52 protein-coding genes (1 of these 52 running past the window's edge) are annotated in these 57,671 nt (G+C 50.0%); 39 read left to right on the top strand and 13 right to left on the bottom strand.

The window, feature by feature from the left end; translation table 11 throughout:
- The 3 genes from METTU_RS01100 to METTU_RS01085 form a co-directional block, all read left to right on the top strand.
- A protein-coding gene (locus METTU_RS01100) for an Hsp20/alpha crystallin family protein (protein WP_006889449.1) crosses the window boundary here: on the top strand, positions 1–7 show its end. It extends 395 nt beyond the left edge of the window; the window shows 7 of its 402 coding nt (coding positions 396–402); its start codon lies beyond the left edge, outside the window; the stop codon is at positions 5–7.
- Between the two features lie 9 nt (positions 8–16).
- Entirely contained in the window at positions 17–2,437 is a 2,421-nt protein-coding gene (gene lon, locus METTU_RS01095; RefSeq protein ID WP_006889448.1) for an endopeptidase La, read from the top strand.
- Between the two features lie 590 nt (positions 2,438–3,027).
- Entirely contained in the window at positions 3,028–3,726 is a 699-nt protein-coding gene (locus METTU_RS01085) for a TVP38/TMEM64 family protein (RefSeq protein ID WP_006889447.1), read from the top strand.
- Here the strand turns inward: METTU_RS01085 and ppk2 are convergent, their stop codons facing one another.
- Complete coding sequence (gene ppk2 / locus METTU_RS01080; protein ID WP_006889446.1) at positions 3,727–4,512, bottom strand: polyphosphate kinase 2; 786 nt, start codon at positions 4,510–4,512, stop codon at positions 3,727–3,729.
- 157 nt (positions 4,513–4,669) lie between these two features.
- Entirely contained in the window at positions 4,670–7,213 is a 2,544-nt protein-coding gene (mgtA, locus tag METTU_RS01075) for a magnesium-translocating P-type ATPase (RefSeq protein ID WP_006889445.1), read from the bottom strand.
- A gap of 371 nt (positions 7,214–7,584) precedes the next feature.
- On the opposite strand from mgtA, the gene METTU_RS01070 reads away from it, so the two are divergent.
- From METTU_RS01070 to METTU_RS01050, 5 genes are all read left to right on the top strand, one after another.
- Complete coding sequence (locus tag METTU_RS01070) at positions 7,585–8,247, top strand: cytochrome c oxidase assembly protein (RefSeq protein ID WP_006889444.1); 663 nt, start codon at positions 7,585–7,587, stop codon at positions 8,245–8,247.
- On the top strand, positions 8,232–9,374 hold the full coding sequence (locus tag METTU_RS01065; protein WP_006889443.1) for a c-type cytochrome: 1,143 nt from the start codon (positions 8,232–8,234) through the stop codon (positions 9,372–9,374). The genes METTU_RS01070 and METTU_RS01065 overlap by 16 nt, the downstream gene beginning before the upstream one ends.
- Positions 9,375–9,400: 26 nt before the next feature.
- The gene (coxB, locus tag METTU_RS01060; RefSeq protein ID WP_254257794.1) at positions 9,401–10,351 is read left to right on the top strand and encodes a cytochrome c oxidase subunit II; all 951 of its coding nucleotides are present in this window, start codon (positions 9,401–9,403) and stop codon (positions 10,349–10,351) included.
- A 334-nt stretch (positions 10,352–10,685) separates the two neighbouring features.
- On the top strand, positions 10,686–13,226 hold the full coding sequence (ctaD, locus tag METTU_RS01055) for a cytochrome c oxidase subunit I (RefSeq protein WP_006889440.1): 2,541 nt from the start codon (positions 10,686–10,688) through the stop codon (positions 13,224–13,226).
- Between the two features lie 2 nt (positions 13,227–13,228).
- Positions 13,229–13,609, top strand: coding sequence for a hypothetical protein (locus METTU_RS01050; RefSeq protein ID WP_006889439.1), 381 nt, complete (start codon positions 13,229–13,231; stop codon positions 13,607–13,609).
- Between the two features lie 362 nt (positions 13,610–13,971).
- Here the strand turns inward: METTU_RS01050 and METTU_RS23470 are convergent, their stop codons facing one another.
- A complete protein-coding gene (locus METTU_RS23470) occupies positions 13,972–14,133 on the bottom strand; it encodes a hypothetical protein (RefSeq protein WP_169624840.1) in 162 nt (53 codons plus the stop codon).
- Positions 14,134–14,976: 843 nt separating this feature from the next.
- On the opposite strand from METTU_RS23470, the gene METTU_RS01045 reads away from it, so the two are divergent.
- From METTU_RS01045 to METTU_RS21990, 19 genes are all read left to right on the top strand, one after another.
- Positions 14,977–15,324: a hypothetical protein gene (locus METTU_RS01045; RefSeq protein ID WP_006889438.1), complete on the top strand. Its 348-nt coding sequence runs from the start codon at positions 14,977–14,979 to the stop codon at positions 15,322–15,324.
- Between the two features lie 136 nt (positions 15,325–15,460).
- Positions 15,461–17,401: a poly-beta-1,6-N-acetyl-D-glucosamine N-deacetylase PgaB gene (gene pgaB / locus METTU_RS01040; RefSeq protein ID WP_006889437.1), complete on the top strand. Its 1,941-nt coding sequence runs from the start codon at positions 15,461–15,463 to the stop codon at positions 17,399–17,401.
- Between the two features lie 104 nt (positions 17,402–17,505).
- Positions 17,506–18,345, top strand: a complete 840-nt coding sequence (locus METTU_RS01035) for a tetratricopeptide repeat protein (RefSeq protein ID WP_006889436.1) — start codon at positions 17,506–17,508, stop codon at positions 18,343–18,345.
- 270 nt (positions 18,346–18,615) lie between these two features.
- Positions 18,616–18,954 carry a tetratricopeptide repeat protein gene (locus METTU_RS01030; protein WP_006889435.1) on the top strand — a complete coding sequence of 113 codons (339 nt, stop codon included), beginning with the start codon at positions 18,616–18,618 and terminating at the stop codon, positions 18,952–18,954.
- A gap of 30 nt (positions 18,955–18,984) precedes the next feature.
- Positions 18,985–19,440 (top strand): tellurite resistance TerB family protein, encoded by a 456-nt coding sequence (locus METTU_RS01025; RefSeq protein WP_006889434.1) that lies wholly within the window; start codon positions 18,985–18,987, stop codon positions 19,438–19,440.
- 3 nt (positions 19,441–19,443) lie between these two features.
- Positions 19,444–19,749 (top strand): hypothetical protein, encoded by a 306-nt coding sequence (locus METTU_RS01020; RefSeq protein ID WP_006889433.1) that lies wholly within the window; start codon positions 19,444–19,446, stop codon positions 19,747–19,749.
- Positions 19,750–21,277: 1,528 nt separating this feature from the next.
- A complete protein-coding gene (locus METTU_RS24210) occupies positions 21,278–22,423 on the top strand; it encodes a hypothetical protein (protein ID WP_254257793.1) in 1,146 nt (381 codons plus the stop codon).
- Between the two features lie 10 nt (positions 22,424–22,433).
- Positions 22,434–25,919, top strand: coding sequence for an RHS repeat domain-containing protein (locus METTU_RS21510; protein ID WP_006889431.1), 3,486 nt, complete (start codon positions 22,434–22,436; stop codon positions 25,917–25,919).
- A gap of 4 nt (positions 25,920–25,923) precedes the next feature.
- The gene (locus METTU_RS01005; protein ID WP_040579504.1) at positions 25,924–26,325 is read left to right on the top strand and encodes a tetratricopeptide repeat protein; all 402 of its coding nucleotides are present in this window, start codon (positions 25,924–25,926) and stop codon (positions 26,323–26,325) included.
- Between the two features lie 65 nt (positions 26,326–26,390).
- Complete coding sequence (locus METTU_RS25020) at positions 26,391–26,834, top strand: TreTu family toxin (protein WP_436969943.1); 444 nt, start codon at positions 26,391–26,393, stop codon at positions 26,832–26,834.
- 4 nt (positions 26,835–26,838) lie between these two features.
- On the top strand, positions 26,839–27,126 hold the full coding sequence (locus METTU_RS01000; RefSeq protein WP_006889429.1) for a hypothetical protein: 288 nt from the start codon (positions 26,839–26,841) through the stop codon (positions 27,124–27,126).
- A gap of 232 nt (positions 27,127–27,358) precedes the next feature.
- Positions 27,359–27,670, top strand: a complete 312-nt coding sequence (locus tag METTU_RS00995; protein WP_006889428.1) for a hypothetical protein — start codon at positions 27,359–27,361, stop codon at positions 27,668–27,670.
- Complete coding sequence (locus tag METTU_RS00990) at positions 27,652–29,607, top strand: RHS repeat-associated core domain-containing protein (RefSeq protein ID WP_006889427.1); 1,956 nt, start codon at positions 27,652–27,654, stop codon at positions 29,605–29,607. The genes METTU_RS00995 and METTU_RS00990 overlap by 19 nt, the downstream gene beginning before the upstream one ends.
- A 20-nt stretch (positions 29,608–29,627) precedes the next feature.
- Positions 29,628–29,906: a hypothetical protein gene (locus METTU_RS00985; protein ID WP_006889426.1), complete on the top strand. Its 279-nt coding sequence runs from the start codon at positions 29,628–29,630 to the stop codon at positions 29,904–29,906.
- A 93-nt stretch (positions 29,907–29,999) separates the two neighbouring features.
- The gene (locus METTU_RS00980; RefSeq protein WP_006889425.1) at positions 30,000–30,395 is read left to right on the top strand and encodes a DUF4279 domain-containing protein; all 396 of its coding nucleotides are present in this window, start codon (positions 30,000–30,002) and stop codon (positions 30,393–30,395) included.
- On the top strand, positions 30,346–30,882 hold the full coding sequence (locus METTU_RS00975) for a hypothetical protein (RefSeq protein WP_006889424.1): 537 nt from the start codon (positions 30,346–30,348) through the stop codon (positions 30,880–30,882). Before METTU_RS00980 ends, METTU_RS00975 begins: the two co-directional genes overlap by 50 nt.
- An 84-nt stretch (positions 30,883–30,966) precedes the next feature.
- The gene (locus METTU_RS24205; protein WP_050897696.1) at positions 30,967–31,470 is read left to right on the top strand and encodes a transposase family protein; all 504 of its coding nucleotides are present in this window, start codon (positions 30,967–30,969) and stop codon (positions 31,468–31,470) included.
- Entirely contained in the window at positions 31,424–31,804 is a 381-nt protein-coding gene (locus tag METTU_RS24200; protein WP_254257792.1) for a transposase family protein, read from the top strand. Before METTU_RS24205 ends, METTU_RS24200 begins: the two co-directional genes overlap by 47 nt.
- Before the next feature lie 98 nt (positions 31,805–31,902).
- Positions 31,903–32,651, top strand: a protein-coding gene (locus METTU_RS21990) for an IS1 family transposase (RefSeq protein ID WP_217182747.1) whose coding sequence is annotated in 2 segments (ribosomal slippage) — positions 31,903–32,146 and positions 32,146–32,651 — 750 coding nt in all. Because the reading frame shifts where the segments join, the coding sequence is not laid out codon by codon here.
- A 213-nt stretch (positions 32,652–32,864) separates the two neighbouring features.
- Here METTU_RS21990 and METTU_RS00955 read toward each other — a convergent pair.
- On the bottom strand, positions 32,865–33,542 hold the full coding sequence (locus METTU_RS00955; protein WP_006889420.1) for a TetR/AcrR family transcriptional regulator: 678 nt from the start codon (positions 33,540–33,542) through the stop codon (positions 32,865–32,867).
- Between the two features lie 108 nt (positions 33,543–33,650).
- Between METTU_RS00955 and METTU_RS00950 the strand changes: the two genes are divergently transcribed.
- From METTU_RS00950 to METTU_RS00935, 4 genes are all read left to right on the top strand, one after another.
- The gene (locus tag METTU_RS00950) at positions 33,651–34,928 is read left to right on the top strand and encodes an efflux RND transporter periplasmic adaptor subunit (protein WP_006889419.1); all 1,278 of its coding nucleotides are present in this window, start codon (positions 33,651–33,653) and stop codon (positions 34,926–34,928) included.
- 3 nt (positions 34,929–34,931) lie between these two features.
- Positions 34,932–38,132: an efflux RND transporter permease subunit gene (locus METTU_RS00945; protein ID WP_006889418.1), complete on the top strand. Its 3,201-nt coding sequence runs from the start codon at positions 34,932–34,934 to the stop codon at positions 38,130–38,132.
- A gap of 14 nt (positions 38,133–38,146) precedes the next feature.
- A complete protein-coding gene (locus METTU_RS00940) occupies positions 38,147–39,640 on the top strand; it encodes an efflux transporter outer membrane subunit (RefSeq protein ID WP_006889417.1) in 1,494 nt (497 codons plus the stop codon).
- 425 nt (positions 39,641–40,065) lie between these two features.
- On the top strand, positions 40,066–41,277 hold the full coding sequence (locus METTU_RS00935) for a hypothetical protein (protein WP_006889416.1): 1,212 nt from the start codon (positions 40,066–40,068) through the stop codon (positions 41,275–41,277).
- Positions 41,278–41,403: 126 nt separating this feature from the next.
- Here the strand turns inward: METTU_RS00935 and METTU_RS00930 are convergent, their stop codons facing one another.
- From METTU_RS00930 to METTU_RS00890, 9 genes are all read right to left on the bottom strand, one after another.
- A complete protein-coding gene (locus METTU_RS00930) occupies positions 41,404–42,195 on the bottom strand; it encodes a bestrophin-like domain (protein ID WP_006889415.1) in 792 nt (263 codons plus the stop codon).
- 160 nt (positions 42,196–42,355) lie between these two features.
- On the bottom strand, positions 42,356–43,663 hold the full coding sequence (locus METTU_RS00925) for an ISNCY family transposase (RefSeq protein ID WP_006889414.1): 1,308 nt from the start codon (positions 43,661–43,663) through the stop codon (positions 42,356–42,358).
- Between the two features lie 180 nt (positions 43,664–43,843).
- A complete protein-coding gene (locus tag METTU_RS00920) occupies positions 43,844–45,022 on the bottom strand; it encodes a BaiN/RdsA family NAD(P)/FAD-dependent oxidoreductase (RefSeq protein ID WP_006889413.1) in 1,179 nt (392 codons plus the stop codon).
- 56 nt (positions 45,023–45,078) lie between these two features.
- Entirely contained in the window at positions 45,079–45,336 is a 258-nt protein-coding gene (locus tag METTU_RS00915; protein WP_040579493.1) for a type II toxin-antitoxin system Phd/YefM family antitoxin, read from the bottom strand.
- Positions 45,337–45,387: 51 nt separating this feature from the next.
- Positions 45,388–46,050 carry a hypothetical protein gene (locus METTU_RS00910; protein ID WP_006889411.1) on the bottom strand — a complete coding sequence of 221 codons (663 nt, stop codon included), beginning with the start codon at positions 46,048–46,050 and terminating at the stop codon, positions 45,388–45,390.
- A gap of 133 nt (positions 46,051–46,183) precedes the next feature.
- The gene (locus METTU_RS00905) at positions 46,184–46,537 is read right to left on the bottom strand and encodes a hypothetical protein (RefSeq protein ID WP_006889410.1); all 354 of its coding nucleotides are present in this window, start codon (positions 46,535–46,537) and stop codon (positions 46,184–46,186) included.
- Positions 46,538–46,555: 18 nt separating this feature from the next.
- Positions 46,556–49,354, bottom strand: coding sequence for an Hsp70 family protein (locus METTU_RS00900; protein ID WP_006889409.1), 2,799 nt, complete (start codon positions 49,352–49,354; stop codon positions 46,556–46,558).
- Between the two features lie 15 nt (positions 49,355–49,369).
- Complete coding sequence (locus METTU_RS00895) at positions 49,370–49,678, bottom strand: type II toxin-antitoxin system RelE/ParE family toxin (protein ID WP_006889408.1); 309 nt, start codon at positions 49,676–49,678, stop codon at positions 49,370–49,372.
- Complete coding sequence (locus METTU_RS00890; RefSeq protein WP_006889407.1) at positions 49,663–49,851, bottom strand: hypothetical protein; 189 nt, start codon at positions 49,849–49,851, stop codon at positions 49,663–49,665. Before METTU_RS00890 ends, METTU_RS00895 begins: the two co-directional genes overlap by 16 nt.
- A 302-nt stretch (positions 49,852–50,153) precedes the next feature.
- On the opposite strand from METTU_RS00890, the gene METTU_RS00885 reads away from it, so the two are divergent.
- The 8 genes from METTU_RS00885 to hisC all read left to right on the top strand — a co-directional run bounded on the left by METTU_RS00885 (position 50,154) and on the right by hisC (position 57,616).
- Positions 50,154–50,981, top strand: a complete 828-nt coding sequence (locus METTU_RS00885) for an ATP-binding cassette domain-containing protein (protein ID WP_006889406.1) — start codon at positions 50,154–50,156, stop codon at positions 50,979–50,981.
- A gap of 58 nt (positions 50,982–51,039) precedes the next feature.
- Positions 51,040–51,822 (top strand): lipid asymmetry maintenance ABC transporter permease subunit MlaE, encoded by a 783-nt coding sequence (gene mlaE / locus METTU_RS00880; RefSeq protein ID WP_006889405.1) that lies wholly within the window; start codon positions 51,040–51,042, stop codon positions 51,820–51,822.
- 1 nt (position 51,823) lies between these two features.
- Entirely contained in the window at positions 51,824–52,291 is a 468-nt protein-coding gene (gene mlaD / locus METTU_RS00875) for an outer membrane lipid asymmetry maintenance protein MlaD (RefSeq protein WP_006889404.1), read from the top strand.
- Positions 52,288–52,599, top strand: a complete 312-nt coding sequence (locus METTU_RS00870) for an STAS domain-containing protein (RefSeq protein WP_006889403.1) — start codon at positions 52,288–52,290, stop codon at positions 52,597–52,599. The genes mlaD and METTU_RS00870 overlap by 4 nt, the downstream gene beginning before the upstream one ends.
- 91 nt (positions 52,600–52,690) lie before the next feature.
- On the top strand, positions 52,691–53,956 hold the full coding sequence (gene murA, locus METTU_RS00865; RefSeq protein WP_006889402.1) for a UDP-N-acetylglucosamine 1-carboxyvinyltransferase: 1,266 nt from the start codon (positions 52,691–52,693) through the stop codon (positions 53,954–53,956).
- Positions 53,957–53,965: 9 nt separating this feature from the next.
- A complete protein-coding gene (gene hisG, locus METTU_RS00860; RefSeq protein WP_006889401.1) occupies positions 53,966–54,595 on the top strand; it encodes an ATP phosphoribosyltransferase in 630 nt (209 codons plus the stop codon).
- Positions 54,596–55,069: 474 nt separating this feature from the next.
- Positions 55,070–56,380 carry a histidinol dehydrogenase gene (gene hisD / locus METTU_RS00855; RefSeq protein WP_006889400.1) on the top strand — a complete coding sequence of 437 codons (1,311 nt, stop codon included), beginning with the start codon at positions 55,070–55,072 and terminating at the stop codon, positions 56,378–56,380.
- Between the two features lie 147 nt (positions 56,381–56,527).
- Complete coding sequence (hisC, locus tag METTU_RS00850) at positions 56,528–57,616, top strand: histidinol-phosphate transaminase (protein ID WP_006889399.1); 1,089 nt, start codon at positions 56,528–56,530, stop codon at positions 57,614–57,616.
- Positions 57,617–57,671: the final 55 nt, after the last annotated feature.

Genomic DNA, 57,671 nt, shown 5'->3' with positions numbered 1-57,671 from the left:
AATATAAGGGCTTCTTATGCAAATCAAGGATCTGAAAAACATACTTCTGGGATCAACGGCGGGTACGGAAGAGTCCTCTTCAGAGATAAAGCAGGAGGCTCCGTTGCAATATCCGCCTGTTCCCAATGATGCGCTAATCATTGTGCCGATGCGCGGAACTGTGCTTTTCCCGCAAAACGTTTCTCCGTTGGTGATAGGCCGTAAACTTTCCATTGCGGCCGTGCAGGAGGCGGTGCGTTCCGAGAAACCGATCGGCTTGCTGATGCAATTGCGGGACAAAGATGAAGAACCCAACCCGGATGATCTCTACCCGGTCGGTACCGTGGCGGAAATTTTACGCTACATAACCGCGCCTGACGGCACCCATCATGTCGTTTGTCAGGGTATGCAACGCTTTCGCGTGCAGGCGTTTTTGCCGGGCTATCCGTTTCTTGTCGCCCGCATTGAACGTTACGAAGAGCCTGAACTGAGCTCCAAGGATGTTGAAGCGCGCGTCATTACGCTCAAGCAAAAAGCGCTGGAAGTGCTGGCTCAATCGAAGCAACCGCCTGATGAACTGGTTAATGCTATTCGATCTATCGGTTCGCCGCCGATGCTGGCCGACCTGATTGCCAGCTACCTGATTTCAAAAGCTACCGAGAAACAAGAGATACTGGCACTGTTTGATATACAGGAACGTATCGACAAGATTCTGGAATTGCTCAATTACCAAGTAGAAGTATTAAAACTTTCCAACAAGATTAACGAACAAACCCAGGAAACCATGGGGCAACGGCAACGCGAATTCGTGTTGCGGGAACAAATGAAGGCCATCCAAAAAGAATTGGGTGAAGAGGAAGGCGGCGCTGCCGAAATTGAGGAAATAGGCAACGCCATCACTGCCGCCAAGATGCCGGAAGAAGTGGAAAAACAGGCGCGCAAGGAGCTCGGTCGCTTGCAGCACATGCCCGATGCCAGCGGCGAATATTCGATGATTCGCACCTACCTTGATTGGCTGACCGAACTGCCCTGGTCGGTCGCAAGCGCAGGCGTTATCGATATAACAAAAGCCCGCGAAATCCTTAACGAAGATCATTACGGCCTGGAGAAAATCAAGCAGCGCATCTTGGAATTTTTGGCGGTGCGCAAGCTCAACCCGAATGGCAAGAGCCCTATTCTTTGCTTTGTCGGGCCGCCCGGCGTCGGAAAAACCTCATTGGGACGCAGCATAGCCCGTGCAACCGGGCGTGAGTTTATACGCGCAAGCCTCGGCGGTACGCATGACGAAGCCGAGATTCGCGGTCACCGGCGCACTTATATCGGCGCGCTGCCGGGCAACATTATTCAGTCCATACGCAAGGCCGGCACCAATAATCCGGTCTTTATGCTGGATGAAATGGACAAGCTCGGCTCGGGATTTCAGGGCGATCCCTCTTCAGCCTTGCTGGAAGTCTTGGACCCCGAGCAGAACTCAACCTTCCGGGATAATTATCTGGCTGTCGCGTTCGATTTGAGCCATGTCATGTTTATCGGAACGGCCAATGTGCTGGACAGCATACCCGGACCTTTGCGCGACCGGATGGAAGTGATCGAGTTGACCGGTTACACCACTGATGAAAAACTCCAGATAGCCAAGCGCTATCTGGTGCAAAGACAACTGGAAAGTAGCGGTTTGACCCCGGAGCAATGCGCAATCACCGAAAACGCCATACTAACCATTATTCAGGACTACACCCGTGAAGCCGGTTGCAGGAATCTGGAGCGTGAAATCGGGTCGGTATTTCGTCATGTCGCGATGCGCATTGCCGAAAGTCTAGTCGTTAACGAGCAGATCGACAGTGAGCACATTCCGGGCATTCTGGGACCGAAAAAATTCGACAGCGACGTCGCGATGCGCACCAGCGTTCCGGGCGTTGCCACAGGACTGGCCTGGACGCCGGTCGGCGGCGATATTCTGTTTATTGAAGCCACCCGTTTGCCCGGCAACGGCAAGCTGATCCTGACCGGCCAGTTGGGCGAGGTCATGAAAGAAAGCGCTCAGGCCGCGTTGAGCCTGGTGAAATCGCGCGCCCATGAGCTGGGTTTGCAGCCGGAAATATTCGAAAAAAGCGACATCCATGTCCACGTACCGGCGGGCGCCATTCCTAAGGACGGCCCCAGCGCCGGTGTTGCGATGTTTACCGCACTTTATTCCGCTTTTTCTGAAAAGATTGTCAAAAACGATGTCGCCATGACCGGAGAAATCAGCCTGCGCGGACTGGTATTACCGGTCGGCGGCATTAAAGAGAAAGTCATTGCTGCGGCCAGGGCTGGCATAACAACCGTCATGCTGCCTGCGCGTAACCAAAGAGACTTTGAAGAAATACCCGAAGCGGTCAGAAACCAGCTCCAGTTTGTCTGGTTGGAAAAGGTCGATGACGCGTTAAAAAGCGCCGTGGAAAATGATCCTGAAACATAAGCTTTCCATAAAAAACCAGAAAAATCATTTGATCCACGAAAAACACGAAATAAGTCTATTACCAGCTATCCAGCTTTTGGGTCACTGCCCACCAAGTTAAGCCAAAAATAGTTAGGGTTGAATGCCGTGGGCGCGAATTTATTAAGCCTTTAACTTAATAGCAGTGCCATTTTGGGTACAATCTACCGCTTAATATCTATTGAATATTTTCGTGCTTTTTGTGTATTTCGTGGACCGGCGAAACGACAGTTGCATGCACCCTCACTTTCGGAACTCTGCTGAAACGCGGGTACCGGACCAGTTCTTCCCGAACGAATTCCTTTATTTTAATGAGCCAGTCCAGTTTGTAAGCGTATTTATCCGAACCTACCGCACTGTCACTGGGCGGATCGGTCACGCAATCTTTGGCCGGAAGTTTGCTGATGAAAGCAACTCCGTGGTGGGTTGTTTGCCCATTGCAAATAGCGTGGGCGATCAATACCCCTCCTTTCAAAACGAATAACCCTAGGAAATCAAACTCCGTGCAAAGTAAGCGAGTACTATTCACTATCGAATAATGACTGATACTTTTTTCAGGGAGCAAACAAGCCATGCAGCTGCAAGACATAGGACTTTTAAAAAAATTAGCTATAGCTTTGATTTTTGTTGGGCTGGTATTGCTTATTGGACATGAACTGGAACTTTATCTTCCTGATTTGGAAGTCGGAATTCAGGAGTTGGGCGCTTTTGCGCCGTTAGGCTTTATTACGTTGTTTGCCGCTCTGACGCCTTTTTTTGTATCAGTCGATGCGCTCTGTTTTGCGGCAGGCTTATTATTTCCAATCGGTGCCGGGGCATTTTATATCGTCATCGCAACCTATCTGGCATCGGCACTTATTTTTGTTCTGGGCCGCTATTTATTGCGTGCTAGAGTCCTTACGTATCTTGCCGAACATAAGCATTTTTCCGGACTCAACGAGGTCATCAAGGGCAACGAATTTAAGCTGATGTTTTTATTGCGCCTGACACCTTTGCCGTTTGCAATGCTGAGTTACGCTTTTTCGGTGACTCAGGTCAAGTTCCGGCCTTATCTGGCCGCTACCAGCGGTATTTTAATTTACAACATCAGTCTGGTTTATTTCGGCTATACCGCCAAACACCTGTCCGGGTTGCTCAGTGAAGCTTCGCCGCAGAGTACCGTTTCCTATCCGCTGCTGACATTGGGTTTAGCTATTTCCCTGGCAGTGCTGATCTATGCGGCAAAAATTGCGGGTAAAACCGTAAAGCAACTGGGTATAAAGATTAAATAATTACGGCGCAATCATGCCGTTTTGCAGATAACTCTCGTCATAATTGAAAATGATGTCTGCGTCGGGAAGTACCAGCCCTTCATTCTTGCCTTTGTAATCAAGACGAAACAACATGTCCTTAATGACGTTGATGCGGGCGATCTTTTTGTCGTCAGCCCTGACCACAGTCCACGGTGCAGTCAAATGATGGGTTCTGGCAAGCATGATGTTACGGGCCAGACTGTATTCCTTCCAATGCTTGGGCGCAGACTTATCAATGGGACTGCTTTTCCATTGTTTGAGCGGATCCTGTTCCCTGTCTTTCAGGCGTTTCTTTTGTTCATCCTGACTAATATCCAGATAATATTTCAATAACTTGATGCCGGACCGAACCAGCATCTGCTCGAAGCCGGGCACGGTTTCAAGAAACTCGTGGTATTGCTCATCGGTACAGAAACCCATCACATGTTCCACGCCCGCGCGGTTGTACCAGCTGCGGTTGAATAACACCATTTCCTGAGCGGCGGGAAGATGCACTACGTAACGTTGAAAATACCAACTGCTGACATCCCGGTCGGAAGGTTTTCCGAGCGCCACCGTGCGTGTTTCACGAGGACTCAGATGTTGAGTAATGCGCTTTATAGTGCCGTCCTTGCCGCCCGCATCCCGCCCTTCAAAGATGATCAGAATCTTATCGTCATGCTTGATAAAATGATTTTGGAGTTTAACCAGTTCGATTTGCAACTGAGTCAGGGTCTTTTTGTAGTCTTTCCTGTCGATTGTTTTTTGATCGTGTTTTTTGGTCATGATTAATGCGCCTCAGGAATGGAAAAAGCATTACACCACGAAGACACGAAGAAAAGCGGAGTAAAAACTTCGTGTTCTCGACAATTGCTCCTGCATTGCTCTACCTCCTGCGTCCATGCAGTCGTTCGTGTCTTCGTGGTGAATTAAATCTATCTATTTACATTTTTACCAGACGATAAAAAATGTGTTTTGCTATTTCAGCCGTTGAGATATAGAGCATGACGATGACGCCCAGCAAACCGAGTAAACGAAGCGGCAGCGGCTCGAAACCTATTAACGGCGCAATCGGCGTATAGGGTAACGCTACGGTGACGGCAACGATAGTCAGCGTTGCGGCAACCAGGTATTTGCCGGGGCGTGTGGCAAAAAACGGCTTGCTGCTACGCACCACAAACACGATCAACGCAGCTGAAACTACCGATTCCAGAAACCAGGCGGTGCGAAATTGCTCTACAGAAACATCCAGCCACAGCAGCAGGCCGAAGGTCATAAAATCGAACAGGGAGCTGACGAAGCCGAAGGTGATCATGAATTTACGGATGAACTTAATATCCCAACGCCTGGGTTGCGAGACCATGTCCGCATCGACATTATCCGAGGCGATGGTCATTTCCGGGAAATCGGTCAGCAAGTTGGTCAACAGGATTTGCTTGGGCAATAACGGCAGAAAAGGCAGGAACAAGGATGCGCCCGCCATGCTGAACATGTTGCCGAAGTTGGAACTGGTCGCCATGAACACGTATTTCAGCGTGTTGGCGAAGGTGATGCGTCCTTCGCGAACGCCTTGCACCAGTACCGCCAGGTCTTTTTCCAACAGCACAATTTCGGCGGTTTCCTTGGCGATGTCGGCGGCGCTTTCAACGGAGATGCCGACATCGGCGGCATGCAGCGCGGACACATCATTAATGCCGTCGCCCATATAACCGACCACAAAACCGGCTTTTTTCAGCGCAATGATAATACGCTCTTTCTGGTTGGGCTCGACTTCGGCGAATAAATCGACATTCGCCACTTTATTGATCAATGCCGAACCGCTCATTTTTTCAATTTCCGGGCCGGTCAGGATTTCGTGTTCGGCAAGTCCCAGTTGCTTACTGACGGTGGCCGCTACCAAACGATTGTCGCCGGTAATAATTTTGAGCGTCACACCCAGTTCGCGTAATTGCTTGATCGTTTCGGCACAGTCCGCTTTGGGCGGATCGAAAAACAACAGAAAACCTAAAAAGCGCATGCCGGTTTCATCCGTCTTATCAATCCGCGCCTTGGAATCCATCGGCTTATAGGCCAGTCCCAAAGTGCGAAATCCCTGGCGGCTGAAATCTTCGTAACGCTGCTGAATTTGGTCTCTCACCGATTCTATAGGCATCAGCGTGCCGTCGGCATTTTCCACTTCGGAGCAGGCGGCCAGCACATTGGTCAGCGCGCCTTTGGTGATCAAAATGCTTTCGCCCTGTTTTGAAACTAACAGGCTTAACCGTTTGCGGTAAAAATCGTAGGGAATTTCCGCCAGCTTTTTGCAGTCTTTTAAATCGAACTGCCGATATTGCCTGATCGCTTCGTCGATGGGATTGCTAAATCCGGTTTCGTAAGCAGAATTAAGGTAGGCATAAAACGATACCTTATCGCTGGCATTGCCCGACAGATCAAACGCGTCGTGCAGATGCACGGTGCCTTCGGTCAAGGTGCCGGTTTTATCCGAACACAGCACGTTCATGCTGCCGAAGTTCTCAATGGAGGCCAGTTGCTTGACGATGACTTTTTGTTCGGCCATGCGCTTGGCACCGTGAGCCAGATTGATGCTGATGATTGCCGGTAATAATTGCGGCGTTAGGCCGACGGCCAACGCCAGCGCGAATAAAAACGAATCCAGTACCGCTTTTTCAAGATAGACATTCACCGCGAAAATCAGCATAACCAGTGTCAGCGTGATCTCCATCAGCAGATAACCGAAGCGCCTGATACCGCGCTCGAACTCGGTTTCAGGCGCTTTTAACTTGATGCGCAGGGAAAGTTTGCCGAACTCCGTGGTTTGCCCGGTCGCAACCACCAGCGCTGTGGCAGCGCCGCTCTGCACATGCGTTCCCATCCACAAGGCGTTGGTGCGCTGGCTTAATGCGGTCTCTGTAGGCAACACGCCGGGCAGTTTTTCGACCGGATAGGTCTCTCCGGTCAGTATGGCTTCATCGATAAACAGGTTATCGGATTCAAGAATCAAACAATCCCCCGGAATAATATCCCCCGCCTTGAGCAATATAATATCGCCGGGAATCAGGCTTTCGGCGGCAATCTCCGTTGCAATTCCGCCTCGAAGCACGCTGACCTTGATCTGCACGATCTCAAGCAGTTTTTCTATGGCGCTGGCCGCGCCTTTTTCCTGCCAGAATCCTAACAAACCGCTGATCAGTACAATCGTTAAAATGATCGCCGCATCCAGCCGGTCATGTAAATAGAATGACAAGCCGGTGGCAAAAAGCAGTATCAGGATAATGGAACTTTTAAATTGGGCCAAAAACAGACGTAAGTTTCCCGTCTGCTTTTTGTTGTTCAGCCGGTTTGCACCGTAGCGCTTTATGCGTTGATTAGCTTCCTCGTTGCTTAATCCTTGGACTGTCGTAGCCAGCTGTTTGAGTTGCTGTTCAGCAGGAGTGTTCCAGAATGCGTTATGCGTTTCAGGTTTATCCGATTTTGAAACGTTTTTCATGATTAATCCTGCTGTGATTTCGGGGTCAATGAATGCGTAAAATCCCTATTTGGCTAGAGTGCTAACAAGCCATTGGCAAAAACACGCTATTTACCTAATCTCTATTAATCCCAAGCTATACCTGCGACGTACTTAGAAATTGGTGAAGCTTTCTACCTCGTGATGAGCTTAATGTATGTTCGATACCGTACAGACCGCAACTAACTACTGGGTATAGTCTTTATATACTTTAATACGTTTAAGTGCACGTGTGATTATATCTCACGGCATGAGTAACAGCTCCTGTCGTATATCGATAGATCTAATTGAGAAATTTATAAACAAGTAAGCGGCTTACGGCCAGCAGGCGATGAGGCCAGGAGAAACTGCAAATGCAAGCTTATCCATTAAAATCATTTGCCTTTATGGAACTGGCGGCCTTAGCTGTGCTGGTATTGTTGGGGTTTTGCTATGTCGAAAATGCAGGCGTTTTTTCGCGCCACATGATTATACATATAGCGCTGATGACCGTAGCAGCACCCGTTTTAGCAAGTTTACTGCTAAAGCTATCCTCCAAGTCCGCTAGTGTTTCAACGCTGTTCGCGGCTGTCACCCTACAAGCTGCTTTGTTATTTGCATGGCATTCGCCGCTAGGTATCGGTTTGGCGATGAAAGGGCATGCCGGGACTTTGCTGATGCAAGCAACCCTGTTTTTCTCCGCATTATGGTTTTGGCTCACAGTATTCAATCAAACCGGCGAACATTTATGGCGAGCAGTTATTGCCCTGTTGTTGACCGGCAAGCTGTTTTGCTTAATGGCCGTATTACTGATATTTGCGCCCCGTGTGCTTTACAGTATGACGGCCATCAATATGCCTATTGAACTCGCCGATCAGCAGTTGGCCGGTCTGCTTATGGTTACTGTTTGCCCGATTACTTACGTGCTTGCTGCGGTTGTCTTAATTTCCCGTTGGTTCCAGACATTGTCTGATACGCAAAGCAATGTTACTTCTACGGCGGTTGCAGCGGAAAACAGCTCATGGCAAAGCCGGTAAGAAGACGTTTGCGTAAACTTCTGCCTTGGGCCATTGGGCTTTTTGCCGGGGGCATTGTGCTTGCTCTGGCTATCGCATATTCCGGCATTTTCAACATCGCGGCCAGTGCGGGACATCCGGTTTTGCTCGAGTGGCTTTTAACGCTGGGTAAAGAGCGTTCGGTTATCGTCAACAGCAAGCCTGTTGATGTGCCGGATCTGGATATTGCCGGGTTGGTGCCGCTTGGGGCAGCACATTTCCAAGGAGGTTGCGCAACCTGCCATAGGACGCCGGGGCAAAAGTTGAATCCTGTTTATGGTCAGATGCTGCCTTCGCCCCCAGACTTGAAAGTGCATGCACCTATGTGGACGCGCAAACAACTGTTTTGGATGGTGCGTCACGGCATTCAATTTACCGGTATGCCGGCTTGGAGCGGGGATGGTCGCGATGATGAAGTTTGGGCGGTAGTTGCGTTTTTGGAGGCGCTGCCGTCGATGAATACAGTGGATTACCTGAAATATGCGAGCGGGAATAGCAAAGATATTATCGCAGCTCAAGCTGGTGAAGTTGCCAGTCAGGGTAGGCCTAAGATTAATATCACCGCATGCAGCCGTTGCCATGATACAGACAATGCGCCGCCGACAAGTCCTTACGTACCGAGCCTTGGGGGTCAGAATAAAGCTTATTTGAAAAGGACCTTGCACGAATATCACAGCGATCTGCGACAAAGCGGCTTTATGGAGCTTATTGCCGTCGAACTTGATAGTGAACATATTAATAATCTGGCGGACTATTACGCGTCGTTAAAGCCTTCAGTTAGTAAACCCGCTCAGAATGTATCTTCGGAAGGAGCCATGCTGGCGGTGCATGGCGATTTATCGCACAAGATTCCGGCTTGCCTGTCGTGCCACGGGGCTAACAAACGTCCGGATTATCCCCGTCTTGCCGGACAATCCGAACAATATATCAAACAGCAGTTACTGGTTTTGCAACGAGGAATACGCGCAAAAACACCTTACGGCGCGATTATGACCACCATTGCAAAGCGCTTGACCGAGCAACAAATGGGAGCGGCAGCCGCATTCTTTGCAAGTCAATCACCGACGGAACGCACTGAGCACAAAACCGGGGAGGGCTTGCGACAATGAAATGGGTTTGGATGATATTTTGTGTTATGGCTTTGTTGATCATAGCCGGCTGTGATGGCCGGCAATCGGCGTTTACCGCTTTAGGGCCGGTTTCATCGCGAATCACGCTGCTGACCTGGATCATGTTTATCGGAGCGGCCTTTATAACGCTTTTAATTTGCGCGCTAATAGTTATTTCAATAGCGGGTCCTGCCGATTGGCGCCACAAACTTACCAGTGAAAAAAGCATTGTTTGGGGAGGGATGGTTTTTCCGGTAGTGACTTTGACCGCTTTGTTGATTTACGGATTTTTGGTTTTAAAAGCCGGGGGAACATTGTCGCAGGCCGAAAACCCGGTGCATATTTCAGTAATAGGCGAGCAATGGTGGTGGCGTGTTATTTATCGGCACGACGACGGTCATACAACGGAAAGCGCTAATGAACTGCGGATTCCTACAGGCCGCCCGATTGAAATCGAGCTATCGACGGCGGATGTGATTCATAGCTTCTGGATACCCGCCTATGCAGGCAAGGTCGACATGGTTCCTGGACGCACCAATATTTTGCATTTTATTGCCGATAAACCCGGCACCGTGACTGGACAATGCGCAGAATATTGCGGCGGTGCGCACGCGCTGATGTCGTTTTATACCGTAGCGATGACGCCTTCCGATTATGATGCTTGGCTCGCCAAGGAGCGAATGGACGCGAAACCGGCGCTTGCGCATGAAGGCGAACAGGTCTTTTTATCCAGCGGATGCGCTGGCTGCCATACGGTTCGCGGCATCCCTGCAGACGGCAAGATAGGGCCGAATTTGACCCATGTCGGCAGCAGACTGTCGCTTGGTGCAGGTATTCTGCCAAATACTAAGGAAGGCTTTGCCAAATGGATTAGCCAGCATAAAACGGTTAAGCCTGAAAATTTGATGCCGCCTTTCGATATTTTTTCTGAAAGCGAGTTGCAGGCCTTATCGAGTTATTTAGACAGTTTGGAGTAATCGCAATGCGTAAACTGGAAAAAATAGGGATGATAGCGTTCGGACGGGTTTGGCTCATTCCCACGCGCTGCGTGGGAATGCAGTCAAATGCCATGAGATTAAGCATTGTCGTGCGCTCTTACTTAATGGCAGGACGTAGGCCGGAATAAGGCCATCCGAGCGCGTAGCGCGAGGTGGCGTTTCCGGCAATCGGAGCGCCGGAAACGCCAGTCCTGCGCTTAACGCGCGGACAGGCTTATTCCGGCCTACGTCGAGATGTGTATAAAGACGAGCGCGCTGCGTAGGAACTAGAGTGTGAATATAGCCCGGCTGTTAATTCCATGAGGGGGAGTTAGTGACAGAAATAACCGAACAAAAAAAAGCACTACCCAATACCTTGCCGCGCCCCGCGGGTGAGGAGGAACAACTGCTGCGCATTTGGGCTCAACCGACCGGATGGCGGTGGTTCACAGCGGTCAATAACACAACGATAGGGTTACTTTATATCGGCGCCGCCTTCACTTTTTTTGTTCTCGCCGGCCTGGTCGCTTTGGTTATGCGCACTCAACTGGCCGTACCGGAAAATCATCTGGTCAGCCAGGATTTATACAACCAGCTTTTTACCATGCACGGCACCACTATGATGTTTTTGTTTGCCGTCCCGGCCATGGAGGCGCTGGGAGTGTTGCTGCTGCCGCAAATGCTGGCTGCCAGGGACTTGCCGTTTCCGCGGCTGAGTGCGTTTGCGGTCTGGGCCTACATCATTGGCGGCGGGGTATTTTTCAGCACCATTTTTTATGACCTGGCACCCAAAGGCGGCTGGTTTATGTATACGCCGTTGACACTGACGGAATATTCACCGGGCGATAACGCCGACTTCTGGCTTCTAGGCATAGGCTTTATCGAAATCTCTGCCATAGCCGGGGCGATTGAAATTATTGTCGGTATTTTGCGAACCCGGCCGCCCGGCATGTCGCTCGATAAGCTGCCTATTTTCGGCTGGTCCATGCTGGTCTTTGCGGGCATGATTGTGGTGGCGTTCCCGGCGGTGATTCTTGCAACGATGTTTTTGGAGATCGAGCGCTCTTTCGGCTGGCCGTTTTTCACTGCTGCCGGCGGTGGCGATCCGTTGTTATGGCAACATCTGTTCTGGTTTTTCGGTCATCCGGAAGTGTACATTATCTTCCTGCCTGCGGCCGGGCTGGTGTCGATGATCGTGCCGACCATGGCGCGGACGCCGCTGGTCGGCTACAAACTGATTGTCGTCGCGCTGATTGCGACCGGTTTTTTCAGTTTCGGTTTGTGGGTGCATCATATGTTCGCAACCGGCATTCCGTCCCTCAGTCTGGCCTTTTTTTCCGCGACCAGCATGGCTGTGGCGGTGCCGTCAGGTATCCAGGTTTTTGCCTGGATCGCTACCATCGCTTCTGCCAAAGGCCGGTTTCAGTTGAATACCCCGTCGCTTTTCGTGCTGGGTATGCTGTTTATTTTTACCGTCGGCGGGCTGACCGGCGTGATGGTCGCGATGGTGCCGTTCGACTGGCAGGCCCACGATACCCATTTTATCGTTGCTCATTTGCATTACGTATTGGTCGGCGGCATGGTGTTTCCGCTGTTTGCGACTTTTTATTATTGGGCGCCGATGGTCAGTACGCGAATGCTGTCCGAGCGGCTCGGAAAGTGGTGTTTTTGGCTGATGTTTATCGGCTTTAATCTGACATTTTTTCACATGCATATTACCGGCCTGATCGGCATGCCGCGCCGGGTGTGGACGTATTCGGAGGCGTCGGGCTGGGGGCCTTATAATTTCGTATCAACGGTGGGGGCTTATATCATCGGCGCCGGGGTGCTGGTTTTTATCATCGACTTGATGCGCAATTTTCGGGTCGGGCAGCACGGCATGAGCAACCCCTGGCAAGCCGGAACCCTGGAATGGCTGCCTACGGATGTGTATTCCACTCGCTCTATTCCGCATGTGACCAGCCGCGAGCCGCTTTGGGACCAAGCCAACCTGGCCGAGCAGGTCGAGTCGGGCGAACATTATTTGCCCAATGCCCCTACCGGCGGACGAGAGACTATTGTCACCTCCGCGATTGAAGCCAAGCCGCAATATGTCATTCAAATGCTGGGGCCGGGCTGGATGCATTTTTTTGCAGCCGTCTTTACCGCCGCCTGTTTTCTTTTGCTGACGATCAAGGTGGTTGCGCCTGCGCTGGTTTGCGGTGGGCTGGCTATTGTCTGCTTTCTGGTTTGGGCATGGGACTTGGATAAAGGTCCGGCCAAGGGGCCGATCGATATCGGCGCAGGGTTTAAGCTTCCGGTTTATGTCACCGGCCCGGTCGGTCATGGCTGGTGGGCAATGGTTGTACTGATGCTCGTTGCCGGTTCGCTTTATTTCGCCTATTTGTTTTCTTATCTATACACCTGGACTGTATCGCCCGGAGTCTGGCCCTCCGATGCTGCGAACCTGCCGAGTTTACAGTGGCCGGCGGTCATCGCATTATTGTTTATTGCCAGTGCGGCATTTTTTGCAGTAGCTAAGGGAACGCTCCCGGAGCCGGGCGGGAAGAGTTTATTAACACCGCTGCTGGTGCTGCTTGGCGCACTATTAAGTGTGTTTGCTGTGTACCTGGAAATCCGGTGTCAATGGCAGACAGGCCTCAGCCCCGTAAAATCAAGCTATGCAGCGCTAGTGTATATGGCCTGCGTTTTAGACGGGCAGTTGGTTTTTGCCGTGCTGATGATGTCGCTGTTTGTTATCGCGCGGCATTTTACCGGCAAGCTCGACCGGGTACGCTTGGCCAGTCTGGAAAACACTAATTTGCTGGCTTATTACACCGTAGCTCAAGCGCTTATCGGTCTTTTGGTAATTCACGGCTTCCCGAGAATGATTTAATTATGGCGACATCAAAACAATTATTTTCTGAAAAATTTATCGGCATAGCGCTGCTTTCATTAGCAGGACCGTTCATTTGGGTCGTGCATTTTGGCGTTGTGTACGGGGTTCATCATATTGTCTGTGTCACGCTCAAAAACAACGCCGACTTTTGGGTGCATACTGCCATTATTGTTATAACCGTTGCGGCGCTGCTGGCGTTATTGGCATTAATCATCAAGCCTGACGTTTTGCAGCGTCTGGATAGAGATCAGGTCAGGCAAGAAACCACGAAAGAGTTTTTTGCCGGAATTATGCGGTTGCTGGCATTGTTATCTGTTTTCGGCGTTTTATGGTCGGGGATCGCTTTATTTTTTCTGCCGACATGCGCTTCAGTCACCTGAAACACTAAAAAGTGAGCGCTGGTTGGCGCTAGCTGAGTGCGGGGCGAGAGTTCCGTTTCAAAACGCGACTTCTGGATTCGTTAATTCACAAACCAGCTGATGTCGCAGTATTCTAAGATCAACTATGCCTGAATGTTGATAGGTAGTGATACGAATACCATTGGTTTACTGCATGTTATAGATTTCTAGGGGACCGATAGCCGCCAGAGGGCCAACTACCATTTTTAAACTTTCGTAGATCACTCCCGGTTAGCTTTACGTAGGGTTCACTGCAAGACCGCACTCAATGAGGAAATACGACATGGCGAAAATTCTGGTTCTTTACTACAGCATGTACGGACACATCGAGGAGCCAAGCTCGATCAGGCAGCGCAGATCGCGACGGTGGCCGGATTATTGAATAAATCGGCCAATTGACTGAAATGCTGGCTTTCGTGAAACAACAAATGGCTCATCCAGGCACCCAGCAATAAGCCGATGTCGCAAAACCGGTAAATGGTATACGCCCTTAAGGCGTTGCGCACCGGTTGTACGCGGTGCCGATAGATAGCAGCTAACCTTTTTCTTTTCCGATTTGTGGCGGTTGCACTTATGAGTTGAATCTAAGTTTTAACCTCGGCATTGTTATTAATAAGCTGCGAATTCCTCTCATAAGGAGTGAATTGCAAATCGATATATCGTAGATACAGCATAGACCGTGCCAGAACATGGCGACATTGATCCCTATGCTCGCTTATTAATTCATGCGTGTGGAAAGACTTTGAAAACCTTAAGTTTTCTCAATGAGTTTGTGGCACTGCTCGGATAAGATTGCTGAGGCTAAACCGGCTTGAAATGGATAAAAATATAGAAATTTGCTTGCGCCCTTGTTTAAATCAACCAAAGCTTTTGGTTGAAAACCCCCTATTTCAACTTTTCCGCTCACTCAGGATAACCGTGAATTGAGCCTTCTTAATAGACCGGGCTTAAATCTGCTTTTAGCGTATTTCGGTTCAAGATTGACACTCATCCCATTGCAAAGCTGTCATTGATTCAAGTGAATAATGCTTTAGCGTTTTTGATACGCCTCATAATTTAGCCACCGGTTGTTTTGCACCGTAAAACTGGCTATGCCTGGTTTATTTTCCCCTTTTAGGATGCGCTGATTTATCGTAAATACCTGCTTATTATATGAATTATATTAACTTGTTTTTAGTGGCCTATAATTTGCTTTATACAAAACGTATCTCAATCAATAGGTTTTGCAATAACTGACCTTTAACAACGCCGATACAAGCAATCCGGTACCGAAAAGAGGGAGATAAAAATGCTACTTTTAAGAATGTAGAAGTAATTGTTTGTAACGATTATCACGAGGAAAAACGATTATGAAAAAAAATACTTACCTGGGTTTGGCTTTGACTGCTTGCATGAGTGTTATTTCTGCACCCTTACTGGCGGAGACTCAACCTGCTCCTGAGCAGCCTGCTAATATTATTATTCCTGCCGAATCGAGTGCAGCACATATAGAAGCCGCCGCGCTTCATATGGAAAAAGCGGCGCATCATAAAGCCATGGTTGAACATTATAAATCGTTGATGGCTGCAGAATATGAAAAAGGCGGACATGCCGATTTAAAAAAGCACCACGAAGCGATGGCCGCCCATCATGAAGCCTTGTCGAAGGAACACCAACAAGCAGCAGCCATCCATGAAACCATGGAAAAGTCTAAGTAGTTAGTCGAATACTTGGATAATAATGACTCGTTTAGCCATGCTGATTCTTCGTACAGTTCAATGTGGAATTGAAAAATCAACGTTTTGCCTATAAAACAAGTGTTCGTAAGCTTCATAACCATAAAAGCAGGGTGTTATGTTTCAGTCAAATATCGTTATGGCGCCTCAGTGGTTTAAGAACCTGTTTGTATTGATTTTTCTGATGAATATCACAGGGATGGCTTACGCCGAAGAACATCACTTTTTGGTGCTCAATTACCACGATATAGTGAAGGCCGGCAGCGCAAAATCTTCGTTAAATTCGATGGATGTCAGCGTCGATCATTTTGAAGAACACTTGGTTTGGCTGAAGAAAAACGGCTATAAAATCGTCAGTGTGCAGAACGTGCTTGATGCGGCGGCAGGTAAGAATTCGATCCCGGATAAATCCGTGTTGTTAACTTTTGATGACGGTTATCAGAGTTTTTACACCCGAGTCTTCCCGATACTGAAAAAATATCATTACCCGGCGACTGTCGCTTTGATAGGCACCTGGATAGACGGCATTGATACCCCGGACGAAGCAGGCAAGCAATTACTCACTTGGGATCAAGTGCGAGAAATGGTGAAATCCGGCCTGGTAGAAATGGCTTCGCATACTTATGACCTGCACAAAAGCGCTGTCGCCAATCCGCAAGGCGACAGCCAGGCTGCGACGGTCACCCGTTTATACGACTTTACGACCGGGCGTTATGAAACCGATGAACAGTATCGGGAGCGTATCCATCTCGCCCTAAGGAAAAGCGCCGAGTTCATTTTTCAACATGCGGGGGTATGGCCCAGAGTGATGGTTTGGCCGTATGGGGAATACAATAATATTGCCCTGGAAGCGTCGCGCGAAGCCGGAATGTCGATGACTATGGGTTTGATTGACGGCTTTAATACCGTGGCCAATATCGATGTGTTGCGTCGTTTAATCATGACTGATAACCCGGATGTCCGTCAATTTACTGAAATTGTGAGTAAACTGCGTACCGACAGGTCTTTGCGGATAGCGCATGTGGACATGGATTTTCTCTACGACGAAGACCCGAAACAGACCGACCGTAATATAGAAGCCGAGATCCAGCGCATTGCAAACATGCGCATTGATACCGTTTTTCTGCAAGCCTACTCGGACTCTGACGGCGACGGCAATGCCGATGCATTGTATTTCCCTAACCGGCATTTGCCGGTTAAACAGGATTTGTTTAGCCACGTCGCCTGGCAGCTGAAAACGCGTGCAGGCGTCAATGTCTATGCGTGGCTGCCGATTTTTGCTTACCGGAACAATCTGCCGGATTCCTGGTATGTGCAGGAATGGCGAGACGGTAAAGCGCAAAAATCCAGTCATATTTACACGCGGCTTTCGGTTTTTCAGCCTGAAGCGCGTCATTATGTAACCGAAATCTATGAGGACTTAGGACGATATTGCAATGTTGATGGGATTCTATTTCATGACGACGGCATTTTATCCGATCATGAAGACGTATCGCCGGTAGCGTTATCTTTTGGCCGTGATGTCTGGGGACTGCCCGATCAATTTGAAAAATTGCATGCAAGCCCCAAAATGCGCTTGGCTTGGACTCGGCACAAAACCGAGCTGATTAGTCAATTTACCGATGAGCTGGCGAATAGGGTACGGGATAATCGTCCCGGTATAAAAACAGCGCGAAATTTATATGCCCTGCCCTTGTTAAAACCGGATAGCGAAGAATGGTATGCCCAATCGTTCAAATCCTTTTTAGCGCATTACAATTACGTTGCTATTGAAGCCATGCCGTTGATGGAAGACGCAAAAAAACCTGACCAATGGTTGACTGAATTAGTTGCGGCTGCGGCTCATTACCCCGAAGGGCTGAAGAAATCCGTATTTGAGTTGCAAACAGTCAATTGGAAGACGCGGGAGAAAATCCCCTCGCCATTTTTTATTGAACAGCTGGAATTATTGAGAAAACTGGGCGTTCATCATATCGGTTATTATCCGGATGATGTTTACCTGGATCAGCCGCGTTTAAAGGATTTACAAAAATACTTTTCGCTTCCAGCTTTGCCTTAAGCGCCGGACTGTGAAAGTATTAGCGCATCGCTTATAAGCAAGCGGCATTATTTTCATTGCCGCGCCAAATTTATAAACCACTCACCAGAATTAGGAGTTGAACAATGTTAAAACGTTCCATTATTACCCTCGCACTGCTGTTATTGGCGGCGCCTGCTTTTGCCGAAGACGATCCCACCCTGCATCAAGTCTATTTGGCGGCCGAAGCAGGGAAATTTAATGAGGCACAGTCTATGATGGATAAGGTGCTGCACGATCATCCCAACAGCGCCAAGGCGCACTTTGTCGAAGCCGAATTACTGGCAAAACAAGGCATGTTCAGCAGTGCAGGTGTTGAACTGAATACCGCTGAACGCTTACAGCCTGGATTGCCCTTTGCCAAGCCGGAGGCAGTCAAGAGCCTTAAGAGTCGCATTTCTTCCGTGTCAAATGGAGCCGTGCAGCCCAGTACCGGCGGTCAGAGTATACCGTCCACCGTTAAAGATTGGATGCCGGCGATTCTTTTGCTCTTGGGCATTGGTTTAATCATTGTGTTAATTGGATTCATGAGTCGGCGAAATTCCAATACGCTTCCCGCCAATAGCTATCCCGGCAATGGTCCCGGCTCAAACATCCCGCCTGTCGGCGCGAATGGAACCGGTTCAGCAATGGGTCAACCCGCTACAGTCGGAATGGGTTCAGGTATTATGGGAAATCTGGCAACGGGAGCCGCTTTGGGTGCCGGTGTCGTAGCAGGCGAAGCGCTGATGCATCACTTTATCGATGGCGATAAGAATAGCGTTATCCCCGAACCGCCGCACCATGACACCTCTCCATGGAGCACACCCAGCAGCGCAAGCGAAAATGACGATATGGGCGGCACAGACTTTGGTATCGCCGATGCGTCCTCATGGGATGACGATGGGAACAGCGATAGCGACGGTGGCGGTGACGACTGGACTTAGTATTGCGAGGTTGGCAATCTTATTTTCCAGGTTTTGTAATAATCAGGTGTTTGTCAGATCTAACCGGTGATTCCAGCGTTCTACTCATTGTATGATTAGCTTCTCTTTTCCGATGAGAAGCTATTGTACTTTTGGCTACATAGGCAAAAACACCTATTCTCGCCAATATGAACAAAAGGAATAATACCGCTAAATTTAGACCGTAAACCCAACAATAAGTTACCGGCAAATTCCACTGTGTTGATTTCGATTCTTTAACGGAGCTAAACCATGACATTACTTTACAAACCCATAAACCTCATTCCCATTGCCATCGTTGCAGTAACTGCGATGTCACTCGCAGCTTGCACTGAAAAGGCCGCAGACAACATCCAGGCAAAAAAAACGGTGCCCCCTGTGGCAATCGTGTCGGAAGACAGGATTGCCCAGTGGCAAAGAGAAGCTCAAGCGGGGGATCCTGATGCGCAATACAACCTCGCTTATATTTATGAAAATGGGCTGGGCGTACCCAGGGATGAAGCCAAAGCGCTTGAGTTATACCAGCAAGCCGCAGATCATGGGCATTCTGCGGCACAAAGTAATCTTGATGTCATGAATTCAGCGAAGTAAATATCGTGATGGCAATGGAATTATTTAAAAATGCTTAACCAGATCAAACTCTTTTTCACGCAACATATTGCACTTTCAGCATCGGAAAACACTTTAGAAGAAAAGCTGCAACTTGCGACCGTCGTCTTATTCCTGGAAATGATGTATATGGACGATAAAGTTGACCCAAAAGAACAGGAGGTTATTTTATCCTTGGTCCATCAGAATTTTTCCTTAACCGCTGAACAAGCAACCTCTTTAATTGAGTTGGCTGAACAACAAAGAAAACAGGCGACGGATTATTTTCAATTTACTTCCTTAATCAATAAGGAATACAGTCTGGAGCAAAAAGTCCGATTAATTGAATCGCTATGGAAAATTGCTTTTATTGATGGCGTATTGGATATGAACGAAGAATACCTGGTGCGAAAAATTGCAGACCTTTTACATGTCCCTCATACCGCTTTTATTATGGCGAAGAACCGGCTAGAACCGGCCATATCTTAAATTATGAAAAACAATAATTCCCGTGATCTCTCTCACCACATCTTACCGAATTCTGCGACCATGGTTGGTGTCTGTATCATGGTCATCAGTATCGTTAAAAGCATGGCTCCAGGACTAGCCAACTACTTAATCGATAAAGCTTTAGCTATTGATAGTTTATTGTTCATGATTAGCGCCTTGCTTTCATTTTCATCGCTTCGTTTAGACCGATGCACTGAAGGTCTGGAGCGTTGGGCTGAAATGATTTTCTTATTAGGGTTAATTTCAATGACACTAATTACAGTGGTTTTCTCTTTTGAAATCATTTGATTCAGACTTCATAGACTTAGTGAATGGTTTATTACTGAAAACTTTATTCACCAAGACATCCGGAGCCGATTGATTTAGCCGGCCATCCACCTACCCTGAAGGGGGTTTTTATTTACCGGATTCCGGCTCCGGAAAATAAGGAACAATCCTGAATTTAACCCCATTATTTATCCCGTATCTCGCTCGCTACGCTGAGAGCCTCTTGTGGCTTACAAATATTTCAGCTTTGACCGACATACAGCGGCCATTTTATGTTTTATCCTAACTGCATGTTGATTAACAACGGCAGAGCTTGGGAATTTAAATGAAAATCCGAAATCAATCAGCGCAAAAAAACGTGGACTGTCCTCTATTGTCCTGCTCCTCGCTTTGGTATGAGCACCATACCCCGAAGGCGGGCGTCATGCGCTTAAGGGGGATACCATTTATTCTGCTGATTTTTGGCGCTTTTTTTCAGATCACTGCCGGGGCGGTAGAACCGATCATTGATCCTGTGACGGTAGGCTACACTTGGCAAGGACCCGACGGAGGCCGAGGAAATGCCGCCACGAGGGATCAGTCGATCGCAGATGCGATCAGCTTTCTGCTTTCTGACATGCCGCGCGCAGTCGCGGCGGACTGCGCGCCTCACGTCTATTATTATACCGACAAGCCCGGGTGGGATGGTTATCTTCAGCTCTTCAGTAAGACGACGGCTGGAGCGATGTGTCTCTATAAAGATGGACCTGCTGAAGCATCCCTCGGCCGTGCCGCCACTTGTCCTGATGGATACCGTGGAGGTTACGTCGATCAAGTTTGGAAGTGTCTCCCTTACAAGTCGCCCAAGACTGACAAGAACCGCGGCCAAACATGCACATCCGTTGGCAATCCTGTCAACCCAGGGATAGGTAACAAGTTTCAAACTACAACCGACTACTCCGGGCATTGGTCATCCGGTCTGGTGTTCTTCAGAAGCTATAACAGTTTTGAGCCCCACAATGTCGCTCATGTGAGATTCGCATACTTCCAAAGGATCGACGTATCCGGGAGTACTGCGGTGCTAAGCCGCCCGAACGGGAGCATATTGTATTTCGTGCAGTCTGGAAATAATTGGATAGCCGACAGCGACATCGTATCGCGCCTCGTCCGCCTCACCGATAGCGTTGGTGGCCTGACCGGCTGGCGATACACCAGCGAAGACGACTCAGAGGAGACTTACGACGCCGACGGCAAGCTGCTTATTATCAAGAGCCGCGCTGGTGTTACTCAGACGCTGACTTACAGCGACGCTGCTACCCCGACGACCGTCGCGCCGCGTGCCAACCTTCTGATCAGGGTCGCCGACCCCTTCGGTCACAGTTTGAATTTCACGTATGACACGGCTGGGCGCCTGGTCACCCTGACGGATCCGGTCGGCGGGCTTTACAGATACGCCTACGACGCACTGAGACAACTTCCACAGATATCCAACCTAACCTCGGTAATCTACCCTGATAGCAAGGCTCGCAACTACCTTTACAACGAACCTTCCAACACCGCGGGCGCCGACTTGCCCAACGCTTTGACCGGCGTTATTGACGAGAACGGTGCGCGTTACGCCACCTACCAGTACGACGCGACTGGCAAGGCGATTTCCACTGAGCATGCTGGCGGGGTCGAGAAATACCAGCTTACCTACTCCACCGACGTCAACGGTAACCCGCTTAGCACCAGCATCACCGCCCCGCTGGGTTCGGTCTACTCCCAGACTTTCCAGACCGTGTTGGGCGTAGTCAAGAGCACCGGCCAAAGCCAGCCGGCCGGCTCAGGTTGCGCCGCGGCGGCCAATAACTTGACCTACGACGCCAACGGCAATGTCGCCAGCCGCACCGACTTCAACGGCAATCGGACCAATTACACTTATGATTTAACCCGCAACCTCGAAACTAGCCGCACCGAAGGCCTGACATCAAGCGGAGCGACCACGCAGGCAACCCGCACGATCACCACCGTCTGGCACCCAACCTTCCGCCTGCCGGTACAAATCACCAACGGCAACCAGCAAACCACCTACGCTTATAACAGCCAAGGCGACATCACCCAAAAGACCATCACAGACTTGTCCGCCAACACCACGCGCAGCTGGAACACCGCCTACACCTATTCCGCCGTTCCCGGCGTATTACTGCAGAAAGTCGAAGACGGCCCGCGCACCGATGTGTCCGATCTGACCACCTACGACTATTACCCCGCCGATGCGGCTTGCCAAGGCGGACAGCTAGGCTGTCGCGGTCAACTCATGCAAATCACCGACGCCCTCGGTCACATCACCCGACTGACCCGCTACTCCGCAAACGGCCAGCTGGAAGAACTCACCGATTCTAACGGGCTGGTGATGAAAATGGCTTACGATGTTCGCCAACGGCTCACCTCACTCGATGCAGGCGGTGAAACCACCATCTACAGCTACGACCCCGCAGGCCAAGTCACCCGTGTCACCCGTCCCGATGGCGCCTATCTGGCTTATAGCTACGACGCGGCCCATCGCCTGATAAAAACCCAAGACAATCTGGGCAACACCCTGACCTATACCCTGGACGCCATGGGCAACCGGATCAAGGAAGAGGCATACGACCCCGGCGGACAACTGGCCCGCACTCAAAGTCGAGTCTATGACGCGCTGTCGCGTCTGCAAAATCTTGTTTTGCCGCAATAAGGGAGCCGTCATGAAATCGACTACAAAAAATGTTTTCGTGTTGGCTGTTTTGCTGCTGGCAACCTTGTTCACAATCGGCCTTGCACAGGCGGATGACAAAACTCATAACTCAAAGAAAAATGACAATACCCATGATTCAAAAGAGAATGACAAAACGTCAGAACTAAAAATAACCAAAGCCGGAGCAGGCGAGGCAATCATCACCAGCTCGCCTGCAGGCATCAACTGCGGTGCTGCCTGCAGCGCCGGGTTCAAAACCAAAAGCAGCGTCACCTTGACCGCGACAGTCGCGACAGGGTCGGTATTCAAAGGTTGGAGCGGGGCCTGCAAAGGTAGCGTCACCACCTGCACCGTCACGATGAAAGAGGCGCAAAACGTCACCGCCATAACCGCACTGCTGCCGATAACACTAAGCGTCAACAAAACCGGGTCAGGAACGGGCACCGTCACCAGCGCACCGGCAGGCATCGATTGCGGCGTCACCTGTAGCGCCACCTATCCACCGAAATTTGCATCCCACCATGCCGACTCAGGAAAAGATGAAAATAAAGAACATGAGCACGCGCAGGAGGACGATGAGCATTCACATAAACCGGCCGCATTAGTCACCCTGACCGCCACACCGGCAACCGGTTCGACCTTCAATGGCTGGTCCGGAGCTTGCACCGGCACAGCGACCACCTGTACCGTGACCATGAACCAAACGCAAAACGTCACCGCCAACTTCGCGCCGATGCAGATGACACTAAGCGTCGCCAAAACCGGTACAGGAAGCGGCACCGTCACCAGCTTGCAGACCGGCATCGACTGCGGCGTAACCTGTAGCGGCATTTATAACTGGAGCACTCCAGTTACCCTGGCGGCGGCACCGGCAACCGGCTCGACTTTCGCGGGCTGGTCCGGCGCTTGCACCGGCACGGCGGCCATCTGCACCGTAACGATGGACCAGGCCCAAAACATCACCGCCAGCTTTACGCCGATGCAGATGACACTGACCACCGCTAAAACCGGCAGCGGAACCGGCGCTATCACCAGTTCGCCAGCAGGAATCGACTGCGGCCCGACCTGTAGCGGCATCTACGACTGGAGCACTCCAGTCACTTTGACAGCCACACCGGCAACCGACTCGACCTTCAAAGGCTGGACAGGCGCTTGCACCGGTACCACGACCACCTGTACCGTTACCATGGATCAGGCACAAAACGTCAGCGCCGACTTTGCACCGGCGTTTAAAACCTTAAGTTTCTCCAAAGCCGGATCAGGAACCGGAACCATCACCAGCACACCCGCAGGCATCGACTGCGGCGCGACCTGTAGCGTCAGTTTCGCAACAAACACCCAAATCACCCTAACCGCCGTACCGGCAACCGGCTCGACCTTCGGCGGCTGGTTCGGCGCATGCACCGGCACAGCAACCACCTGCACCGTCACCCTGAATCAAGCAAAATCAATCAACGCCACCTTCTCGGTACCGGCCATCACCACCTATCAATACGACGCCAACGGCAACCTGACCCAGATCACCGACCCGCTCGGACGCATCCGGCAGTACCAATACGATGCCCTGAACCAACCGGTACGCCAGCTCGAACCCCATCCGACCGTCATCGGCAGCACATTAGGACAAATCGACATCAGCTATGACAGCCTGGGACAAGTCAATGGCGTCACCGATCCACGCAACCTCACCACCCGTTACAGCGTGGACAGCTTGGGCAACCTGCTGAAACAAACCAGCCCCGACACTGGCATCACCGATGCCGACCACGACCCCGCTGGAAACCTCAAGACCCGCACCGATGCCCGAGGCAAGATCGCCAACTACAGCTACGACAGCCTCAACCGCATCAGCAAGATCGCTTATGACGACCAAACCGTCAGCTACACCTGGGACAACTGCGCCAACGGCATCAACCGGCTGTGCAGCTTAAGCAATAACAACAGCAGCTTAAGTTACGGCTACGACAGCCATGGCCGCATCACCGGAAAAACCCAAAGCACCGGTGCAACCCCGTTGACCGTCAGCCACAGCTACAACAGCGCAGGGCAACGCATCGCCAGCCTCAGCCCCGGAGGACAAAGCATCGAATACCAGTGGACCGGCAACCGCATCACCGCCATCACCAGCAACGGCCAGCCCGTCATCAACCAAATCACCTACGAACCCGACGGCCAAGTCAACGGCTGGAACTGGGGCAACAACCAACAGAACGAACGCTTTTACGATCTCGCCGGACGCAACATCATCGTCAGCATGGGCTTTGACGCCCAAAGCCAACTGCCCGACAGCCGCTACTACGGCTACGACGCGGCAGGGCGGCAAACCAGCGCCATCGACGACCTGAACCCCAGCCTAAACCAACAGCACCAATACGACCAACTCGACCGCCTGACCGGCAGCCAACGCGGCGAACCACAAACCAGCCGCACCGACTACAGCTACGACCTTAGTGGCAACCGCAACGAAAAAATAAAAGACAACGCCACCCTCTACAGCTACAGCACCGATCCCAACAGCAACCGCCTGCAAAACCAGAGCGGCGCACAAACCGTCAGCTACAGCTACGACCCGGCGGGCAACCTGACCGGCGACGGCACCTTCAACTACAGCTACAACGCGGCAGGAAGACGCATCGCAACCACCAACACCACAACAGCGCAAACCACCAGCTACGGCTACGATGCCCTAGGCCAGCGCATCAGCAAAACCAACACAGGAAACACCACCCAGTTTTTCTACGACGAACAAGGCCACCTGACCGGCGAATACGACGCCACAGGCCAGCTGATCCAGGAAATCATCTGGTTGGGCGACCTGCCGGTGGCGGTGCTGAAACCGACAACCCCAGCAAACCCCGCAGCCACAGCCGACATCTACTACATCCACGCCGACCATCTGGGTACCCCAAGAAAAATTACCCGGCCCAACGACAATCGGGTAGTATGGAGTTGGGAATCCGAAGCTTTCGGCAATAGTCTGCCGGATCAGAATCCTTCCGGGCTGGGAATGTTTGTTTTTAATTTGAGGTTTCCGGGGCAGTATTACGATGTGGAAACCGGGCTGTTTTATAATTACTTCAGGGATTATGATCCAGCTAAGGGTAGGTATATTGAGAGTGATCCGATTGGATTAGAGGGTGGGGTTAATACTTATGGGTATGCTTCCCAAAACCCTATAGGATTAACCGATCCATTCGGACTTCACTCTACGACAAGTGAACAAAATTATCCGGTAATACCTGCAACTACTATTGGCATTTTAATCAAAACCAACAGTATTATGCAGAATGCTGTTATGAATTCAGTATCGGATGAAGGAGAAAGTTGCCCGACCGAAAAATACCCACTCAAGAATAGGGAAAAACGTAATAAAGAACGAAGGGAAAAACCAAAAGACCCTGCGGAGGCAGAGAGACGAAAGAATGACAACCATGATAAAAAGGGTAGAAGTGGTCGCGGTGGAAGTGACCCGTCCCCTACAGGAGAAGACTGGTGATTCTATGAATGATGAAGACATACGAATACTGTTGGAGAATGTGAATGCAAAAAAACATGCAGAGTTTATTGAAAGTTATTTAGTACTAAACGAATCTGATAAGCAGGATCCAGATCTTATGATGGCCTATGCGGACTCGTTGTATGAATTGGGTCGAGACGCGGAAGCTATTGACGCTTACCTAAGATACGCTCAAAGTTACCCCAAAAGAAGGGGGGTAAATTTTGCGTTGTTTGGTGCGGCTATGGCGTTTAAAAATATAGGATTAGAAGTCGAAGCTCTATACCTCTTAAAATTGGTCAATCCAAATCACACTAATCTAAATAACGAAATTTTAGATAGCAAGCAGAAGATTGATATACAAAATCAGGGTATAGATCTCTTGAGGCAGTTTAAACAAGAGTAACTGGGGGCAGAGTAAAGTTAATTTAAGTTTACTCTGCCCCCAGTTACTCTGTCGGAGGGAATCCGATTAATTACGTAGATCCTGAAGGACTTAGCGCTAAATCCGATGTATTTAAATGGGTAATTAAGAAAGTATGGGATGGATGTAAATGGGTTTGGAAAAAAGTTAGAAGTGACGATAAAAGTACCTCGGATGTTAAAAATAAAACGGTTGGTCGTCATATGAGTCCAGAAGAATTGGCAAAGATGCGACAAACTGGACGTGTCCAAGAAGGTGGCGGTGGTCAGACTAGGGTAGCAGACCCAGCGAATCCAGATGCCTATCGAAATCCTCCAGCAGGTGATCGCTATGTTGAATTTGATGTGCCTGCTAACCGTGTACTACCTCATTCGCAAGGTACGGGGAGGATTCCAGGGCCGAATAGTTATGATGCGCGTGTACCAAGCAGGAATCCTGCCGACTTCGAAATGCCGAATGCAAGAAATATAAGAGTACCAGGTGAGGAGTAGTTCAATGAACAACATGCTTAAAGATGCGTTGGAAGTAAAGGATGAATTGCTGGTGCGCTATGGAATAAAAGTGTCTTTTAGGGCTCCTTGTTATGGTAGTTGTGGAGCTGATCTTGAAAGTAGTCAGTATGTCGGTGGGATAACATATTGGCCTGAAAAAAGTCTCTTTGAATTTCAGTTCAATAGTTGTAAATCTGGTGATGTAATTATTTTGGATACTAAAGAATTTCATGCTAAGGAGGAACTTGCAGCTTTTATTGAAGATTTGATTACGACGCAATTATCAAGGTAAATCGCAAATCAATAGTGGTTACTGCGTCAGGGAATAACTGGGGTCAGAGTAAAGTTAATCTAAGTTTACTCTGACCCCAGTTATTTTTAAAAAAAATGAATTCCTTGACCCAAGTTGAACACGTAGAGTAAAAGACGGGGGGGGCAGGTCTAGACACATAGCCTATGTATCTAGACCTGCCCCCCCCCCCCCCGTCTTCAACAACGCCTCTTCAGTAATGAGAAAAATGTTTATGAATACTTCATTAGATTCATTTCCGATTTATGGCTCAACTGTGTGCTCACTTCTCGGTGCGAAATTTACACCTGAACAACTTTGGGTGATGATGGACATAGAAACCTTGTCTGACACTAAGGCTGTGATTTTAGGCGAACTTTGGCAGCGGGTACAGACTGGACCAGTAAAACTCACGACTCGTGAGCTATGTAGTGCTTTAGAGCTAGCAAGCCAAATTATTTCATTGGATATTCACTTAGAAGATGCCCCATTGATTGAGATACTTATCGACGATGGCCTAACGGCCAAATGTCAGTTGAGCAAGTAAACCACAACGGCCGAAAAGGGGGGCAGGATACCGGCGTCACCGCTGTCGACCACGACCCAGCCGGAAACCTCAAGACCCGCACCGATGCGCGAGGCAAAACCGCCAACTACAGCTACGACAGCCTCAACCGCATCAGTAAGATTGCTTATGACGACCAAACCGTCAACTACACCTGGTACAACTGCACCAACGGCATCAGCCATCTGTGCAGCCTAGCCAATAACAACAGCAGCATAAATTACAGCTACGACAGCCACGGCCGCATCACCCAAAAAAGCCAAAAAAGCCAAAACACCGGTGCAACCCCACTGACCGTCAGCCATAGCTATAACGCCGCAGGGCAACGCACCAACAGCCTCAGCCCAGGCGGACAAAACATCGAATACCAGTGGACTGGCAACCGCATCACCGCCATCACCAGCAACGGCCAGCCCGTCATCAGCCAGATCAGCTACGAACCCGACGGCCAAGTCAACGGCTGGAACTGGGGCAACAACCAACAGAACGAACGCTTCTACGACCTCTCAGGGCGCAACATCATCGTCAGCATGGGCTTCGATGCACAAAGCCAAATGCCCGACAGCCGCTACTATGGCTATGACGCAGCCGGACGGCTAACCAGCGCCATCGCCGATAGTGACCCGAGTCTAAACCAGCGCCACGACTACGACCAACTCGACCGCCTGACCGGTAGCCAGCGCGGCGAACCACAACTCAGTCGCACCGACTACAGCTACGACCTCAGCGGCAACCGTAGCGAAAAAATAAAAGACACCACCATCCTACACAGTTACAACACCGACCCCAACAGCAACCGCCTGCAAAACCAGAGCGGCGCACAAACCGTCAGCTACAGCTATGACCCGGCAGGCAACCTGACCAGTGACGGCACCTTCAGCTACAGCTACAACGCCGCAGGAAGGCGCATCGCAACCACCAATACAACAACAGCGCAAACCACCAACTACGGCTACGACGCGATCGGCCAGCGCGTAACCAAAACCAACGCCGGAAATACCACCCAGTTTTTCTACGACGAGCAAGGCCACCTGACCGGCGAATACGATGCGTCAGGCCAACTCATCCAGGAAATCATCTGGCTCGGCGACCTGCCGGTGGCGGCACTGAAACCCGCGACATCAGCCGTAACGCCGGATATTTACTACATCCATGCCGATCATCTGGGCACACCCAGAAAAATTACCCGGCCTAATGACAATCGGGTAGTATGGAGTTGGGAATCCGAAGCCTTTGGTAACAGTTTGCCGGATCAGAACCCCTCAGGGTTGGGAGCTTTTGTTTTTAATCTGCGGTTTCCGGGACAGTATTACGACCAAGAAACTGGCCTGCATTACAACATGACGAGGTATTACAACCCAAGTATAGGAGGATACGATCAGAGTGATCTAATTGGATTGCGGGGTGGAATTAATACATATGCATATGTTGGGGGGAATCCGGTTAACCTTGTCGATCCAACGGGTGAAGCAGCTGGCGCGGCAGCTCTATGTTTTATACCCGGAATAGGTCCGGTTAGTTGTGCAGCCGCTGGCGCAGCTACAGGGGCTATTATTTGTGCAATCAATCCCGCTGCTTGTAAGAAAGCAATTCAGGGTTGCTTTGATTCTATTGATCGGATGTTTAATGAAGGCTCATCTCCTCATATCGATCCTAAAGAAGTAGCTGGTAAAACGCCAAGCCAAATCGATCAGATTGCAAGAGATAAGGGATTAATTCCCACCGGAGATCCTAAATCTGGGAAGGGAGCATATATTGATCCTGTTACGGGCAAACAGCGCGTGCTAACCCATCCAGATCCCCAAAGTGGCTGCACTGGACCTCACTGTCACGTAAACAATCCGGCTGGAGAAAGGCTTGATATTAATGGTAATGTGGTTTCACCGGAATCACCAGAGGCTCATCTGCCATTAAATTAAATTACTTACAGGAACTACATATGCACGATTGGACGCTGGTCTCAATATTAGTTGATTGGATTAAAGGTATAGTTACCATTACCTTTAAAAATTATAAATCCAATCAAGTGATTCTTATTGCTGATGGGCTGGTTAACTTGCACATTCCTAAGCGTGAGGAATGGGGTGAGAGTGTATCGATTAATGAAGTTACTGGCCCAATTCTCCTTAGTAACGGAAACTATCATCTAAAGCTTGAAATCCAGTCAGGAGATAAGATTGAACTCGAGGCCAAGTTTATTAAGATGCCTGAAGCCTAAGATTGATTATTTCCAAAGATACAAACCCAAAAGTGGCATTGGTCCAGGCGATCCCACGGGTCATAACATTAACGACTTTTGAAAGGCGATACGATGGATAGCTTTGTTAGACTCAAAATAACGTTAGATAGCGATAGTACATTAGATATTCAGGAACTAAATAAACTTCTCCCAGATCGAGTATGGTCAAAGGGCGATATAAGGCCGAACACTAAGATTATTGAGAAAAGCGCTGGCTGCATATTTTTCTCTGGCCTAGAAAAAGAAGCTTCGCTTGATCAGCATTTAGAGGCGTTGCTACTTCGTACTAAGCCAGTTGCTACAAAAATCAAGAAGCTGTCAGAACGAAATACCGTCGAAGTCTGGTGTGCTATATATACTGACAGTGCTCCTCCTCTATTTTTCGACAGTAACATAGTTGACGGAATAGCAAACCTTGGTGCCAATTTTGATATTGATCTATATTTATTACCCGAAAGAGTCGAGTAGACATAAAAGAGTGGGCAACTTGTTGAAACAAACCAGCCACGGTGCAGCCGGAAACCTCAAGACCCGCACCTATGCTCGTGGCAAGACCGCTAATACAGCTACGACAGCCTCAACCGCATCAGCCAGATCGCCTATGACGACCAAACCGTCAGCTACAACGCCGCAGGACAACGCACCGCCAGCCTCAGCCCCGGAGGACAAAGCATCGAAACCAGTGGACCGGCAACCGCATCACCGCCATCACCAGCAACGGCCAGCCCGTCATCAACCAAATCAGCTACGAACCCGACGGCCAAGTCAACGGCTGGAACTGGGCAACAACCAACAGAACGAACGCTTTTACGATCTCGCCGGACGCAACATCATCGTCAGCATGGGCTTTGATGCATCAAGCCAACTGCCCGACAGCCGCTACTACGGCTACGACGCCGCCGGACGGCAAACCAGCGCCATCGATGACATAGACCCCATATATGGACTACCTTAATAGACATCTTTCCTAAATAGTCGGTATAGGACTAATCTTGCCAGGGTTATAATAGCGGCCCGACCGCTGAAAACACGGATAGCCATGAAACCTTATGCCCAATTACCCACAGACAACCCCGAAGAATTCATGCGGACTGTCGGCTTATCAAAAGAAGATTTCCATGTCCTTAACGACAAATTAACAGCTTATATTGCCACACAAAAAGCCCTCAACCCACTGACAATGCGCGGACGGAAAGACACCAAGTTAGTCTTAGAAGACCGATTGCTATTGACCCTCTATTACCTTCGCCATTATCCGACCCTGATAAACTTGGGGGCGATCTTTGATATCAGCGAATCTTACTGTCATAAGATTTATACCCGCACCGCGAGGATGATAGCCAAGGTCGAAAAACTCCCCAACCGTAAAACGTTGCTGGAGGATTCCACGACCACTTTAGCCATTGATGTTTCTGAGCAACCCATCGAGCGCCCTGTCAAAAATCAGAAAGCCTACTACTCAGGAAAAAAAACGCCACACGATCAAGGCCCAGCTCGTGATCTGCGTATTGACGCTGACCATTCTCTCCGTGGTAATGGGTAAAGGTCAACAGCATGATTTTTTGGTCTTTAAAAACAACCGCTTATTGTTACATTCCGGTGCCTTGTTATTAGCAGATTCTGGATATCAAGGGATACACAAACACCATCAGAATTCGACCCTGCCGGTTAAAAAGAAAAAAGGCCAGCCCTTATCGGCAGAAGACAAAGCTCATAATAAGGCGCTAGCAAAACGACGCATCTACATTGAGCATGTCAATCGTCGATGCAAGGTTTTCAGGATTGTCAAAGATGTTTATCGGGGCAAGCACAAAAATTACTCGCTAACATGGCGTTTAGTGGCAGCTCTTGTTAACTTGCGCTACGACGGTATTTAGGAAAGATGTCTAATGATGTGAAATCGAAATGACAGATAAAGACTATAAGATTATTGGGTAATGGGTCAAATATGTGATTTGCTTATATAATATTGGATATGACCTGTTATCAAGAAATTAGCGGCCCGGCTTGTGGCAGCAACCTCATCATGAAGTCTGGCCGTAGTGCCGCGGGTACACAGCGTTACCGCTGTCACAACCCGGAATGCAAAACTAAAACATTCTACCGCTATAAGGCTTGCGAGCCGGGCATTAGAGAGCAAGTGGTGGACATGTCCATCAATGGGAGTGGTATCCGTGATACCGCACGGGTTCTCAAGATCAACAAAAACACAGTGATTAGCACGTTAAAAAAAAGTCGAGCAGCCTTGTCCAGGTGAATCCTAACTTTCAGGTTTTAAATGCGGCAGGAAATTTGACCGTGAGACTGGAACTCGCTTGTGAAGAAGCTGAAATGGACGAACAATGGTCATTTGTAGGCAACAAGTCCAATCAACGCTGGCTATGGTATGCCGTTGATCATGCCACCAACACGGTACTGGCTTATGTGTTTGGCAAACGCAAGGATATCGTGTTCAAAAAGCTGAAAGCATTGCTTGAGCCCTTTGGCATTAGCCGTTATTACACCGATGATTGGGGGGCTTATGATCGTCACCTTGACGTCGATAAGCATCAGGTGGGTAAGCGCAATACCCAAAAGATTGAACGTAAAAATTTGAATTTCAGAACGTGGATTAAGCGACTCACACGAAAAACAATCTGTTTCTCAAAGTTGGAAACAATGCATGATACGGTCATCGGATTACTGATTAACAAGGTCGAATTCGGCTTGGATATTCATGCCTAATTACAGATTTAACCCACTACCCTTGATGGCAATGGAATCCTTCAAGAATACTTAACCGGATCAAACTTTTCTTAAGCAACATCTGCGCTTTCAGCGTCGAAAAATGCTTTAAGGAGAAAATCTGCAACTTGCACCGGTTCCCGGCTTCTGGAAATAAGGAACACGCCTAAATTTAGCCCATAGCTCGATGTATTCCTTAATCCTACAAACGAATTAACGATTCCGGTCGGACGGTTCATCCACAATATCGTTTGTACCGTCCCGCCTGTTTTTCAGGCTGCCGCGCAGAAAAAAGCCAATGGCCTGTCGCACCCAGACATCAATTTCCGCTTCGTCCGGCGTCGGTTCCAAACCGAGTTGCAGTTTTTGAAACCGTTCATTACGTAATGCACTCAAAAGTTGGTCGGCGAGAAAACGCGGCTCCATTTCGGCAAAACAGCCCGTTTTCTGCTGCCGGGCGAAAAACTGGGCGAGATGATCGAGGGTGCGCTGCGGTCCTTGTTCATAGAATTGAGTGGCGAGATCGGGGAAGCGTAGCGATTCGCCAATGAGTATGGCACGTATGCGCACCGCATTCGGCCGCGTGATGCTGTACAAAAACTGCTTGGCAAAAAAGACCAGCGCTTCTTCCGGAGAGGATTTCAGTGCGTACTCTTCCGACAGGCCGGTGACGAATTGGTCGCTGCAACGCCTTATCACAGCACCGAATAGTCCGGCTTTACCGCCAAACTGGTTATAGATGGTACGCATTGACACGCGCGCATCCCGAGCAATGGTTTCCAGACTGAGGTTGCCGTAACCGAATTCAAGAAAAAGGGTGAAGGCCGTATCCAGTAAGCGATCACGGCTTAGGAGCTCCTCTCCTTTGCGAGGTCGTCCACATTTAATCATTGCGTAATACTCACGAAATTCATTGACTTAAATTATTGTGATCATACCTTAAATTAATGGTAATATGTCTTACCATTTTTTTCCTTAAAAAAAGCCGGGTATAAAAGGATGCAAAAAGAAACTCTCATGTCGGTTGTCCCCCATCGTTTAAGTCCATTGAGAAAGCCGAGCCCTGAAGTCTTTCACGGATCGCGGCCTCGAAGCGTTCCTTCGAATGACGGGACATTAATACAGCATGCACGAGTCGGCCTGTTGGTCACCATAGCCCTGATGGCAGTGACCGGATGCGGAAACCATGACGGTCCTGGTTCTCAGCAGGGCCAATCGCCCAAGGTCAAAATCGCACAACCCCTGTCGCAAGAAGTCACTGAATGGGACGAATACACGGGCCGCATCGAGGCAGTCAATTCGGTAGACGTGCGCGCCCGGGTGAGCGGCTATCTGGAGAAAGTGAATTTCAAGGCTGGGGACAAAGTACATAAAGGCGATCTTTTATTCCTGGTTGATCCGAAACCCTTTACAGCCCAACTTAACTTTGCCGAAGCCGAACTGGAACGCGCTAAATCCCGGCACGAACTGGCAAAAAATGACTTAGCCCGGGCCGAGCGTTTATTTCTCGCCAAAGCAATCTCCGAAGAAGAACACGATGCGCGTAGCAAGGGACTTCGGGAGACGGTTGCGGCAGTTCAGTCTGCACAAGCCAATGTTTATACGGCTCGGTTGAACCTGGACTTTACCCAAGTACGCTCCCCGATAGACGGACGGATCGGTCGCGAATTAATCACTGCGGGCAATTTGGTCAACGGTGGCGGAGGCGATGCAACATTATTGACCTTCATCGTTTCCACCGACCCGGTCTATGTTTACGTGGATGCGGACGAACGCTCGGCGCTGAAATATCGGCGTCAGGCCCAAAAAGGGGGCCGGGGCAGTCTGGGCGACGAACGGACTCCGGTGGAGTTGGCTGTGGCTGATGAAGTTAATTTTCCGCATCAAGGCCATCTCGATTATGAATCGCCGCGCGAAGATGCGGCGACCGGCACCGTAACGTTGCGGGGCGTGTTCGCCAATCCGGACGAATTGTTAAGCCCCGGTTTTTTTGCCCGCATGCGGGTTCGCGGAAGCGCTCCGTACCCCGCTATCCTGCTTCCCGATCGGGCCATCGGCACGGACCAGGCGCAACGCTTCATATGGGTGGTGAATCAGGAAAACCAGGTGGAATATCGCAAAGTGGAGCTCGGCGCTCATATCGGCCAGTCCCGCGTGATTACCGAAGGATTGAAGCCTGAAGAATGGGCGGTTATCGAAGGCATTCAAAAGCTCAAGCCGGGCGCCAAGGTGAATCCGGAACGCATCTCGCTCACCGGGCGCGATGGAGAAAAATAAGCCATGAATCGATTTACACACTTTTTCATCGACCGGCCGATTTTCGCATCGGTATTATCCATCGTCATTGTCCTGGTTGGAGGGTTAGCGCTAATTGGCCTGCCTATTGCCCAATATCCCGAGATCGCCCCCCCTACTGTGGTAGTGAGTGCAGTCTATCCCGGCGCCAACGCCACGGTGGTAGCCGAAACCTTGGCGACGCCTATCGAGCAGGAAGTGAACGGCGTCGAGGATATGCTGTACATGTCCTCCCAGTCCACCAACAGCGGCAGCATGGCGCTGACCATTACTTTCAAGCCGGGTACCGATCTGGATAAAGCCCAGGTATTGGTGCAGAACCGGGTGGCTCTGGCCGAACCCAAGCTGCCTCAGGAAGTGAGCCGACAAGGCATCAGTGTCAAGAAACGCAGCCCTGACTTGAGTCTGGTGGTCAACCTGATCTCCCCTGACAAGCGCTATGACAGTGTTTATCTGAGCAATTACGCGCTGCTGCAAATCAAGGATACCCTGGCGCGGCTGCCCGGTGTCGGTGACATTATCGTTTTCGGCGCCCGCGACTACAGCATGCGCCTATGGCTGAATCCGGAGAAAGTTGCCGCGCGCAACCTGACGGCCACCGATGTGGTCAACGCCATGCGGGAACAGAATATCCAGGTAGCGGCGGGCGTGGTGGGCCAGCAGCCCACCAAGGAGAGCACCGATTTCCAATACACGGTCAGTACGCTGGGTCGGCTTATGGAGGCCGAACAGTTCGCCGACATCGTGATAAAAAAAGGGGCTGACGGCCAGGTCACCCGCCTCAAGGACGTGGCTCGCATCGAGCTGGGCGCCAAGGATTACAATTCGGGGCTGTTCCTGGACGGGGAGCCCACGGTAGGTCTTGCCATCTTCCAATTGCCGGGTTCCAACGCGCTGGAGACCAAGAAGGCGGTGGTCGACACGATGGAAAAGCTGAAGACGCGCTTTCCTGAAGGCCTTGATTACAACATGGTCTACGATACCGTTGTGTTCGTGCAGCAATCCATCGACGCGGTGGCCAAGACCCTGTTCGAAGCCATCCTGCTGGTCGTACTGGTGGTTGTGCTATTTTTGCAGAACTGGCGCGCCACCGTCATTCCGCTGCTGGCTGTGCCGGTTTCGTTGATCGGCACTTTCGCGGTAATGGCGGCAATGGGCTTGTCGCTGAATACCTTATCGTTATTCGGCCTGGTGCTGGCTATCGGTATCGTCGTGGATGACGCCATCGTGGTGGTAGAAAACGTGGAACGCCATATTGCGATGGGATTATCGGCCCGGGATGCCACCCGGAAGGCTATGGAAGAAGTGGTAGGCCCGATCATTGCTACGGCACTGGTTCTGGTCGCCGTATTTGTACCCACCGCCTTCATCACCGGTGTTTCGGGGGCCTTCTATAAGCAGTTTGCGCTGACTATCGCGGTTTCCACCGTGATCTCGGCGTTCAATTCGTTGACCCTGAGCCCTGCCCTGTGCGCGCTGTTGCTGGATCGGGCGCACGGCGATAAGGATGGGTTCACGCGGCTCTTCGATCGCCTGTTCGGCCGTTTTTTCACCGTTTTCAACCGGTTCTTCGATTCGTTCAGCGAAGGTTACGCGCGCCTGGTCGGCAGGCTGATTCGCATGACGGCGGTGGTGCTGGTGCTCTATGTGGGGCTCAACGGACTCAACTTCCTGGCCTTTGAAAAAGTGCCGACGGGTTTCATTCCCCAGCAGGATCAAGGTTACCTGATTTTGTATGCGCAGCTGCCCGACGCAGCCTCGCTGGCGCGCACCGAGGAAATGGTTCAGCAGGCCACCCGCATCGTTCTCGAAACGAAAGGCGTTAAGCATCTGAATGCCTATGCCGGCTTTTCGATCTTGAGCGGCTCCAGTCAGTCCAACGTCGCCACGATGTTCGCCCGACTCGATGATTTCGACCTGCGCGCGGGACACCCGGAGCTTCATGCCAATGCGGTGATCAAAAGTCTTCAGCAGCGGCTCGCCCAGCTCGAAGGCGCTCACATTGCGGTATTTGCCCCGCCTCCGATCCGGGGGATGAGTTCGGTAGGCGGCTTCAAGCTGCAAATCCAGGATCGCTCCAATGCCGGTATTGACGCGTTACAGGGCACTGTCAACGAGCTGATCGCCAAAGGCAATCAGCAACCGGGCCTGACCGGGCTGTTTACGACCTTTCGCGCGGGAGTTCCGCAACTTTTTCTGGACGTGGACCGTACCCGAGCCAAGTCTATGGATGTCCCCTTGAAAGAAGTGTTCGACACCTTGCAGATCTATCTGGGTTCGATGTATGTCAATGATTTCAACAGCTTTGGCAGAACTTACCAGGTAGTGGCGCAGGCCGATTCGGAGTTTCGCATGAAACCGGCGGACATCGCCAAGCTGAAGACGCGTAATCTTCAAGGCGGCATGGTGCCGCTCGGGTCTTTGATGTCGGTTAAGGAAATTAACGGACCCGACAAAATCACCCGCTACAACATGTATCCTGCGGCGGAAATTAACGGCAGCACCTTACCCGGAGTCAGCTCCGGCCAGGCGATTACCGTCATGAACAAACTGCTGGGCGCTGAGCTGCCGCCGGGGTTCGACTTTGAATGGACCGAACTCAGCCTGCAACAAGTGTTGGCCGGAAATGTCGCACTGCTGGTTTTTCCCTTGAGCGTGATCTTCGTGTTTTTGGCCTTGGCGGCCCAGTATGAAAGCTGGTCGTTACCGTTTGCAGTGATCCTGATCGTACCCATGTGCATTCTGTCCTCTCTGGCAGGCGTATGGCTGAGCGGCATGGACAACAACATCTTCACCCAGATCGGATTCATTGTACTGGTAGGCTTGGCCAGCAAGAACGCCATTCTTATTGTGGAATTCGCCAAGCGGCGTCAAGAGGGAGGCCTTAGCCGTTTCGATGCGGCGGTGGAAGCGGCGCGGATTCGGCTACGGCCCATTTTGATGACTTCATTCGCTTTCATCATGGGCGTGTTTCCGCTGGTCATCGCCCAAGGGGCGGGAGCGGAATCGCGGCGATTGCTGGGCACCGCCGTGTTTAGCGGCATGTTGGGCGTGACGGTGTTCGGTCTCCTGTTAACGCCGGTATTCTACGTGGTTGCGCAGTCATTGGCGCAACGCTGGCAAGCCTCCCGGCACAAGGCTCCGAACGTGTTGCCTCATGAACCTTCTTCCGGCCACGATTTATGAACCATGGAATAAAGATGCACTCCGCAGAATCTCACCCTGTCATGCAACTTGGCAATGCTTTATTCATTGCATTTGAACGAAGCAGCGCTTTGGGTCTGGCCTTCCTCTGCGCCGCTGCACTGAGCGCCTGCGCAGTAGGTCCCGATTACAAGACCCCGGCAACCGATGCCGGTCAAGCCTTCGCCAATATCGGTCATCCGGAATTCTCCGAGCAAGGCGTGGAAGTGGTGTGGTGGAAGCTGTTTGAAGACAAGGGCCTAACCGAGCTTGTCGATCAGACCGTGCGGCACAACCGCAATCTCCAGGCTGCCCGCGCCAATCTTCGTGAGGCACGGGCCCTATATCTGGATGCAGGGCTGAATTTGGCCCCAACCGTGACCTCGCATGCCAATTATACGGAGCAGAAACGCAGTGTCGGCGCTTTGAACAACTTAACTTACGCGCCGCGCGAACTGAAACTCTATAGCGCGGGTTTCGATGCTTTTTGGGAAGTCGATTTCTTTGGCCGGGTGCGCCGTAATGTAGAGGCGAGCAGCGACGAAGTCGATGCTCAGGAAGCTAACCTTCGGGATCTCGGTGTCAGCCTGATCGCTGAAGTAGCCAGAAACTATTTCGAATTGCGGGGTCTGCAACAGCAGTTGGCCGTGGCGAAAAAGAACGCTGGAAACCAGGCTCAAACGCTGGAAATAACTCGCGTCAGACTCGAAGGCGGTCGTGGAACCGAACTCGACACTTCGAGGGCAACCGCTCAACTTGATTCCACCTTGTCCACCATCCCGCCTCTGGATAACGCCATTCATCAGGCTATGCATCGACTCAGCGTACTCACCGGGCAGCTTCCGGGCACATTGACCGAGAAGCTGTCGCAGCCCGCGCCGCTGCCTAAAATCCCCAAGACCATCAACATCGGTCGGCCTGCGGAGCTGTTGCGCCGCCGCCCTGACATCCGCATCGCTGAACGGGGGCTGGCAGCGGCTACCGCCCGCATCGGCGTTGCCACCGCCGACCTTTTCCCCCGTGTAACGTTTGTGGGCACCCTCTCCCTTGAAGCCACCACTCTGTCGGGAATCGGTGCCGTAGGATCGGATGCCTATTCAGTTGGCCCGAAGATCAGTTGGGCCGCCTTGGATCTAGGCCGCGTATATGCCCGCATTAAGGCCGCAGATGCCCGTGCCGAGGCCAGTCTGGCTCAATACGAGCAGACCGTGCTGAGCGCTTTGGAAGAAACCGAAAACGCGCTGGTGAATTACAACCGCGAGCGAAGCCGGAGAGAGTTGCTAACTTCGGCGGCCCAAGCCAGCGAAAGAGCCCATGAACTGGCTCATCTGCGTTTTGCGGAAGGCGTGAGCGATTTTCTGACGGTACTGGATACCGAATTGCGCCTGTTGCAAGACCAGGATCGCCTGGCCCAGAGCCAAACCGCCACAGCGACGGCGCTGGCGGCACTTTACAAGGCTTTGGGCGGCGGCTGGGAATCGAACATTGATTTGAGTAAAACAGATAATTGATGTTACGCAATAGCTAGGGAATTTTTACCACGAAGACACGAAGAAAAAATATAAAACTTCGTGTCTTCGTGGTGCCTTTTGCGACTTGTGTAACATCGGCAGATAACTCAAATCGAGCCGATGAGCAGTCTAGCCAAGAATAACGAACGCAGAGCGTTGCGTCCGGAAAAGCCTTGCCACATCCATGTGCTTGACTAGAACCACCGCCTGCAACCTTCCCTGCTCAAACCCCAAGTCCGGGTAGCCATAAAGATATGGCAATTTTCACTGATAAACCAAAATTGAACGGGTGAAGAGCCGATCTTGAAAGCAACATCGCAAAGCCACAAAAAACAATCCCCCTAAATCGCCCTTGGTAAAAATATCAGCGTCGCTAACAGTGCTCCGAGTACAATATGTAAAAATTTTATTATTGAGGAATATCTATGCAAACATACCTACCCCTTATCAAAGCTATGCTTTCCGAATGGTATCTTTTTACCTTAAATAATGCGTTGTATGCTGCGGTATTAGCGACAGCTGTCTGGCTACTGACAGCAATACTTTACAGTATCAGGATTGCTTCCATAAAAAGAGGGCAAATTGCCGGTGAAAAAGCCGCTATTAAAACCCTCAACGCCGCGCAACAACAGCTACAGCTCAGTCAAGAAGAATTGGCGGCGGCTGTTGAACAAATGGAAAAAGCCCAATCTGCCGCTCAAGATGAAACGCAACGGGCTTTAGCGCTGGAACAGCTGATTTATCAACGCAACCAGCAGGTTGCCGGAACTATTCAGACGCTGGCAACAAGCTTTGATCTTGGCGAACGGCCGTTACTTGCAAGCGAAGACGTTAAGGCAGAACCGTTGTGGCAGCAACATGATAAAGTCATTATGCAGCTCATAGAGCGTCTGCGTACCGAGCAACAAGCAAAAATCGAGTTACAGCAAACCTGTCAGGAGGCAACGGCAAAACTGGCCGAAAAAGAATCGCTGCTTAATGCCCTGAAATCGACATTAGACAACCACACCGGCCAGCTTTCAAAACTGGAACAAGCGCTTGAAGAACAAAAATCAATGCTGCAACAACAGAACGATAGCCAACAGGCTTTGTCCGACACCCTGAAAAATTTCCAGCCCGCTGCAACGCCCCCCGTAGAACCTAAAGTAGAACCCAAAGTAGAGCCTACACCGGAAACATTCAGGGCTGTTAATGACTGGCAACTGCCGACACAAGCGGTAGAAAGCCCATCGTTTGAATCTCCCCTGGTTGCCCCCCAACCTGCGCAAGATAAACAAGTCGAGCAAATTAATGCAGAGCCGCAAGTTGAAGAAACGCCAATTGAATGGGTAACGACTGTCGAAGCGGCAACGCCCGTGCGACCGGACATAAAACCACAACCGGCGGACGAAGAAGAGCCGTATGCCTCATTGGACATCGAACAGCAACCGGTTATTCACGCGAAAGGATCACTTGGAAAAATCAAAAACCTATTCGGTAAAAAACAACAACCGGTTAAAACAGAACCGCAGTGGACAGACGCAAAATCGGATGAAACACTGCCATCGGCTACGAAACAACAGCCTGATGACGAGGCTAAAAAAACGCCGGGGAAACTGAAAGGCTTTTATAGTAAGTTCACATCGAAAGGTAAATGATGCGTGCTGGAATCTCAAGGTTCCAGCCTGATAACCACTCCCTTCGGACAGGCTATTAAACATTGCTTGTAACTCTATCGATGGGCTTCGTACCCTCAAAAGCCCATCGCACTAAAGATCAGACCGCTACTGCGGGATCATCAATCTTTTTTGCACCATCTGGTAAGCCTCGGGGGTAATGCTTACCGCTCCCCGAAAAGGGTTGTCCATTGAGGCGATGAAGAACAACATCAGACCGACGAACACCGAGAGAATACCGGATAAAACCAGATGAACCGAGAACCGGTTGATCGAGAACATCCAGATCAGGGCGAGGTTTAATGCCGCGCCAATCGCTACCACATACCAGAGTATCTCGGGCAATCCGGTCGTAACACTTTGCAGCCGAGCCGATTGAGCTTCGATAAAAACGTTGAACTGCCGGATTGCCTCCACATGCACAATTTCCTCAGCCTTAGTCTTCGGCTGGAACGCAAACAGGTCTAGCTGAAAATTCGTGATACGCGTCGTACCTCCCGCAGGGATGATCCCTCGTTGATGGGCAGGCCATTCCTCCTCGATCACGTAACGAACATATTCGCGGATATGGTTCTGGTAGTTGCTCCGGACCGGCTCAGGATAGCTGGAAACATCCCGGTAAATCGCGGCAAGGCTCGACACCTCCCTTGCCACGCTACTGTCTACATCTCTGTAGTCCTGGTATGTGGCCACGGCGACCAAGCCGAGCATCAGGCCGTAGAAAACACCGTACGAGGAAAGAAAGTAGCTGACAAACTCATTTTCTCCGGGTTCAGGTCCAAGCCACTTCCGTATCCACGGCCTTAAAACCAGAAGACCAAGCCAGGTATAGCCCAGGCAGACCAAGCACACCAGCCCGGCCAAGTATCCGTTCGAAATATCATATATCCAATAAAACATGAGTCATTCTTCCCCGGTATCTATTTGACTAAAAGATTCTTATAGTGAGTGTAAACGCAATTTAGAAATGTCCTCTATGCTGCAAAGTAGAAGTGTCCCCTGTATTGGTTTTCTTTTTCCACTACCCAATTTTACTCACGATCAGGAGGAGGTGGGGTTTTCATCCATTTCTAATTATTGTGGTGCTCACTTCGCCCAAGTGTTGTCTTGATGGAGCGCCCGCACTGCGTTTTTCATCATTTTTATCCTGTTTTTCTTTGATGAAATTTAGAACCGCTCCCAATCGCTTATTACTTACTATTTCCCCTTGATCGATTTTTTTGATTTTATCGAATATGCGGTAGGGGAGCTCGCGATTGTCACATTTGATTTTTATTGTGCCATCGAAGTATTCATAAACGGTCACTTTATTCCGGGCCAGGCTTCTGTTATCAATTGAATCCTCAATCAGGTAGAGTGCCTTGTCGTATTGCAGGGTTAGATTTTTAGACAAAGTTCTATTTTCCTGCCATGAAAAAATTTCATTTAATTCTTCATGAGGCAGCAATTCACGGTGCATATTCTTGGAATCAACTGATTCCACTCCAAACTGTTTGTTAAATTTATCCATAAATTCCGGCAAGAATTGATTTCCTTGTTCGGCACCAGAAATATTCATAAGCCGCATTTCTTTAATCAAACGATCTTGCAGGGTTCTATTGACACGTTCAACGCGGCCTTTGGCCTGCGGCGTATTGGCGCAAATAATATCAATGTTCAATTCGGTTAAGGCTCTTCCAAATTGAGTGACACCATCACCACCTAATTCACCTGTTTTATTAACACGAAATACGCAGTGTTTATCACTATAAAACGCAACGGGCTTGCCATGCTTCTCTAAATATCGGCGAGTGGAATCAAAATAAGTGAACGTTGACTCTGATTTTACAAATTGGCATTCCATGAGTTTCCCCGTTGCATCATCGATATAAACAAGAAGTGTGCATTTAGGCGCTCTGCCTTCAAACCAGTCATGTGGCGAGCCGTCAATCTGTATTAGCTCACCAAAGCATTCACGTCTATTACGAGGCTGGTGGACGCGTTTTAACCGACTACTTTGGGGTATCCATAATTCCGCATCAATCATCCATTTTCGTAACGTTTCCCGAGAAATAGTTAGCTCATGGTTTTCACTTAATTTTTCACAGGCAAAAGTTGGCTTAAAATCAACGTAGTATTGTTTGACATAAGCTATGGCCAATTCTTTAATCGAGTCTGGATACTTGTGATTACTTGGATTACCGCGTTTCTTGCTGACAACACCTATGGCTCCATTAGCTTTATACGCTTTTCTTAACCGCCTGATCTGGCGAACGCTCAAACCTAATTGCTTGGCAGCTTCATGTTCGAATAGCCGTTTATCAATCAATTTTTGTAGAATTTCTATGCGATGTAATTCTTTGTTGCTCATAGTAATGATGTCCTGCATAGCTGTCGTTATCCATGGTGTAAATTTACAAAAAACTGTAAATTTACACCGGAGAGGACATTTCTACTTTGCTAAAACAGGACATTACTATATTGCGCTTACAGTGAGTTCACATGATGTGCTGATTGATATTCGCCAAACTCACGACGCATCAGGACGAACGATTGAGAGCGGTTTGAATCAACAGTATTGCCCTGCGCACCAGGCTGATGACCACGCCCACTGAAAATTGTAGCCGCCCAGCCAACCGGTTACGTCCAGCACTTCGCCAACAAAATAAAGCCCCTGAACCTGCTTGCTTTCCATGGTTTTGGAAGAAACCGCGTCGCAGTCAACCCCGCCGGAAGTTACTTCAGCGGTGCGATAGCCTTCAGTGCCATTAGGTTTAATTGTCCAACAGTGCAACTGATCTGCAACCCGCTGAATCTGTTTGTCGGACAAATCCTGCAATGACCTTTCCAGCAAATCATCAGACAGAAAACTACTGACCAGCCGTTTGGGCAAATAGCCTTCCAAAATCGTTTTTAACTTGTTCTTGACCTTTTGCTGACGCTTCGATTTCAGCTCTGTTTCCAGATTCACCTGCGGCAGCAAGTTAATAACAATCTCTTCTCCGGCGCGCCAGTAGGATGAAATCTGCAAAATCGCCGGACCGCTCAAACCGCGATGCGTAAACAAGACATTTTCACTGAAACTCTGCCTGTTATTGCTAACCACGCAAGGCACGGCAATGCCCGATAACGCCGAGAATTTTTCTTTATCTTCCGGCTGCAAGGTAAACGGAACCAATGCTGCACTGGTAGGCAATACCTTAATGCCGAATTGCTCGGCAATTTTATAACCCAGAGGCGTCGCGCCCATTTTGGGTATCGACAAGCCCCCTGTCGCAATCACTAAGGACTGACAGGAAAAATTGCCGTTGTTTGTTTTAAGATGAAACAAGTCAGTCAATCGCTCAACTGAATCGATATGGGTATTCAACTGCACAACCACGCCAACCTTGTTACATTCCGCCAACAACAGTTCCAGAATATCTTTGGCGCTGTCATTGCAGAACAACTGGCCGTGATCCCGTTCATGAAAAGGAATTTGGTAGCGCCCGATTAACGCCAGAAAATCCCACTGGGTATAGCGGCTCAGCGCCGACTTGCAAAAATGCGGGTTGTGCGAAATATAGTTACCCGGCTCGATGGAATAATTGGTGAAATTGCAGCGTCCGCCGCCGGACATCAGGATTTTTTTCCCGGCCTTGTTGGCGTGATCCAGAACCAGCACCTTACGGCCGCGCTTGCCCGCCTCGATTGCGCACATCAGACCCGATGCGCCTGCGCCGATAATAATGACATCTGTGTCAGACATGGGTTTCCATTAAAAGGTTGTTATGGACGGTGCGTGGAAACGAGGAAAATTTTAATTTATAAGTCATCCAACTCAACTTCAATGGCTTGTGCTTGTGCTTTTTCTGATTGCCTTACCGTTACTATTTCACCCAACTCATAATCCTCTAATCTTTCCATGAGCTGCTCATGTTGCTCAGCTGGAACAAGATAAGCCGTTGGATGATTGTGATTTAAAATAGCGACAACCTCACCATTAGCTTGATTTAACAAAGCTATTGGATTTTTCTTGAATTTGGAAATATTTGCAGTAAATGAAGCTAAAATTGGTTGCACAGGCAGTCCTAAAATAAGCCGAAAGGTACGCACAGCATACCCTACATGGATTTAATACTCTAAATACTTAAGTATCAATTCTTCAGTAAAATCGATTGTAGTATCGACATCTTTTAGATCGAATTCATCCCATTGGGCATGTGTTGCTTTTGTACGTACATGTGCGGCAACTCTTGCCCTCTTTGCTTTCGTTTGGGTCAATATTTCCTCATGAACAAGATCAACAATTAATGTTTCTAAGGTCTTACCTTTCTCTGCGGAATCTATCATTTTTCGATAAATATTTCGTAAGGTGTCCTCGAAAACAACACCGGCAATTACTCCTGCTTCGTTTTTATGTTTTCGTCTTAAGTATTCTTTCGCATGATCTAAAAAATCATCGAAAACAGAAGCTTTGGTTTGATTTTCAATAGAGGACAATAAGCCCAAGTCGATATCCTTCAATAATGACTTTAGGATTACGTTGGCTGTACCTACAAACTGATTACTATTGAACCCTCGTCTAGTGCATATTTGATCTATCGATACTCTATACGGGTTGCTTGGGCTTTTTAATACCAAATGTACGAGATTGTGAGTCGACGCAAGCCATCCAGTACATTCTTGTTGATGTTCAATGCTACAAACGTGGTTATTTTCATTCCCATGTTTTAGCTGGTCACCTTTTTTTATTAAGGTCTTAAATTTTTTTCGTACTTTTTCTTCAATTTCCATCTATGTTTTCCATCAAATTGTATTTAGCATGTTAACTGGAATAAGCCTATTTTGAGTATAAGTGAAAACAGACGTTTCCGGCGCACCACCCGGATTCGCCGGAAACGCCACCACGCGCTACGCTTGGATGGCCTTATTCCGGCCTACGCCCATCCAGCCACTGCTTCATCAGCACATACCCCATCACAGAGCCCCATAACATCATATAAATGCTGTGCAGCATGATTTCAAAGTTAAAACTATTAATATCTCGGGTGTAATCCCAGATGTCATCGGCCAAAGCCAGCGCTAATACAAGACAAATCGCAAATTTGAGACTGATTTGATGAGCATAAAAAACCCCGATGCCGAGAACCAGAAAGCCGGTCAAAAACCTCAGGCCACTGTGAATTAACATTTCCGAATTAAACGGATTAAGTTTAAATGCCGAATCTATAAAATACAGCAGGATAAGCCCTGCGATGATGACGATGCTGACTAACTTCATTGTTCCCTTCTTTAAATGTTACGCTTCATTGATGAGTTTTAATCCCGGCGGCAATGCTTCGCCAAAAATCTGTTTTTCTTCTTTTTCGTCCAGCTCTTTCACCTGCTCGACCATGTCGATCCAGGATGCGGGCGCTTTGCTCAGCTTCAGTTTTTCGATGATCTGCCGCCGCATAGCGTCATCAATATCTCGCGCCCTGTCGCCGCTCATACGCGCAATGAGTGTAGCGGCAAAGCCTGCCTGCGGGATTTTCTTCCAGTCTACCGCCAACATCTGTCTTAGCCACAGACAGACGATGTCCGCAGGAATGACATTATGACTGCTGCCGTGAAACGGCATTCTTGCCCCGATACGTCCGACCGCCCACCAGGTCTGACTGGGCTCGCCGGCTTTTTCCAGGCGCTTTAGCAGCCATTCACCCAGCTGTATTTTCTTGGCGCCCGGCAGGCGTTCCAGAACCGCGGCCAGCCGCACCATGTCGTCGTAACCGCGGTTTTTGATTTGCTTGGCAACACCGGGTTGTCTTGCCGCAGCAGGATTCAGGAATTTTGCAATATCGGCAAAAATCTTCTCCTGCGCCGCCGCATCCAGGCCTCCGGAAATCCGACGCCACAGCGTCCACCATTCGGTCCAGTTTTGGGTTTCGTTAACAAACTGAATGCCTTGCGAATAATTTTTCCATAACTGCTCGACGCGCCAGTCATCCAGCGGATAACCGAAACCGGGCCGTAAACAAAAACCGGCTAGGCTCAGCCAGACGCGTTCGTGATTTTCGGAGCGGCGCTGATATTTCGCTCCCTCCAGCAAAGTGCCGAACATGGCTCTTAATAAGGGCGTCGTCCATTCGGTACGAGCAATACCGGTGAGTTTTTCCAAATCGGCGCGCAGGCTTTTGACCGCTTTGGGGTCAATCTGCCTGGATTTAGCGCCGAAAACAGCCTGTATCTGTTCGGCAATCTGATTGAAATTGCCGGGCAGCGCGGCGTCCGTTTGCAAACCGGCCGCCTTTTTCCTGATTTGAAATTCAACATCCCAACGCTGATTGCTGTCTTCAGCAGCAATGCATTGAATTTTAAGCGTACCGACTTCGGTTTGGGTAACCGCCAGTTCGACGATAACCTCGTCGTTCGGCTTGCCCGTATCGCCTTCAAATGCTACGGCCAGCGGCGGCAGGGAATGAAACAGGTCGGTAATTTCAGTCACATCGCCCGGTTTAAAATCGCCATCGCCGGACAATGAAACCAAGTGAAAGCGTACCGGCACGCCTAAGCGCAACGCAAAACGCCGGTCTTTCAGGATGACTTCGTCGCCTTCTTCGCTGCCTTTGGGCAGGATGCAAATGCCTTGCTGTGCGGTGGAATCGTCGGTATCGACCAGCAGGAAATAACTGCGCGCCGAACCGCCGCCAATCTTGAGTTTCTTATCGCGCCTCGCAATCGCATAACTGACCGCCCCGAAAGCGACGGACAGTTCGGGATGCTTATTTTCCAGCAATACCGGCGGACTGGACCGCCATGACTGGATTAAATCGACAAGGCGCCGGGTAATCGGCTGACTGCGAAACACCCCGCCGTTAAGCAGCAATGCATCGGGTACGCTGCCCGCCCCTATAGCTATGGATGTATATGCAGCATCCATGGCGAAGGCCTCGCGGGACGCGGCGCTGTGCAGCTTTAAAAACGCCGCGATATGTTTGCTGACCGCAGGTTCGGCGGCGTACGGCAAGCCGAACTCGACCACGCCGCTACGTTTCCGGTCGGGCAAATCATCCAATCCTGACAACGGGAAAAAGCCGTCCAATGCAATTTTCCTGACTTCATCCTTAGACAGTGCAACAGAACGGGAACCGCCGATCAGCTTGGAACCGCCGCCCAGCAAGGTGACGTTGATTTGCTCCGGCCCATCTTCTGCCAGCAAGCGCTCTTTAGCGATTCGGCATTGCTCGATCAATTGCGACAAATCCGCCGCCGACAGGCGCTTTTCGTCGTTACCCAGGCGACTTTCCGCAAGATGCGCCAAGGCCAAGTCGATATTATCGCCGCCCAGCATTAAATGATCGCCGACCCCGATGCGGGTTAATTTAGGTTCCTGCTCGCCCTGCTCTACTTTGATCAGCGTTAAATCGGTGGTGCCGCCGCCGACATCGCAAACCAGCAGCAGATGCACATTAGCCAGCGCCTGCTTAATGGTTCCGGTATTGCGTCTTAACCAGTCGTAGCAAACCGCCTGGGGCTCTTCCAGCAGCCGGACATTAGGCAACCCCGCAAGCCGCGCCGCCTCCAGCGTCAGGGACCTGGCCGCCTCATCGAACGAAGCGGGAACGGTAATCACAATATCCTGTTTTTCCAGCGGTGCATCGGGAAATTGATGCCCCCAGACCGTACGAATGTGCGACAGATAGCTTGCGCTGGCCGCTATAGGCGAAACCTTGCTGATGTCATCGCTACTGCCCCACGGCAGAATGTCCGCGCCATGATCAACAGACGGATGCGACAGCCAGCTTTTGGCGCTGGTGACAAATCGCCCTTTGGTTTTAGCGCCCAACAGACGCGCGGCCTCGCCGATAACGGCGGTTTCAGTTTCTGACGGCGTTCCGCTGGGAAATGCAAGATCGGCCTCGGACAATTCGCCGGATGCCGGATGATAACGGACCGACGGCAACAACGGCCTTGCGGCAACTTGACCGGGAGCTATCAACTGCTCGATTTGGAAAATTTGTATTTCCTGCTGGGTATTATCGGCTTTGGCGTAAGCGACAACGGTATGCGTAGTGCCAAGATCGATACCGACTAAATAGTTTAAATTAGGATTTTTCACAATGATATTGCAGTTTTATGATTCTAAACGGTCTGAGATATTTTCAATCAATCTTTTGCCGTGAATAACAGCGACAATAAGAATTTCATTGCCCTCTATCTGATAAATAAGCCGATAACTGTAAACGAATCGCTCCCTGATTTCGGCTACCCCAATCTCGGGAACAATCCGACCAATTAATGGATGCGAAGCAAGGCTTCTGGAAACATCAAAGACTCTTGCTATAACCGACTGCGCATAAACGCGGGAGTCCTTTGCAATATAGTCTGCGATTGATTGCAGATCTTCTATTGCTTCCGGCGACCAGCTTACTTTGTATGCCATTGACCGAATTTCAGCTCTACATCATCCTGGCTCAGGGTTCCTTCTACTTCTGCCCGACCAATACCGCGGCGAATTTTTTCTACCACATACAAGTGATATTGAATGTCTTCGTAAGTGCTATCTTCCGGCAGTCTTTCCAGTAAAGACTTTACTTCGGTAATTGCTGTATTCATTTTTTGTCTCTTCAGTCATCAGGCAACGATTAATAACTCCGTGACCTTTGGGTGCAACGCCAGTTACTAAAAAAGGATACACGAAATATTTTAGATTTACATCCCAACTATGTAGATGACGGTTACTACACCAACCCAGCAGACAATCTTGAAAGACCTATTGGTCGAATATCCAAAAGGTTCAAGTAAATTCAACCTTACAAAATCATTGCCAAGAGACAAGCAGCACAATAGATTGACTTAACAGGGAGTAGTCATAGAAAATAGTCCGTTTAATTTCTAATTATTAGCCCTGATTACGCATGGATAACAGCGTCTCCCCGCAAAACAGTCTGGTTTCTGTCCAAAACTTGTCGTTTTCTCGCGGCAACAAGAAAATATTTGACGATATTTCACTGGAGTTTGAGCGCGGTAAAATTACGGCCATCATGGGGCCTAGCGGCACGGGTAAAACGACGCTGTTAAAACTGATCGGCGGACAATTGTTTCCCGAGCAAGGCACTATTATCGTCGATGGCAACAATGTCCACCGCTTACGCCGCTCAGACCTGTACAATCTGCGTAAACGCATGGGCATGTTGTTCCAAAGCGGCGCGTTGTTAACGGATATGAACGTCTTTGATAACGTTGCTTTTCCGTTGCGCGAACATACCCATCTTCCCGAATCGATGATTCGCACCTTGGTGCTGATGAAATTGCAGGCGGTAGGCTTGAGAGGGGCGCGCAGCCTGATGCCTAATGAACTTTCCGGCGGCATGGCCAGGCGTATCGCCCTGGCCAGGGCGATTGCGCTGGATCCGATGATGATCATGTACGATGAACCGTTTACCGGCCAGGACCCCATTTCCAAGGGCGCATTGGTTCATCTTATCAAGTCGTTGAATACTATCCTGGGGCTAACCAGTATCGTCGTTTCCCATGATGTTCAGGAAACAGCGGCGATAGCCGATTATATTTATGTCATTGCAGAAGGCAAAATTGTCGGACAAGGCACACCTAAGGAAATTGAACAATCCGAATCCGATTGGGTGCAACAGTTCATGACCGGCGCTGCTGACGGCCCGGCGCATTTTCATTATCCGGCAAAAGATTATGTTGATGATTTGTTGTCAACAGGAAAACGTTATTAAAGATTCAAGGTTTTTTTGCCTTTAGCCTTGTACCCTGAACCTTAAACCCTAATTTAAAATGATTGAATTTCTACAGCAATTGGGCATAAAGACCCGCACCAGTTTCACCAAGCTTGGGCGCGGCACGTTTTTCCTGTTACAAACTATGTCCGGCGTACTCAGCGTGTTACCCCGCCCAAGACTACTGCTTAACCAAATGCATTCGATCGGCGTGTTATCCTTTCTGATTATCACCATTTCGGGTCTGTTTGTCGGTATGGTTCTGGGCCTGCAGGGCTATTACACACTCTCCGATTTTGGTGCGGAAGAATCCCTGGGCGTCATGGTTGCAGCCTCTTTGGTCAGGGAACTCGGGCCCGTCGTTTCAGCGCTTTTATTCGCAGGCCGGGCCGGTTCCGCGTTAACGGCGGAAATTGGCTTGATGAAAGCGACCGAGCAGCTGTCGGGCATGGAAATGATGGCCGTCGACCCGATCAAGCGCATTATTTCTCCGCGCTTTTTGGCCGGATTCTTATCCATGCCCTTACTTGCCGCACTGTTCAGCGCAGTAGGCATCATCGGCGGACAATTGGTTGGTTCAGGCTTGTTAGGCGTTGACGAAGGCGCTTACTGGTCGCAAATGCAAGCCAAACTGGATTTTCAGGATGACATTATCAATGGCGTCATCAAAAGCATCGTGTTCGGCTTTGTCGCTTCCTGGATAGCGTTGTTTGAAGGTTATGATGCAATCCCGACTTCGGAAGGGGTCAGTCGAGCCACCACGCGTACCGTCGTTAATTCAGCTTTTAGTATTTTAGGTCTTGATTTTATTCTGACCACACTCATGTTTGGAGATCATTAACATGCAACACACCAGTACCCAGGACACGCTTGTCGGACTCTTTGTCGCTGCCGGCATAGTCGGGTTATTTTTTCTTGCCTTGCAAGTGAGTAATTTAAGTTCTTTTACCGAACAGAATAGTTACACGGTTACCGCCCGCTTTGAAAACTCCGGCGGTTTGAAGGTTAAATCGCCCGTTTCAGCGGCCGGCGTTAAAATCGGCAAGGTCAGCGCCATTCACTTCGACCCTAAAACCTATGAATCTGTCGTACAACTGAGTATTGACTCGCAATACAATACGCTTCCCGACGACACCACCGCCAGTGTTTTTACCGCAGGTCTGTTAGGTGAACAATACGTCAACCTGGAAGCGGGCGGTTCGGAGGAGCATTTAAAAGACGGCGGAAAAATCGAAATCACCCAGTCTGCCATTATCCTGGAAAAGGCGCTCGGCCAATTCCTGTTTAAGTCTGCGGAAGAAAAAAAGTGAGTCAACTGAATATTATTAAAGAAAGTAACGGGCACTTTGTTATTGATGGCGACTTGACCTTTGCCACCATCGACAAACAGACGCTCAAGTCATTTTCTTTCTTAAAAGCGGCGAAAGAAATCACCATCGATCTGAGCCGCGTATCCAATACAGACAGCGCTGGACTCGCGTTAATGATTGAATGGATAAAATATTCTCGGCAGAATAGAACGCAATTAAGCTTCAAAAATATTCCCGAGCAATTGCTCAACCTTGCCAAACTCAGCGGCTTTGATCAAACGAGCCATTTTGCAATTCAAACCGATTAATAGAGAAGGCTAAAGACGAAAGGCTAAAGGCGCAAAAAGCCGAGCACTTTCCCTTAGCCCTTAGCCCTTAGCCCTTAGCCTTAAGATTGATATGGACAAACTAATTATTACCGGCGGCGCACGACTCTCCGGAGAACTGCGTATCTCCGGCGCCAAAAATGCCGCCTTACCGATTCTGGCAGCCACATTGCTCTCGGAATCGCCGGTTAGCGTCGGCAACATACCGCATCTTCATGACATCACCACCACCATGGAATTGCTGGGTCGCATGGGTGTTCATCTCACTGTCGACGAGAAAATGAATATCGAAGTCGATTCCAGCACCATCAACAGTTTTGTAGCGCCTTATGAGCTGGTCAGAACCATGCGCGCTTCAATACTGGTATTAGGGCCTTTAGTCGCTCGATTCGGCGAAGCCCATGTGTCATTACCCGGCGGCTGCGCTATCGGCTCCCGCCCGGTTGACATTCACCTTAGCGGCCTGATGAAGATGGGCGCCGATATTACCGTCGAAAACGGTTTTATCCATGCCAAAGCGACCCGGCTTAAAGGCTGTCGCCTGGTTCTGGAACAGATCACCGTTACCGGTACCGAAAACCTGCTGATGGCAGCCGCTCTGGCCGAAGGCACCACGATTATTGAAAATGCCGCCAAGGAACCTGAAGTCACCGATTTGGCCCACTTTCTTAACAAAATGGGCGCAAAAATCACCGGCATAGGCACCGACGTACTGGTCATTGAAGGCGTTGAAAAGCTGGGTGTCGAAAGCATCCACTACGACATCCTTCCCGACCGTATCGAAACCGGCACCTACCTGATTGCTGCGGCAATTACCGGCGGAAGCATCAAGCTTAAAAACACCCGTCCTGATATTCTTGACGCAGTGCTGGAAAAACTGGTTGAAGCCGGCGCTGAAATCACCACCGGCGAAGATTGGATCAAACTGGATATGCACGGCAACAAGCCCAAGGCTGTTTCGGTCCGGACTTCGCCTTACCCGGCCTTCCCGACCGATATGCAGGCGCAATTCACCGCCATGAATGCGATCGCCGACGGCGTGGGCATTATTACTGAAACGGTTTTTGAAAATCGCTTCATGCATGTTCAGGAATTGCAGCGCATGGGTGCCGACATTAAGCTGGAGTCGAATACCGCCATCTGCACCGGCGTTAAAAAACTGACCGGCGCACCGGTTATGGCGACCGATTTAAGAGCTTCGGCAAGTCTTGTGATAGCCGCGCTGGTGGCCGAAGGCGATACGTTGGTTGACCGCATTTATCATATCGACCGGGGTTATGATCACATCGAAGAAAAACTCTCTCAATTGGGTGCGACGATACGCCGCGTCCCAAGATAAGGTTTGACTATGATTACTATCGCCGTATCTAAAGGCCGGATTTATGAAGACGCCCTGCCCTTATTGGCAGAGGCGGGCATCACGCCGATTGATGATCCTCTTACCTGCCGCAAACTGATTTTACGAACCACCCGCGATGACGTTCAGCTGGTCATTATCCGCGCTACCGATGTACCGACGTTTGTTGAATATGGCGCGGCCGACATGGGCATCGCCGGAAAAGACATCCTGTTGGAGCACGGCGCTGAAAGCCTGTATGAACCGTTGGATTTGAACATCGCCTGTTGCCGGTTAATGACCGCAGCGCATAAAGATGCGCCCCCGATTGCAGGGCGGGTTCGCGTTGCGACCAAATACGTTAAGATAACCCAGCGCTATTTTGCCGGCTTAGGGATACAGGCCGAGATCATCAAACTGTACGGATCAATGGAACTGGCGCCACTGGTCGGTCTTTCCGATTGCATTGTCGACCTGGTCGATACCGGCAATACGCTGAAGGCCAATGACCTGGAACCGCGCGATTTAATTATGAACATCAGCTCCAGACTGGTGGTCAACAAAGCGGCAATGAAAATGAAGCATCAGGCGATTCAGTCGCTGCTGGATCAGTTTGAGAAGACGCTTGCGAAAAGAGGTTAATAATTCATTTATTGTCCACGAAAACCAAAAGTAGGCGCTTCTAAGCGACACGAAAGACACGAAAAGGTTTGTGCATCGTTCCCACGCTCCGGCTCTCATTTTTATACACAAGTGCCTGAGGTACGCCGTCATTCCGGCAGGGATTGCCGGAATCCAGAGCACAGGGATGTGAACGCGTGATTTTACAGGGGCAATCCACGCGTGATACTTGCGTCTGTTTCGGTATTGCCATCCATGGCTTCTCGGCAACTGCTCCTGCGTCGCCTAAAGCGCCTACTGTTGGTGCTCTACCTCCTGCATCCGTGCAGTCGTGGATCCCGGCAATCCCTGCCGGGATGACGTGCTCTAAAATACTTGTGCATAACAATCAGTGCTCCGGCGTGAGAACGATAAAGCTTTAAAGATTTTTCGTGTTTTTCGTGTCTTTCGTGGACAATACATAACATCAACACACCCTAAAATTTTGGTTATCTTATGTCCGACATAACTATCACCCGACTCGATGCCTCATCAACGGATTTTTTCCGGCAATTACATGATTTGCTGGCCTTTGATAAAACCGACAACCTGGAAATCCACCAACGTGTTTTGGCGATTATTGCCGATGTCCGCAGCAACGGTGATAAGGCTGTTATCGACTACACCAACCGCTTCGATCACCGCTCCGTCACGCAAATTTCCGAGCTGGAACTGTCGCCGGAAATCCTCAAATCGGCCTGGAACGGTTTGCCTACTGAACAAGCTCAAGCACTGCAAACCGCCGCAGACCGAATCCGTGCTTATGCCGAACACCAAAAAATCGAATCCTGGCAATACACCGAGGCTGACGGCACAGTGCTCGGGCAAAAAATTACCCCGCTAGACCGCGTAGGGCTTTATGTGCCGGGCGGAAAAGCCGCCTATCCTTCTTCGGTGTTGATGAATGCGATACCAGCCAAAGTCGCAGGTGTTGGCGAACTGATCATGGTGGTGCCCGCGCCTCACGGTGAAACCAATCAACTGGTGCTAGCAGCCGCCTCTCTGGTCGGTGTCGACCGTGTATTTACAATGGGCGGAGCGCAAGCTGTTGCGGCACTGGCTTACGGCACGGAAACCCTCCGGCCTGTCGCAAAGATTGTCGGCCCCGGCAATATCTATGTGGCTACCGCCAAAAAACTGGTATTCGGACAAGTCGGCATCGACATGATTGCAGGTCCTTCGGAAATCCTGATTATCTGCGACGGAAAAACCAATCCCGACTGGATTGCGATGGACATGTTTTCTCAAGCCGAACATGATGAAAATGCCCAGGCCATATTGATCAGCACCGATGCATCTTACCTGGACGCTGTTGAGCAAAGCATCAACAAATTATTGCCGACCATGGAACGCGCAGAGATCATCAGGGCATCGCTGACCACCCGAGGCGCATTCATCAAAGTTAATCACTTAGAAATCGCCGCAGTTGTAGCCAATATTATTGCGCCTGAACATTTGGAACTTTCCGTTGAAGACCCGGAAGCCTTATGCGAGGAAATACACCACGCGGGCGCTATTTTCATGGGCCGCTATACTGCCGAAGCCTTAGGCGATTACTGCGCCGGGCCCAACCATGTATTGCCGACCTCCAGCACCGCACGGTTCTCGTCGCCGTTGGGTGTTTACGATTTCCAAAAACGCTCCAGCTTGATCAACTGCTCCCAAGCAGGCGCAGATACGCTGGGCAAAACCGCATCGATATTGGCGCGGGGCGAAAGCCTGACTGCTCATGCGCGATCTGCGGAATATAGGATAAAAACAGACTAAAAGAAGGCTAAAGACGAAGGGCCAAGGGCGAAAAGAACCATCCGCTTGCGCCAAGCCTTTCGCCTTTCGCCTTTCGCCTTTCGCCTTTCGCCTTTCGCCTTTCGCCTTTCGCCTTTCGCCTTTCGCCTTTCGCCCTGAACCTCATATATGTCCGAAAATAATCTGCTTTCCTCCATTTTCCGCAAAGAAGTATTAGCAATGTCCGCCTATAAAGTTGCTGATGCCACCGGTTTGATTAAACTGGATGCCATGGAAAATCCCTACGGCTGGCCTGAAGACATCAAGGCAAACTGGCTGGAAACATTGAAAGACTGCCCGTTGAACCGCTATCCCGACCCTGAAGCCAGGCATCTGACGGCAACCATCAAGCGCCTGAATCAAATACCCGAGCAATTCGATGTGCTGCTGGGCAACGGTTCCGATGAAATCATTCAATTACTGTTAATGGCACTGCCTTCCAATGCCTGTGTGTTGGCGCCGGATCCCGGTTTTGTGATGTATAAACAACTGAGTCTGTGTCTGGGGCTCACCTACCACGGCATTCCGTTGCTTGCAGGCAGCTTTGACCTGGATTTACCGGCCATGCTGGAGGCTATAGAACAGCACCAGCCTTCGGTCATATTTCTGGCCTATCCCAACAATCCCACCGGAAATTTATTTTCCGAAGCGTCGATTCGGGAAATCATAAAAGCCGCCAAGGGCTTGGTAATCATTGATGAAGCCTACGCGCCTTTTGCCGATGCCAGCTTTATCGACAGTTTGGGACAATATGACAACCTGTTGGTGATGCGCACCGTATCGAAACTGGGGCTGGCGGGTTTACGCCTCGGCTACATCGCAGGAAAGCCGGACATCATTGAGCAACTCCATAAGATCCGCCTGCCCTACAACATTAACAGTCTGACCCAGATCAGCGCTGATTTCGCCCTGTCCAACAAGGCATTGTTCGATCAGCAAACGCAAAATATTTGTGCTGAACGGTCGATCGTTTTTAACCGGCTTAATGCGCTAAACGGCATTACCGCCTATCCCAGCGCCGCTAATTTTATTCTGTTTAAGACACCCGAAAATCGGGCAAATGAAATATTCGCGTCGATAAAACAACAAGGCGTTTTAATTAAAAACCTTAGCGCTCAGGGCGGATTACTGGCCGACTGTCTGCGGGTAACCGTAGGTAAACCGGAAGAAAATACGGCCTTTCTCACTGCATTAACAAGAAGCTTGGTCACGCCATAGTCGAAATAACTCCGTATCGAATCATCAAACACACACCATTCAATATAAAAAATTT

This window comes from Methylobacter tundripaludum SV96 (genome assembly GCF_000190755.2).
Lineage (GTDB): Bacteria > Pseudomonadota > Gammaproteobacteria > Methylococcales > Methylomonadaceae > Methylobacter_A > Methylobacter_A tundripaludum.
Note: the sequence above shows the minus strand (reverse complement) of the source record. Positions and strands in the feature narration are given on the sequence as shown.

Coding starts and splice junctions, on each gene's coding strand:
- lon (WP_006889448.1), top strand. CDS start 17: ATGCAAATCAAGGATCTGAAAAACATACTTCTGGGATCAACGGCGGGT.
- METTU_RS01085 (WP_006889447.1), top strand. CDS start 3,028: ATGCAGCTGCAAGACATAGGACTTTTAAAAAAATTAGCTATAGCTTTG.
- ppk2 (WP_006889446.1), bottom strand. CDS start 4,512: ATGACCAAAAAACACGATCAAAAAACAATCGACAGGAAAGACTACAAA.
- mgtA (WP_006889445.1), bottom strand. CDS start 7,213: ATGAAAAACGTTTCAAAATCGGATAAACCTGAAACGCATAACGCATTC.
- METTU_RS01070 (WP_006889444.1), top strand. CDS start 7,585: ATGCAAGCTTATCCATTAAAATCATTTGCCTTTATGGAACTGGCGGCC.
- METTU_RS01065 (WP_006889443.1), top strand. CDS start 8,232: ATGGCAAAGCCGGTAAGAAGACGTTTGCGTAAACTTCTGCCTTGGGCC.
- coxB (WP_254257794.1), top strand. CDS start 9,401: ATGGCTTTGTTGATCATAGCCGGCTGTGATGGCCGGCAATCGGCGTTT.
- METTU_RS01050 (WP_006889439.1), top strand. CDS start 13,229: ATGGCGACATCAAAACAATTATTTTCTGAAAAATTTATCGGCATAGCG.
- METTU_RS01045 (WP_006889438.1), top strand. CDS start 14,977: ATGAAAAAAAATACTTACCTGGGTTTGGCTTTGACTGCTTGCATGAGT.
- pgaB (WP_006889437.1), top strand. CDS start 15,461: ATGTTTCAGTCAAATATCGTTATGGCGCCTCAGTGGTTTAAGAACCTG.
- METTU_RS01035 (WP_006889436.1), top strand. CDS start 17,506: ATGTTAAAACGTTCCATTATTACCCTCGCACTGCTGTTATTGGCGGCG.
- METTU_RS01030 (WP_006889435.1), top strand. CDS start 18,616: ATGACATTACTTTACAAACCCATAAACCTCATTCCCATTGCCATCGTT.
- METTU_RS01025 (WP_006889434.1), top strand. CDS start 18,985: ATGCTTAACCAGATCAAACTCTTTTTCACGCAACATATTGCACTTTCA.
- METTU_RS01020 (WP_006889433.1), top strand. CDS start 19,444: ATGAAAAACAATAATTCCCGTGATCTCTCTCACCACATCTTACCGAAT.
- METTU_RS21510 (WP_006889431.1), top strand. CDS start 22,434: ATGAAATCGACTACAAAAAATGTTTTCGTGTTGGCTGTTTTGCTGCTG.
- METTU_RS01005 (WP_040579504.1), top strand. CDS start 25,924: ATGAATGATGAAGACATACGAATACTGTTGGAGAATGTGAATGCAAAA.
- METTU_RS01000 (WP_006889429.1), top strand. CDS start 26,839: ATGAACAACATGCTTAAAGATGCGTTGGAAGTAAAGGATGAATTGCTG.
- METTU_RS00995 (WP_006889428.1), top strand. CDS start 27,359: ATGAATACTTCATTAGATTCATTTCCGATTTATGGCTCAACTGTGTGC.
- METTU_RS00990 (WP_006889427.1), top strand. CDS start 27,652: ATGTCAGTTGAGCAAGTAAACCACAACGGCCGAAAAGGGGGGCAGGAT.
- METTU_RS00985 (WP_006889426.1), top strand. CDS start 29,628: ATGCACGATTGGACGCTGGTCTCAATATTAGTTGATTGGATTAAAGGT.
- METTU_RS00980 (WP_006889425.1), top strand. CDS start 30,000: ATGGATAGCTTTGTTAGACTCAAAATAACGTTAGATAGCGATAGTACA.
- METTU_RS24205 (WP_050897696.1), top strand. CDS start 30,967: ATGAAACCTTATGCCCAATTACCCACAGACAACCCCGAAGAATTCATG.
- METTU_RS00955 (WP_006889420.1), bottom strand. CDS start 33,542: ATGATTAAATGTGGACGACCTCGCAAAGGAGAGGAGCTCCTAAGCCGT.
- METTU_RS00950 (WP_006889419.1), top strand. CDS start 33,651: ATGCAAAAAGAAACTCTCATGTCGGTTGTCCCCCATCGTTTAAGTCCA.
- METTU_RS00945 (WP_006889418.1), top strand. CDS start 34,932: ATGAATCGATTTACACACTTTTTCATCGACCGGCCGATTTTCGCATCG.
- METTU_RS00940 (WP_006889417.1), top strand. CDS start 38,147: ATGCACTCCGCAGAATCTCACCCTGTCATGCAACTTGGCAATGCTTTA.
- METTU_RS00935 (WP_006889416.1), top strand. CDS start 40,066: ATGCAAACATACCTACCCCTTATCAAAGCTATGCTTTCCGAATGGTAT.
- METTU_RS00930 (WP_006889415.1), bottom strand. CDS start 42,195: ATGTTTTATTGGATATATGATATTTCGAACGGATACTTGGCCGGGCTG.
- METTU_RS00925 (WP_006889414.1), bottom strand. CDS start 43,663: ATGCAGGACATCATTACTATGAGCAACAAAGAATTACATCGCATAGAA.
- METTU_RS00920 (WP_006889413.1), bottom strand. CDS start 45,022: ATGTCTGACACAGATGTCATTATTATCGGCGCAGGCGCATCGGGTCTG.
- METTU_RS00910 (WP_006889411.1), bottom strand. CDS start 46,050: ATGGAAATTGAAGAAAAAGTACGAAAAAAATTTAAGACCTTAATAAAA.
- METTU_RS00905 (WP_006889410.1), bottom strand. CDS start 46,537: ATGAAGTTAGTCAGCATCGTCATCATCGCAGGGCTTATCCTGCTGTAT.
- METTU_RS00895 (WP_006889408.1), bottom strand. CDS start 49,678: ATGGCATACAAAGTAAGCTGGTCGCCGGAAGCAATAGAAGATCTGCAA.
- METTU_RS00890 (WP_006889407.1), bottom strand. CDS start 49,851: ATGAATACAGCAATTACCGAAGTAAAGTCTTTACTGGAAAGACTGCCG.
- METTU_RS00885 (WP_006889406.1), top strand. CDS start 50,154: ATGGATAACAGCGTCTCCCCGCAAAACAGTCTGGTTTCTGTCCAAAAC.
- mlaE (WP_006889405.1), top strand. CDS start 51,040: ATGATTGAATTTCTACAGCAATTGGGCATAAAGACCCGCACCAGTTTC.
- mlaD (WP_006889404.1), top strand. CDS start 51,824: ATGCAACACACCAGTACCCAGGACACGCTTGTCGGACTCTTTGTCGCT.
- murA (WP_006889402.1), top strand. CDS start 52,691: ATGGACAAACTAATTATTACCGGCGGCGCACGACTCTCCGGAGAACTG.
- hisG (WP_006889401.1), top strand. CDS start 53,966: ATGATTACTATCGCCGTATCTAAAGGCCGGATTTATGAAGACGCCCTG.
- hisD (WP_006889400.1), top strand. CDS start 55,070: ATGTCCGACATAACTATCACCCGACTCGATGCCTCATCAACGGATTTT.
- hisC (WP_006889399.1), top strand. CDS start 56,528: ATGTCCGAAAATAATCTGCTTTCCTCCATTTTCCGCAAAGAAGTATTA.